The organism is Providencia sp. PROV252 (assembly GCF_033676005.1).
GTDB classification, from domain to species: Bacteria; Pseudomonadota; Gammaproteobacteria; order Enterobacterales; family Enterobacteriaceae; genus Providencia; species Providencia vermicola.
The window spans coordinates 1-57,671 of the sequence record NZ_CP096294.1; the positions used below are offsets into that span (position 1 = coordinate 1).

A 57,671-nucleotide genomic window follows, 5' to 3' on the forward strand; every position below is an offset into this window, starting at 1 on the left:
AGATCTCTGGTGAATTTTGCGGTATGATCGCAGGTCTATTCTGATCCACAGATCAGCAATATGCGGTGAGTTAAAGTTAATCTAAAACCACTCTGAGTCGTTTTAAAAATGGCTCTTAGAAAATTCTGTGTTTAAATCCGTACTTCTTTGTTCCATTGACCTTGTTTAGGGGAGCCCAACGTGTCACTTTCGCTTTGGCAGCAATGTCTTGCCCGATTGCAGGATGAACTACCTGCCACAGAATTCAGTATGTGGATACGCCCCCTTCAAGCTGAATTAAACGATAATACATTGGCACTTTATGCCCCAAATCGTTTCGTTCTCGACTGGGTTAGGGATAAATACATCAATAATATCAATGAATTATTGAATGATTTTTGTGGTTCTGACGCACCTGCACTACACTTTGAAGTAGGCAATAAACCGATTACCGTCGCGCCGGCAGCCCCCCAAGCACGCACCATTCATGAAGTGCCTGCTTTTGCCGTACCGTCAGCCCCCGTTAAACCGAGTTGGGACAACTCAGCCAAAGTACAACCTGATGTCGCTTATCGTTCTAATGTGAATCCTAAGCATACATTTGATAACTTTGTTGAAGGTAAATCGAACCAATTGGCTCGCGCAGCAGCGAGGCAAGTGGCTGAAAATCCAGGTGGCGCCTATAATCCATTATTCCTTTATGGTGGAACAGGTTTAGGTAAAACCCACTTATTACATGCTGTAGGTAACAGCATCATGCAACATAAGGCCAATGCACGTGTCGTTTACATGCACTCTGAACGTTTTGTTCAAGATATGGTCAAAGCTTTACAGAACAACGCGATTGAAGAATTCAAGCGCTATTACCGTTCTGTCGATGCATTATTAATTGATGATATTCAATTTTTTGCCAATAAAGAGCGCTCACAGGAAGAATTTTTCCATACGTTTAACGCATTACTTGAAGGCAATCAGCAAATTATTTTAACATCCGACCGCTATCCGAAAGAAATCAACGGGGTGGAAGATCGCTTAAAATCACGCTTTGGTTGGGGCTTAACCGTCGCTATTGAACCACCTGAACTGGAAACGCGTGTAGCGATCTTAATGAAAAAAGCAGATGAAAATGAAATCCAACTTCCAGGTGAAGTGGCCTTTTTCATTGCAAAACGTCTGCGTTCGAACGTCCGTGAATTGGAAGGCGCGTTAAATCGTGTGATTGCCAACGCAAACTTTACTGGCCGCGCGATTACTATCGATTTTGTCAGAGAAGCACTGCGTGACCTATTAGCACTACAAGAAAAGCTGGTAACTATTGATAATATTCAGAAAACAGTTGCTGAGTATTATAAAATTAAAGTAGCAGATTTACTTTCAAAACGCCGTTCTCGTTCTGTCGCACGTCCGCGTCAGATGGCAATGGCACTAGCGAAAGAGCTAACTAACCATAGTTTACCTGAAATCGGGGATGCCTTTGGCGGCCGTGACCATACCACGGTGTTACACGCTTGTCGTAAAATTGAACAGTTACGAGAAGAAAGCCATGACATCAAAGAAGATTTTTCTAATTTAATCAGAACATTATCATCTTAATTGCTATGAAATTTATAATAGAACGCGAGCAGTTATTAAAACCGTTACAACAGGTTAGTGGTCCTTTAGGTGGGCGTCCAACTCTGCCTATTTTAGGTAACCTTTTATTACAGGTAAAAGAAGGCACCCTCCAACTCACTGGAACCGACCTTGAAATGGAGATGATGGCCAATGTCACCCTAACTGGGGAACATGAAGTTGGCGCAACAACGGTGCCCGCACGCAAATTTTTCGATATTTGGCGTGGATTACCTGAGGGTTCTGAAATTCATGTAGAGCTCAATGATGACAGACTGCTCGTCCGTTCTGGTCGTAGCCGCTTCTCATTATCGACGCTGCCTGCGGCTGATTTTCCAAACTTGGATGATTGGCAAAGCGAGGTTGAGTTTTCTCTTCCGCAATCAATACTGAAACGTTTAATTGAAGCGACTCAGTTTTCAATGGCGCACCAAGATGTCCGTTATTACCTCAACGGCATGTTATTTGAAACTGAAGACCAAATGCTCAGAACCGTTTCAACCGATGGCCACCGTTTGGCTGTTTGCGCGATGGATATTGGTCAATCACTGCCATCCCACTCTGTCATTGTTCCACGTAAAGGCGTGATTGAGTTAATGCGTTTATTAGATGGTGGCGATGCACCTCTGCAATTGCAAATTGGCAGCAATAATATTCGAGCCCATGTTGGCGATTTTATTTTCACCTCTAAATTGGTGGATGGTCGTTTCCCTGATTACCGCCGCGTATTACCGAAAAACCCAGACAAAACATTAGAAGCGCGTTGTGATTTACTTAAACAAGCGTTTTCTCGCGCGGCAATTTTATCAAATGAAAAATTCCGCGGTGTCCGTCTGTATTTTAGCGAAAACCAATTGCGCATCACGGCGAATAACCCAGAGCAAGAGGAAGCCGAAGAAATCGTTGACGTGAGCTATCAAGGCACTGAAATGGAAATCGGCTTTAACGTCAGTTACATTTTAGATGTCCTTAACGCACTGAAAAGTGAAAATGTACAGCTGCTGCTAACTGATGCAACTTCTAGCGTACAAATTGAAGATGCCGACAGCAAAGCCGCTGTTTATGTCGTCATGCCAATGCGTTTGTAATCGGTATTTATGATCCTTTCGCGTTTATTGATCCGCGATTTTCGAAATATAGAAAATGCGGATCTCTCCTTAGCCAATGGGTTTAATTTTCTCATTGGCCCAAATGGGAGCGGTAAAACCAGTATATTGGAAGCAATATACACCTTAGGCCATGGCCGTGCATTTCGCAGCATTCAAGCGAACCGCGTTATACGCCATGAGCAAGAACAATTTATTCTTCATGGTAAACTTAGCCACTTAGATGAAACGCGTAACGACCTTTCATTAGGCTTAAGCAAAAACCGCGAAGGTGACAGTAAAGTCCGAATTGACGGAACAGATGGCCATAAAATAGCTGAATTAGCAAAATTATTGCCAATGCAGTTAATTACCCCTGAAGGTTTTACCTTACTCAATGGTGGCCCTAAATATCGACGCGCTTTCATTGATTGGGGCTGTTTTCACAATGACCCACTGTTTTTCTCTGTTTGGTCAGATTTAAAACGGTTATTAAAGCAGCGAAATGCCGCTTTACGGCAAGTCACTCGTTATGAGCAAATTCGCCATTGGGATGCTCAGTTAGCACCGCTTTCAGAGCAGATAAGCCAATGGCGCCAAGACTATATTTCTGGCATCGCTGAAAATATAGAGCAGACTTGCCAACAGTTTTTACCCGAATTTTCATTATCCGTTTCCTTCCAACGCGGCTGGGATAAAGAAATTGATTATTCAGAACAACTAGAACGCCAATTTGAGCGTGATAGAGCACTAACCTATACCGCTTCAGGGCCACATAAAGCGGACTTGCGTATCAGAGCCAATGGTACACCCGTTGAAGATATGCTATCACGGGGACAGCTCAAGCTGTTGATGTGTGCACTTAGGTTAGCGCAGGGTGAGTTTTTCACCCGTCAGAGCGGGCAGCAATGCCTGTATCTGCTGGATGATTTTGCCTCCGAACTCGATGCGGGCCGCCGTCAATTATTGGCAGCTCGCCTCAAAGCTACGCAAGCACAGGTGTTTGTCAGTGCCATTACACCCGAGCAAGTTAATGATATGATAGATGCAAATAGCAAGATGTTTAGCGTAGAACATGGCAAAATAGAAGTTCAACCTCAGAAATAGAAAGAGCAGGAAACGTTGATGTCGAATACATATGACTCCTCAAGTATCAAGGTATTAAAAGGACTGGATGCGGTGCGTAAGCGCCCGGGCATGTATATCGGTGATACAGACGATGGAACAGGTCTTCATCACATGGTTTTCGAGGTTGTCGACAATGCTATCGACGAAGCCCTCGCAGGCTTTTGTGACGATATCGTTATCACTATCCATGCCGATAACTCTATCTCCGTACAGGATGATGGACGTGGTATCCCAACGGGTATCCACGAAGAAGAAGGTGTCTCTGCCGCAGAAGTCATCATGACCGTTCTGCACGCAGGGGGTAAATTCGATGATAACTCCTATAAAGTTTCCGGCGGATTGCACGGTGTCGGGGTATCGGTTGTTAACGCCTTATCTGAAAAATTAGAATTAGTTATCAAACGTGATGGTAAAGTTCACGAACAAATCTACAAACACGGTGAGCCACAAGGCCCTCTGTCCGTTGTTGGTGAAACTGACCAAACAGGGACACGCGTCCGCTTTTGGCCAAGCATGGATACCTTTAAAGGCATCACTGAGTTCGAATATGATATATTAGCGAAGCGTTTACGTGAGTTATCCTTCTTAAACTCGGGCGTTTCTATCAGACTCATTGATAAACGTGATGGCAAAGAAGACCACTTCCATTATGAAGGCGGTATTAAAGCTTTTGTTGAATACTTAAGCCGTAATAAAACCCCTATCCACCCTTCTGTCTTTTATTTCTCAACCGAAAAAGACGGTATTGGTGTTGAAGTGTCAATGCAGTGGAATGATGGTTTCCAAGAAAACGTTTACTGCTTTACCAATAACATTCCACAACGCGATGGTGGTACTCACCTTGCAGGTTTCCGTGCCGCGATGACGCGTACACTGAACAACTACATGGAAAAAGAAGGTTATCAGAAGAAAAGCAAAGTCAACGCAACAGGTGACGATGCCCGTGAAGGTCTGATTGCGGTTATTTCTGTGAAGGTACCTGATCCTAAATTCTCATCACAAACCAAAGAAAAACTGGTGTCATCCGAAGTGAAAACTGCGGTTGAAACGATGATGAATGAGAAACTGGTTGAGTATTTACTGGAAAACCCAAATGACGCCAAAATTGTCGTTGGGAAAATTATTGATGCCGCACGTGCACGTGAAGCAGCACGTAAAGCTCGTGAAATGACTCGTCGTAAAGGCGCATTAGATTTAGCAGGCTTACCGGGTAAACTGGCTGACTGCCAAGAACGCGACCCTGCATTATCCGAACTGTACCTTGTGGAAGGGGACTCTGCGGGCGGCTCTGCAAAACAGGGGCGTAACCGTAAAAACCAGGCCATCCTACCTCTGAAAGGTAAAATTCTTAACGTTGAAAAAGCGCGTTTTGATAAAATGCTTTCTTCTCAGGAAGTTGCAACCCTGATTACCGCATTAGGTTGTGGTATCGGTCGCGATGAATATAACCCAGACAAACTGCGTTATCACAGCATCATCATCATGACGGATGCGGACGTCGATGGTTCTCACATCCGTACGTTACTGTTGACCTTCTTCTATCGTCAAATGCCTGAAATTGTTGAGCGCGGCCATATCTTTATTGCTCAACCACCACTGTATAAAGTGAAACGTGGTAAACAAGAACAGTACATTAAAGATGACGATGCAATGGACGATTACCTAATTTCTATCGCTCTTGATGGTGCTGAGCTGCATTTAAGTGCTGAAGCACCCGCCATGAAAGGTGAAGAGCTTGAGAAACTGGTTGTCGAATATAATGCAGCTCACCGCATTATCCGTCGTCTTGAGCGTCTTTACCCGCAAGCACTGCTTAACAGCTTGGTCTATCAGTCAACACTCACCGAAGATGACTTAAAAGACAGCGCAAAAGTCGAAGAATGGGCTGCTACGTTAGTTAAACGCTTAGAAGATAACGAACAATTTGGTAGCACCTACAGCTACACAATTACCGAAAATCGTGAGCGCCAGCTATTCGAACCCACTATTCGTATCCGTACCCATGGTGTTGATACCGACTACAATTTAGACTTCGATTTTGTTCACGGCAGCGAATACCGTCGTATCACGCACTTAGGTGACTTAATCAGTGGCTTAATTGAAGAAGGCGCTTATATCCAGCGTGGCGAACGCCGCCAAGATATCAGTAATTTCGAAGAAGCACTGGCTTGGTTGACTCGTGAATCCCGTCGTGGCCTATACGTACAGCGCTATAAAGGCCTTGGTGAAATGAACCCAGAACAACTTTGGGAAACCACCATGAACCCAGAAACCCGCCGTATGATGCGTGTGACAGTGAAAGACGCAATCGCAACTGACCTACTATTCACCACGTTAATGGGTGATGCCGTAGAGCCACGTCGTGCATTTATCGAAGAAAACGCCTTAAAAGCAGCCAATATCGATATCTAATTATTCTGTTGGTTGAATAAAATTCAATAACCCCATACGAAAGTCTGGGGTTATTTTTTATGAAAAATTTTTATAACGATTATCTTATTTCCACGATTTAATTAAATTTATAATAAAAGAATAAAAAAACAACTCCCATCAATAAGAAGCAATTTTACTCACAAGAAAATAATTAAAAATAAAACTTAACACTTTAATTAGTATGACTTTTTTATTCCAAATAACTGTCACAAAAAATAAATATATTATCAATAAACTCCGACAAATGAAAAATCACTAATAGCATTAGCGGGGTTACAATGAGAAAATTTTTTATTTCAGCGTCACTAACTTTATTACCATTCATATTCACGAATACTCTAACAGCAAAAACTCATGTTTTAGAATTAGAGGAAAATATTATTGATATCAGAAGTACATGGCTTGAGGATATTAAAAACAATGTTATTAATAGCACACCTAAAGAAGGCAGTGCAGTTGCTGAGCAAGATAGGCTTATTAGTCGTGAATACACCAGTATCACTGGGGAAAGAAAGAAATTAGCGCTCGCAGATAAATCCCAAGACTCGGGTTATTTATTTAACAGTTATCAAACCATACTGTTTGGTGAACATGATATTAATATAAGAGACCATAAACAATATCAAGAAATCAATTTATTACATAATACAAGTACCCGTGCTTATGACGAAAAAAAACAACGTACACGGTCGATTGATTTTATTCTTAAAGACCACTTTAAACGCGGTCGCCCTTACCAAGTCTTGGATGACGATGGTCATTATATTGCTGAATATTCGAAAATACAGGGCTCATCTTACCCAAGTGGCCATACGTGGAATGGTTTCAAACAAGCCGCAGTATTAGCGATGATTTTTCCCGAAAAAGGCAGCGAAATGTTCAACCGAGCAATTGAATATGGTGAAAGCCGCGTGATTGTTGGCGCACACTTTGCCACCGATACTATCGCTTCTCGTGTCGGTAATTATTATTTATTATCACAACTACTGTCTGATGAAAAAAACACCAAATTCATTGTTGAATCCGCAAAAAATATCCGTAAAGATATTTCATCATCATGTCCAAATAACCAAAAAAACTGCTTAACAGTATCTAGCCCTATCACCAATGAGCATATCGGCTATTATGGAAAAGAAAACACCCAAAATACGGCTAATATCGAGCCTAAAAATATCCCTAAAACTGCCAGTTATTTACTTCGATTACGTTTCCCTTACCTAAATAATAAACAATGGAATAATATTTTAGCCAGCACGGCATACCCAAGCCATTCAATTGCTGGGTGGAATATCAAAGAAAATGATCCCAATACTTATTGGGGGTTAATTAACTTACCTGCTGCTTATCAAGGCCCCGCTTGTTTATATGAAAACTTGGTTGTTAATCAAAAAACTAATGATTTGGATATCGCTAATTTTGGCGAGTTAGATGAGTGGAAAAATAATATTCAAGGCGTTGGAAAATTAATTAAAAATGGCCATGGAACCCTCGTATTATCCGGCAACAATACTTTTGCAGGTCTCACCGTCAATCAAGGCCACTTAGTGTTAGCAGGCGAAAATAAATATTTGCAAAAATCCCATATTAATGGCGGCAAAGTGACCCTTAAAAAAAACTTAGACTCCGCAATTGATATTAATAAAGGAACCTTGGATCTCGAAGGGGGGCAGGTCAGAGCCCCAGTTAATATTCATCATCAGGGTTTACTGACGGGCAACGGTAGCATTCAACAATTAACCGCCAACCAAGGCGCTGCAGTTGCTCCAGGTCATTCTATTGGTACAATTAACATTGTTGATTCAATAACTTTTGCGCCTGATAGCCACTATTTGGTGGAAATCACCCCTGAAGGTAATAACGATAAAATCATTAGCCAAGGCAGCGCTTCATTAAAAGGCGGTATCGTCACCGTCTCATTTGAAAACCAAAACGAGCCTCTCTCTAAGCTCGATATTAACCGCTTGTTTGGTACTCAATATACGATCCTTAGCGCTCAAAATGGGGTTAATGGCCAATTCGATACCGTTTTACCTAATTATCAGTTTATTGGAACCACGCTGAATTACGCCCCGAAAGAGGTCACACTTAAAATAGGGCGTAATAATACCCCATTTTCCAGTGCGGCTACCACGCCAAATCAAAAAGCTGCCGCTAACGCTATTGATAGGCTTCCGATAAGCCACCCTCTGTATGAACAAACGTTAAAAAGTCGCTCAAAGCAGGAGGCTCAAACCCTATTTAGTGATGTAACCGGGCAAATATATGCTGACGTATTATCAAACCAATTAAATGATAGCCGTCAAATTAAAGAGGCCGTACTGCAACAAGCTCGCTTATCTGAATCATTAAATAGCGAAGACAAAGGTAATGTGTGGGTTAACATGCTATACGACTGGGATAAAACCACGGGTGATAGCAATGCGACAGGGTATAAATCATCAAGCTATGGTCTATTACTCGGTGCAAACCGACGTTTTATTAATGATAAAATGACATTCGGCATCGCCGCAGGTTTTAGCCAAAGTTCATTATCTAATCACCTAGACCAAGGTCACAGTAATAACTACCATGCCGCTATTTATGGTAGTGCAGTATGGCAACCGATCGCCGTTCGTTCAGGGCTTAGCCATACTTCACACCTCGTTCACACTGAACGCGCAATCAGTGATGGCACAAGTCACTCCGCGAATTATTATACCAATACCCACCAAGCGTTTATTGAAATGGCCTATCCGATTAACACCCGTTGGATGAACCTTGAACCATTCACCAACTTCACTTATATCAACACAACGAATTATGCTATCAATGAGCACATCAACAACACCTCTTTGCAAGCAGGTAAACAGTATATTGGCTCTCGTTTATCGACAATAGGGCTGCGTCTTGATAACCAGTGGAAAGTCGGTAATGAGTCAAATATCAGTCTACATGGTGAACTTAACTGGCAATATCAATATGGCAACTTGAATAGAGGGGTCAAATTGAATTTTTCTGATACGACGAGCGCATTTACGATACATAGTGCCCCAGCAGCACGCCATGGCGTCGCGTTAAAAGTCGGTACAAATATCAATATAAAAGAAAATACTAAGCTATCAATTAACTACAATAAATTTTTATCTGGGCATTATCACGATAACAATATTGATGCCAAAGTTGCGATCGCTTTTTAACCCTGTTTATTCTCCCCCGCTTATGGCGGGGGTTGTTCCACACTGCCAAGGCAGACACTCACCATGACTAAACATCACAAGATTTTACAGTTTTTTACGCCATGATTTTGATTATCTTATCTTTTTTTATGTTATAAACGAATAACAGCCAAAGTTAACTAAATGTTAATTTATAAACTTATGATTTTTAATTTATCCACATAACTTAAGGCAAGGCCAAAAACAGATAAAAAGAGCACCCTAATGCGCCAACTTATTATTCCAATTTATGCGTTATTGATATCTGTCATTCCTATATTTTTCAGTGGGGATGTTAGCCTTATTGCAGACATTGCGATTGTGATTTCAGGTACCCTGATACTACTGCTTTGCGCTGGCGTCTATCGGTTTCTTCTTGGCAAGGTATTTACTGTTTTTGTTTCGCTCTTGTGGGCACTCAATTTATCCGTCTCATTCTTCTTTTATCAAAAACACGATATCCGCTTCTCTTCTTCTATCGCAGAAACCTTTATCAATACCAATAGCAGTGAGACGGTGGGAATGCTTTCCTACAATATTGGCTATGTAATTTTCTATCTATTTGTTTTTACTTTATATTTATCAAGTATTCATCTATGTGCAAAATATATGAATCGCCGTACCGCCGCGATAAGCTTGGCACTCCTTTGCGGTTATCTACTAGCCATCCCAGCCTATTACGCATCACTGTTTAGTAAGCCTGATAGCGCATTATTAATCACTGAAAAATACTTACTGAATACACCGTTCTACAATGCCGCAGCGCTAGTCAAAAATTTATATGAAAACCGCGGGATCAAGAAAATATCGTCCCAGAAAGTTTCGTTTAATTATCAGAAAAAAAACTCTGAAACCCAAATCTATGTGCTTGTCATTGGGGAATCGCTACGTCGTGACCATATGAGTTTCTACGGCTATCAGTATGATACAACACCTAATTTGAATAATCGAAAACCCCAAATTTTTGCGTTTCAACAAGCCTATTCCCCCGCGCCTGTCACCATCTTGTCGGTTCCTATTTCATTGTCTAACATCCGTTTTGAGCAGATGCAGGACAAATCACATTATGCAGACAATATTATTTCATTAGCGAATCACGCGGGTTTTAAAACGTATTGGATCAGCAATCAGGGCAAAACGAACAAACGTACCAGTATCATTTCTGCAATTGCTTCGATGTCACAACAGAAAGCTTGGAACGAATTTGTTGGCTATGATGAAGAACTGCAAGATGATTTCCGTGATGCTCTCAATGACCCAACCGATAAACAAAAGCTCATCGTTTTACATACCTATGGGAGCCATGAACCTGCTTGTAACCGGTTTCCTGAAGACGAGCTAAAAACATTTAGTGGCCAAGAAGATGACGATTGCTACGACAGTTCAATTGCTTATACCGATAAATTTATCGAAAACCTTATGCAGCAACTCGAAGGTAAACCTGCGACTTTGATGTACTATTCAGATCACGCATTGCAACGCTTAGACAGTGATAACACTATTCACTACCACCATGGTGTTAATAACCCAAGAAAAGAGGCCTATGAAATTCCCTTATTAATTTGGTACAGCCAAAGTGCTAGTAAGCCAACAGTAAATACAACACATTTACACGCCCCTTATTCCACAGCAAATAATTATTGGCTAATCAGTGATTGGCTTGGTATACAACAGCGCGCATCTCAAGCTTGCTTATCACCTCTGCGCGCATGTTACCAACCAAGCGATAATATTCAGGTAATTGACGGTAACCGAAATTTATTATCCATTAATCAATTACCAACAGAAACGGTCGACCCACAATAAAACTCGATATTTTGCCAATCTTTGCTCATAGTTAGCGCATTGAGTTTCATCTAAATATCGAGGCTTGTATGTTCGAATTAACTTTTTTACGTGAGTTATTAGGCTCTAGCGTTCATGTACTTCAATTACTGTTAGAAACCATTTCTGTCATCTGTGTGATTATTGGTTTAATCAAAACATTAATTGTATGGTTTCGCGTTAAAATAGCGCGTACCGCACGTTATTGCTTTGGTGATTGGTTAGCCACCGCATTAGAGTTTCAGTTAGCAGCGGATATTTTAGCTACCACCGTTGACCCTGATTTAGATAGCCTGATCAAATTAGGTATCATCGCCGTGATCAGGACGTTCCTAAACTATTTCTTAGCAAAAGAATTAGAACACCAGCCACAACAACATCCCCAAAAAATACAATAAATTACCAAGCCCTTTTAACGAAAAAGCCTACACAATGTTCATGTGTAGGCTTGATAAAACACGGTATTAGTTTGTCATTACAGTAAGATTCTCAACATACGGCGCAGCGGTTCAGCGGCGCCCCATAAAAGTTGGTCACCGACAGTAAAGGCAGATAAATACTCTGGGCCCATATTCAGTTTACGCAGGCGCCCTACTGGCGTGCTTAGTGTGCCTGTAACTGCTGCGGGTGTTAGCTCACGCATTGTAATTTCACGGTCATTCGGCACCACTTTCACCCAGTCATTATGGGAAGCCAACAGCTGTTCAACCTCGTTTAATGGAATATCTTTTTTCAGTTTTAAAGTGAAAGCTTGGCTATGACAACGCAGTGCACCAATACGAACACATAAACCATCCACTGGAATGATGTTATTACCCGTTGCTAAAATTTTGTTGGTTTCTGCTTGGCCTTTCCATTCTTCGCGACTTTGCCCATTTTCTAAGGCTTTATCAATCCACGGGATCAAGCTGCCTGCTAATGGCACACCGAAGGCATCTGTTGGCATTGTGCCACTACGGGTAAAGTCGGTGACTTTTTTCTCGATATCTAAAATTGCAGATGCAGGGTCTTGCAGCTCTTTTGCGACTTGCGTGTGTAATGACCCCATTTGAGCTAAAAGTTCACGCATATTACGAGCACCCGCACCCGATGCCGCTTGGTAAGTGGCAACAGATGCCCATTCAACCAAATTATTGGTGAATAAGCCGCCCAGAGACATCAACATCAAACTCACTGTACAGTTACCACCAACAAAGGTCTTAATGCCTTTATTTAAACCATCTTGGATGTGTTGGTTGTTCACTGGGTCAAGGATGATAATCGCATCGTCTTTCATACGTAATGAAGATGCTGCGTCAATCCAGTAGCCATTCCAGCCTGACTCACGAAGTTTAGGGTAAACTTCATTAGTATAATCACCGCCTTGGCAGCTAATGATGATATCCAATGCTTTTAAAGCATCAATATCAAAGGCATCCTGTAAAACACCACGATGACCACCGTAAACCGGTGCTTCAGCGCCATGTTGTGAGGTCGTAAAGAAAACAGGATGAATCGCATCAAAATCACGTTCTTCGACCATTCTCTGCATCAATACTGAGCCGACCATTCCTCGCCAGCCAACAAACCCTACATTTTTCATTTTTATTCACCCTGTTTGTTTAATTTTTACCAAGAAATTTCCAGTTCCAGCTCCATTGGCGTCAATGCGGCCATTTTTTAATCATTCATTCGGCATTCACGGAAGTTGAAGCTCGAAATTTTTCGGATGTATTAAACCTGACAAAATATGAACCGGTGTGCAAGTGAATTTCATCACTATTAGCAGGATGATTAGTAATAAAACTAATGGACGCAGAGAAAAATCAAAAAAAACCACGACAAGGAGTATGTGTTGTCGTGGTTAAGCTAAAAACAAAATGAGGCAATACAGGTAAATTTTTAAAGGAAAAGCAGGAACTAACGTTTTTTCTTGCAACCTTGCACCGCTTTAAAACGCGGATTGGCTTTACAAATCACATATACGCGCCCACGGCGGCGAACCACTTGGCAATCTGGGTGGCGCGTTTTTGCTGTTTTTAATGAACTCAACACTTTCACGTTTACTTATCCTCTGTTCGCAGAAAACGCCCAAAACGTTTCTGGAATTGCGCTGTTTTCCCTTCTTGGGAAATTAATTTTTGTTTTCCCGTGTAGAACGGATGTGATTGAGAAGAGACGTCCAACGTAACATACGGAAAAGTTTCGCCTTCAAATTCAATCGTTTTTTCTGTTTTAATCGTTGAACCCACTTTGAAATAGGCATCCGCACTGGTGTCATGGAAAACAACCGTGCGATATTGAGGATGGATCCCTTGTTTCATAATAACCACCTAAATGTAATGTTATAATATAACAATACACTTTATCAAAAAGGGACGCAATGATTTTATTTGTCAAAAACAAACTAAAGGGGAAGACAGGCGTTATTTTTACCATAACGCCTGTCAGTTGGGGTGAGAATAAAAACCTTAACGATAGCCTTGCGATAAAGGAACTTCAGGGTCTGGCTCACCTGTTATGCGGTTTCTTAAATCGCGACGGATAATCTCAATCGACCAAAACCAAATTAAATGCCCGAAGATTTCAGAAACATTTTCATACCAAGGTAAGTCTAAAAGTGGTGGTGTTAAGCCCATTAAAGGGAATGAAATCATATGAACAAATAACTGTGCTAATGCCCCCGCTAACAAACCTTGCCATAATTTAATTTTTGGGAAAATCTCTGCCACGATGCAGTAACCAATCGCAAAAACCAGTGAAAATAGGATATGCGTCACACCGACCCAATTAAAAATATGTCCTGCGAATGTATACACTGCCGCATTTGGGTCTACCATCCCTAACCAATCCCTTAAAAATACATAAGGTGGATTGAGAAAATTACGTGAGCAGTCCACTTGCTCAGCAACGCGGATCAGTGTTTCTGGTGAACAAGCGGCATTAAACATATCGGTTGGACTACGTGGTGGTAAAGGCACTTCAGCCCCCCACTTCACAAAGGCAGAAACAATCCCACTGATAATACCAACAAAGAACGCAACACCATAACGGCGGCGTTTTTTTTCTGTAATATAAAAGAATCCCCGAGCCATAAAACCTCTTTATTTGACTTAAGTTTTTTTGAGGTTTATTTATTCTCCTTTTATGAACATCCGTAAATGACATGAATCAATAAAATAATAATCACTGATAGAAATAATCACGCTCACCATTGCTACTCTGAGTTCACTGAACAGAAATAAAAACCAAAACGATAATTTCTCCAGCCACAATCTTTTGTATAATTAGGCCATCACACATGATCATTTAATTGTTTATCAAATGGATACATCATTATCGATGATAAACATACCATTTGGGGAAAAGGAAAATGTATTACGGCTTTGACATGGGCGGAACCAAAATTGAACTTGCAGTCTTTGATAATGAACTCAATCAAGTCTGGCAGAAACGTGTTCCGACACCTAAAAATGACTACCAAGCACTGCTGGATGCCTTTCTTGCACTCACCCAAGAAGCCGATGAAAAATTCAATTGCCAAGGGAAAATTGGCGTTGGCGTTCCTGGTATTGTTAATCATGCAGAAGGCACAGTATTTACCACTAACGTTCCCGCAGCGCAGTACAAGCCTCTGATTCATGACTTAACCAATGCGTTACAGCGCCCAGTAAAAGTGGAAAACGATGCCAATTGCTTTGCACTATCCGAAGCTTGGGATCCTGAATTTAAGCGTTATCCAACAGTGTTGGGCTTAATTTTGGGTACAGGTGTAGGGGGTGGCTTTGTCATTAATGGCAAAGTGTTGTCAGGAAAAAATGGGATTGCAGGCGAAATTGGCCACATGAACCTCAGTGTTCGCGCAGCAAAACTATTAGGGGATACCGTCCCTGAAGTAACCTGTGGCTGCGGACAAACAGCTTGTTTCGAGACTTACCTTTCAGGCCCTGGGTTTGAACGTATTTATACTGCATTTACAGGGGAAAAACGCTCTGCTATTGAAATTATTGAGCGATATCATCAGCAAAGCCCTGAAGCAATCGAACACGTTGAACGCTACATGTCTGTATTGGCGATGTTTATGGGGCAAGTCATTACCGTATTCGACCCCGATTTAGTCGTCTTTGGCGGCGGTTTATCGCAATTTGAAGAAATTTACCGGCGTTTGCCTGAAGTTCTACCTCAATATCTGTATGGAATTGCCACTTTACCTGCCATTGAAAAAGCCCGCTATGGTGATTCTGGCGGGGCACGCGGTGCTGCGTTCCTCAACTTAATCGACTAACTTTCCTTTCATACTCCTTGGTAATTATCTGCCAAGGAGTTCATTTACCTTTATTTTCAGATGATAATCATTATCATCCATTTACAAATGGTGCTAAAATAACCGAAGATCCATCGGTTTTATTATCATTGTCATTCTAAGAATAATTTCAGCAAATTATAAATAGAAAACAGCAAGATATTATTAAATTTGGGCGATAAAGACTTGTCTGATACAGCTTGTGGCTAAAAACGCTATTATTGCATTACATACAATAAGGTAATAAACAAAAACATCCGCCGTTACCCCTTAAACAACAATAAAGAGAAAGCCTTATGGGATTGTTTTTTCAGAATAGTTTGATGTTTCCCACCATTGTTTTTAGTGGATTACTCATTATTGTTTTATTTTACTGGTTATGTGCTGCATTTGGCTTACTCGATATTGATGTCTTTAATATCGATACTGAATTTGATGCAGGACTCGACGCTACGGGCTTTGCGGGCTGGCTCACTAAACTGGGCTTAGCAGGAATTCCAGTTACCATTATTCTAACCTTATTTACGCTATTTGGCTGGGTTATCAGTTACTTTTGCGTTTATGGCTTTATCCGTTTTATTGATTCAACCCTATTACGCTACCTTGTTGGCTTTGCCGTATTTGCCATCACACTGTTTATTTCCCTTCATCTCACTGCTTTATGTTTAAAACCTGTTCGTAAAAAACTCGTCAGCCTCAATAAATCCAAAACCGTACATCAGCTTATTGGCAAATTAGCAACTGTACGTTCAGGCTCTGTGAGTGAACAAAATGGGGAAGCGATGTTAGAAGATGGCGGTGCAGGGTTAATTTTACAGATACGCGCACCATCAATCGAGAATTTAAAGCGAGGCGATCGCGTCGTCATTATTAGCTATGATGCGCAGTCCCACAGTTACCAAGTCGTGACGGAAGATGAGTTCCGTCATTAGTTTTCACGATATAGACAATAAACCTTTGCTTGCCTATTTAAAATAACGACCTCGTCGGAACCTATGGAGAAGAAATATGGATTTGGCTGCATTAATGCCCTTTTTAACCATTATTGGCGGGATCATCGTCATTATTTTAGGCTTCTTTGGATTATTTAAAGCCTTCTATATCAAAGTCCCACAAGGTACAGCACTGATTGTGAATGACATGTCTTCACAGCCCAAAGTGCATTTCACAGGTGCGCTGGTCTATCCTGTTATCTACAAAAAAGAATTTATGCGCATTTCACTTCTAACATTAGAAGTGGATCGCCGTGGCAAAGACGGTTTAATTTGCCATGATAACTTGCGTGCGGATATCACTGTTGCTTTTTACTTACGCGTAAATGAAACCACTGAAGACGTATTGAAAGTAGCAAAAGCCATTGGGGTTGACCGCGCTTCTGACCATCAAGCCGTCAGCACCTTATTTAGTGCAAAATTCTCTGAAGCACTAAAAACAGTCGGTAAACAGTTTGATTTAGCGAAACTTTTTGAAGATCGCCAAAACTTCCGTGACCGCATCGTTGATGTGATTGGCAAAGACCTTAATGGTTATGCATTAGAAGACGTTGCCATCGACTACTTAGAGCAAACACCGAAATCTGCCCTTGACCCAAACAATATCTTTGACTCTGAAGGTATTCGTAAAATCACTGAAATTACCGCTATCCATAATATTGAAACGAACCAAAAAGAACGTGACCAAGAGTTAGCGATTCAAAAGAAAAATGTGGAAACACGCGAAGCCAGTTTAGCGCTAGAACGCCAACAAGCGGATGCGGAAGCACGTCAAAAACGTGAAATTGATAATATTCGTTCCCGCGAACAAGCTGAAACCTTGCGTGTTCAAGAAGAAGAACGCTTAAAATCGGAACAAGCACGTATACAAACTCAGCAAGAAATTGAGATTCGTGAAGAAAACCGAATGCGTGAAGTTGAAGTTGCTCAACAAAACCGCACCCGTGCCGTAGCCATTGAAGAAGAACGCGTTAGTCGCGCACGAGAGCTTGAAATCGTTGCCCGTGAGCGTGAAGTTGAGCTACAACGCATTGAAAAAGAAAAAGCATTAGAAGAAGAACGCAAAAATATCTCGAATGTGATCCGTGAACGTGTTGCCGTTGAAAAAACTGTCGCACAGGAAGAGGAACGTATAAAAGAAGTCCGTGAAGTATCCGAAGCTGATCGTATGCGCCAAGTGACTGTGATCAATGCACAAGCTGAAGCTGAAGAGTTATTGGTTCGCCAAGTGAAAAGAGCCGAAGCCGATGAAGCGAGCGCTAAACACAAAGCGGAAGAAATCAGCACCATGGCACAAGCCGAATTAGAAGCTTCAGCCAAACAAGCAGAAGCGAAAAAACGCTTAGCAGAAGGAATTGAAGCTGAACACGCTGCATTAGGTTTAGCAGAAGCACGCGTTCGCCAAGCGACTGCTGAAGCAGAAGAAAAAGAAGGTTTAGTGCTTGCCAATATCACCGCCGAAAAACTGTTAGCAGAAGCGCGCGGCTTAAAAGAAAAAGGTTTAACCGAAGCACAAGTCATGGAAGCCAAAGCGAAAGCAGAGCAACAACAAGGGCTTGCTGAAGCCAAAATCCTCGAAGAGAAATTAGCAGCGCAAGCGCGTGGTGAAGAACAACAAGCTAACGCAAAAGAAAAATTAGGTTTAGCGGATGCAAAAGTCCTTGAAGAGAAACTGGCAGCACAAGCTCGAGGTGAAGGCCAATTAGGTTCAGCACAGGCGGAAGTTATTCGCCAGCGCCTGAAAGCCGAAGCAGACGGCTTAACTGACAAATTCAAATCAATGGATCACCTCAGCGATACCGCACGTTCCCATGAAGAATTCCGTATGCGCCTTGAGAAAGAATTTGAACAAGCTATGGCTTCTATCGATGCCAACAAAGAAATCGCTCGTGAGCAAGCGGATGTCTTGGCTGCAGCGCTTAGCAAAACCAATATCGAAATTGTGGGCGGCGATGGCAACTTCTTCAACACCTTCTCTAAAGCACTTAGCTTAGGTAAGGCTGTCGATGGCTTTATGGATAAAAGTAGCTTTGCCAAAGAAAATGTGGAAAAGCTGATTAACCGCAGTAAAGAAGATAAAAAAATCGATATTGCCGCTTTACTGAGAAACCCTGAAGTTCAAGACCTAATCAATGGCTTTATGGCTGCAAAAGGGGCTGGACAATTAGCAAAAACCGTAACGGCAAAACCCGTTCCACCCGCTGATGACCAACTTTAGTTAATCAAAATCTGAGGGGGCTTTTTTGCCCCCTATTGCCTTTTTTTCATCCACTTTAAGGGAATTCGCTGCACCATGTCAGATTTTCAGGAAACGGATCGCGAGCAAGAAATACTCGATAGCGCTGTTGCAGAAGGGGGCGCATATGACATTTTACGTAAGCGGCTGACCGAACAAGGCCAGCAACTTCACCAAAAAGCCATACAGCTCAATGAAAAACGCCTAGAAGAATTTGGTCAAAGCCAAATGGATATTATTGGGCGTATTCGTATTCGTACTGAAAATAACTGCCAAGCCCGAGATATTGTTCGAGTGGGTGAATGGTTGCTATTTGGCTATAACGTTTTCCTTGGATTAAAAAAAGAAACGCACCTCAATGATGTGTTTTCATTGTATCGATTGATTGAAAACGAAGGCGAATTTGATGTTGAAGCCGTCGATAATGAAGATACCTTTTTAAATGATACTCGCTTTGTTCAGGATTTTACTGAGCTCTATACCTATTATAAAAATACCCAATTACTGCAACTTGTCGAACGAGATGGCAAACTACTGGCCAGCTTCCAAATTGGCGACCGCATTACCGATGTCCGCGTTTTTCGTTGGTCGATTTCAAGCGATAAACAACGTATTGAATACATTGATAATCGAGGGGAACGCGATATCGCCCTCCCCCCCGCTTATGACTTTGAGTGGCAAAAAACTACTCGCGAAGATACTGTAAATGGCCGTTACCCTCACATTAATATCCTCGACACCGTATTCGTTGAAACTATCGGTGGTGACTTAACAATCAAGTGTGAAAATAACACTGAAGATGGTTTGGGGATTTATCGTGAAGCAGTGCTGGATAAAAATCAGTCCCTCGATGATGCGCAAATTGAATATGCCCAAACAGGCAGTTTGATTATTTTAAAGATTTTGCCTTACCGAGAAGAAAGCTGGCGCTATCTGGTTTACAACACACTAACCCAGTCTGTGCAGCGCATTGACGCCATTGGGCAGGCTTGCGTTCAACTCCCTGAAGATCACGGTATTATTTTCCCAGGGGGGTATTACCTACAAAATGGTGAATACAAAACCTTTGAACAATCGATGGATGGCATGCGTTTTCGCCGCTTACGTCGTTCACCCAATGGCGAAGACGTTTTATATGTTTTTTATTCCCCGAACCAAGGCCGTATCGCACTTTTCAACTATAACCTGATTGAACGTACCCTGTCCGTTCCATTGATTGGGCATGGTTATGCCATGCTTGAAGATGGCAAAATGGTTCTGTTCGAAGGTGAAGGGGAAGAAGCCACGCGCGTCCATCCAATGCAAGTGTGGCAAACACCATTTTATTCTGATGAATTTGCGGATAAGCAACCTACTCGAGGGGGCTTTTTTGGCCGAATTGGTAACGCAGATTTAGTCCGTGGTATTTCTGAAATATTGCATGTTGCCAAAGAGATTGAAGGTAATCATGTTTCTATCGCCCGCTATGAGCAGCTCAGCCAGCAACCTAAAAATTTATTGGATTTATACTATTGGTTCAGCGATGAGCAATGCTTAGAAATTGGTAAGTTACTGAAAGAAATCACGCAAACCAGTGAATTAGTGCTTGATGAATATGAAAAGGTAGAAAGCATCCGCCAGCAGTCGGCTAAATCGATGAATGAAGCCATTAGCCGCCAGAAATCACTATTATCGCTGACATTACCCGACAGCTGGGATGATATTCAGCAATTTGTTGATGGTTTAAATGCCCTAAATGCACAACGCGGGCACTTGATTTCGCTGCGTGAATTTCGCTATATGGATTTAGAAAAACTGAGTGAAATGGAAGGCGAAATTGAAAAAAATCAACAATATGTCTCCCAAGAAACCGCCGTTTTTCTGGCTAGCGATAAAGCGCTACAACCTTTCAAAGCACAATTAACCGTTTTTGAAGAACAAACCGAAAAAGCGCAAAACAGCGCCCAATTAGATATCCCAATGAATGACATGGAAAAAATGTCAACAGATTTGGATATGCTATCTAATTTAATGGCTTCACTGTCATTCAATGATGTGACACAACAAACCCATATCATTGATTCTATCTCACAAATTTATGCACAGCTGAATCAGTCACGGGCTCGCTTACAACAGAAACGAAAGTCCCAAACCAGCGTTGAAACCGTGGCGCAGTTTGGCGCACAATTTCGTTTATTTAGCCAAGGTATCACCAACGCATTGTCCCTTGCGACAGACCCTGAGCGTTGTGATGATCAACTATCAAGATTACTGGTTCAATTAGAAGAACTGGAAAGCCAGTTTAGTGGCCACGATGAGTTTCTTGATGATATCTTAGCCAAGCGTGAAGAGTTACTTGAAACCTTTGAATCTCATAAACAAATTCTTATTGATGACCGCCAACGCCGTGCACAAAACCTGTTAACTGCTGCTGACCGCTTACTCGATAGCTTGCAACGCAGAACCACCCGTCTGCAGTCTCAAGATGAGCTAAATGCATTTTTTGCCTCAGACCCCCTTGCGTTAAAAACGCGAGAAATCATCGAAAAACTAAGAGAGATTAACGACAACGTTAAAGCCGATGATATCGATGCTCGCTTAAAAGCATCTCGTGATCAAGCTATCCGCATTCTGCGCGATAAAACCGATATTTTTGAAGATGGCGGTAATATCATCAAATTGGGTCGCCATCGGTTTAGCGTTAACACGCAAGAGCTAGACCTCACTATCTTGCCTAAAAATAACCAACTCTGGGTATATCTCACGGGTACGGATTTTCAGGAACCGATTGAAAATGAAGAGCTCACACAGTTACAGCCTTATTGGACGGCAACTTTAGAATCTGAGTCAGAGACAGTTTATCGCGCGGAGTACCTTGCTTATTCGATTATTTATTCTGCCGCTAAACGCCAAGACGAACTCAACATGGCGTTGTTAACCAGCGCGTTAACTTCCCCTGAAAAGCTGGAAAAAATCGTGCGCGATTTTGCAGGCCCACGCTACAAAGAAGGCTATGAAAAAGGGATTCACGACCACGATGCCATTGCAATCTTAAAAAAATTAATTCCTGTCGGGGAGAGTGCCGATCTTCTGCGTTATAACCCGACTGCGCGTGCAATTGCAGCGATTTACTGGGAAATAGCCCAAAACGAAGAGTTCCCCGCTCTTTGGCCTGAACGTGCTAGAACAGCGATGAACATTCATCAGCTGTTCCATAATGATAATGCCTTACTTGACCTACAAGCGGAAATTGAAGCCAATATCAGTTTGTTTTTACAAGATAATCCTATTCAATGCCAAAGTTATGAGCAAACACAAGCTGCGGAATATCTGAGCTTTGCATTAGCACGAACGCCTATCGAACTGGTCTACAGTAAATATGCAAAAGAACTCGTTCTAGCGTTACAAGAACGCTTAGAAGAAGCCCATATGTGGCTCGATTTCAATCGTTCCCAACAAAATTTAGGTACACGCTACGCCCAACGTTGGTCACTTATTCAAAATTGGCTGCAAGGGCTGTGCTCAACCCCTCAATTCGCACATCTAGTACCTTATATACCTGGTGCAATTGCCATTATTATTTTAGATAAAGTAGCTTCTGCCCGTTACAGCGAAGCTGATCTTTACTTTAAAGTCAGCGGTTTACTGGGGGAACACCCAACCATTGAAAACCAAACGCTATCACTCAGCTTAGATAATTACTTTAGCCGGATGCGCGGGCAGCGAAAACGCTTTATCCCTGAATTCCGCCAATACCAAGCTTTGCGACAACGCATCGTAACAGAGGAACGTAGCCGCTTAAAATTGCATGAGTTTAAAGCTAAGCCATTGAGCTCTTTCGTACGTAACAAACTGATTAATGATGTCTACTTACCCATTATTGGCGATAACATGGCGAAGCAAATCGGCGCACTCGGTGAAGGAAAACGTACCGACTTAATGGGGCTACTGTTAATGATCTCCCCGCCTGGTTACGGTAAAACTACTTTAATGGAATACGCCGCTGATCGCTTGGGGCTGATTTTCATGAAAGTCAATGGCCCTGCACTTGGTCATGATGTGCTTTCACTTGACCCTGCACAAGCACCGAATGCTACCGCGAGGCAAGAGCTAGAAAAACTCAATTTAGCCCTTGAAATGGGAAATAACGTCATGCTGTATGTGGATGACATCCAACATACACACCCTGAATTCTTACAGAAATTCATTTCCCTGTGTGATGGAACACGGCGTATTGAAGGGGTTTGGAAAAACAAAACCAAAACCTATGATATGCGCGGCAAAAAATTCTGTGTGGTGATGGCAGGGAACCCCTATACCGAATCTGGCGAAGTGTTCCGTATCCCAGATATGTTAGCTAACCGTGCCGATATCTATAACCTCGGGGAAGTATTAGGTGGGATGGATGAGGCTTTCGCATTAAGCTATATCGAAAATAGCTTAACCTCGAACCCCGTTTTAGCCCCTCTGGCACTCAGAGATCTCAATGACTTATATCTCCTTGTAGATAAAGCCATGGGGAAATCGGTTTCAACCAATACACTGAGTTACCCTTACTCTGACGCCGAAATAAACGAAATAGTTTTAGTCATCAAACAATTAGTTAAACTTCGCGACATTGTGTTGAAGGTCAATCAGCAATATATTGCCAGCGCAGCTCAATCGGACAAATACCGCACTGAACCTGCATTTCGTTTGCAAGGCAGTTACCGAAATATGAATAAACTCAGTGAAAAAGTCTCTTCTGTTATGAATGATGAAGAGCTGGAGCGGTTATTAGATGACCACTACCTCGGTGAAGCCCAATTGCTCACAACGGGTGCAGAGGAAAATTTATTAAAACTCGCAGAGTTACGAGGAACACTAACCGAAAAAGAAGCCGCACGCTGGCAACAAATCAAGAAAGACTTTATGCGTAATAAAGCCCTTGGTGGTGATAATACTGATATTGGTGACCGAGTGGTTGTCCAACTCGCCTCTTTAGTCGAAAGTGTTCAAGCATTAGGTAAAGCCGAATGAAATACCCCCGCGTGACACTATTAGTCGCTTTAGTTGCCATATTAGTTGGCATTCAGTTGATTAATAGCCTAACAGCGGGTGAGCTTATTCATTTTGGTATTGTCCCTCGTACTCTCAGTGGTTTGATAGGGATTTTGCTTGCCCCTTTTATTCACGGAAGTTGGGATCACTTATTCAGTAATCTTCCACCGCTGATTATACTCAGTGCCCTATTACTCCATCGCACCATCAAGTTTTATCTCGTTGCTTCACTATTTATTATTGTTGTTGGCGGGCTGATGGTATGGCTAGTAGGCCGTAATGCCGTACATGTTGGCGCGAGCGGTTGGATTTTTGGGTTGTGGGGGTTGTTGATTGCCCAAGGTTTTTTGCGCCGAAAATTCGCGGATATCGCCATCGCATTGTTAGTGTTATTTTATTTTGGTGCAATGGCGAGCGGCTTGTTACCCGTTCATCAATATATTTCGACAGAATCCCATATTGCTGGCACGTTATCGGGTATTTTATTTGCTTGGTTGATCAACAAAAGCGAGAAAAAACGTTAGCGCGCTGAAATACGGTAAACACAGCGCCCAGCGCCCTCTAACAAATACTGTTCACGTTCAATACTTGCCTCGTTGCCTATCACTTCTTGAAAAAGCGCTAACTCTGAGCGGCAAAAATTTTGGCAAGCCGTTGCGGCGGCGCAAATAGGGCAATGGTTCTCAATAAAGAGCCAATCTTCCCCCTCTTGCTCAACTTTTGCCATATAGCCTTCTTCGCTGCGTACTTCAGCTAATGCAGCAAGGCGCTCTGCTAACGGTAAGTTTTGGCAGCGGGCGATATATTTTTCACGGCTTTCAATCTCTCTTTGGTGAATAAGTTTTTCCAAGCCATCATCGCCAAAAATAGTCCGAACAGAATCAATCAGCTGTAACGCAAGCTGTGCATGAGTATCAGGAAAACGCTGATGCCCCAATTCGGTTAATACCCAATTTTGCCGTGGTCGACCAGCGCCTGTTTGTGATAAACACTGAGCCCCTTCAACTAACCCCATCGAAGTCAGTTTTTGAATATGTTGCCTTGCGGCTTCCCCTGTCATATTTAAATCGTTAGCAATCACTGACGTCGAAATCGGCCCTTTGGTTTTAATACAAAAAAGCACTTTATCGACGGCTTGTGTTAGATTTAAATTATCAAAGTAATTACTTGCATTAATCATTATGCGACTCTATTATCCAAGCTATTACTTGGATAATACCTCTTTTTTCCCTATTCCGTCTAGCGGGTCTCTCTATGAGCAATGAAACATCGACCTTACCACAGGCTAAGTGGGCTGATTTACTCAGCGGCACCAATGCATTACTGACTATTGCCCTTACTGGGGGCGTTGCACTACATGCTATCAATATTTATATCGTCACCACAATCTTACCCAGTGTCGTTAATGATATCGGCGGCCTCGAATATTATGCATGGAATACCACGTTATTTGTAGCTACCTCGATTGTCGGATCCGCACTTTCAAGCAAAGTGCTCGACTATTTTGGGCCAAAGATGGCGTATTTAATCGCCCTCACCCTCTTTTCATTGGGCTCCATTTGGTGTGCAGCCTCCCCCTCAATGTTGGTGTTATTGGGAGGACGTGCATTGCAAGGGCTCGGTGGGGGAATTTTATTTGCACTCAGTTATGCCTTAATCCGCATCGTCTTTACCGAAAACTTATGGTCTCGGGCCATGGGGGTGGTCTCTGGGATGTGGGGGATTGCGACATTATGCGGCCCTGCCATTGGCGGAATTTTCGCACAAGGTGGCCACTGGCGCTGGGCATTTTGGGCGTTACTTCCTGTTGCAGTATTCCTTACTATTATCGTTATTAATCAATTACCTAAAAAACAAACTCAAACACCACAAAATAATAAAATACCCTTCTTGGCAATTTCATTATTAGTCATTTCAGTACTCGCCATTTCCATAGGTAGCCTGTCTGACAAACTATTGATAAACCTTATCGGTTTAGCTGTCGGTATTGCCTTGCTAGTCACGATGGCACGTTTAGACGGTAAAAATGGAAAGCGGTTGTTACCAACAGGCGCTTATTCGCTGAAAAATCCACTTGGTGTCATTTTCTTAACCATGTGTTTACTCGTTGGCGGTATGACAACTGAAATTTACGTGCCTTATTTCCTACAAACTATCCATCAGTTCTCACCTTTGTCAGCTGGATATTTAACCGCAATCATGGCGGCAGGCTGGACTATTGGTGCGTTATTTAGCGCCAATAAAACAGGCCCAATTGTTGTGAAGATAATTAGAACGGGTCCAATCATCATATTTATCTCTCTGATTGTGTTAGCTGTTTTAACGCATAATCAGCAACTTATTGAGTCTCTACCTCTATTTATTGTGTATTTAGTCGCAATGGCGGGTGTGGGACTCGGGATTGGTGTGTGTTGGCCTCACCTAGTTCTGCGCGTTTTCAATGCCGCACCAGAAGGTGAGGAAAATTTAGCCTCTTCATCCATCATTACAATCCAGTTGTATGCAACTGCCCTTTCTGCTGCTTTGGTTGGTGTGGTTGTGAATAATAGTGGCTTAATGAACCCTGGAGGAATTGTGGGTGCACAACAAGCATCAATTTGGTTGTTTGCGTCATTCGCTCTTAGCCCTCTTTTAGCTATCTTTTTGATTCGTAAAGTGAAGTAAAAAAGAAGGGAGCCTATTGCTCCCTCTTTACTAATTAATAGGCTGATGACGTCTTTTTTGACCTCAAGAATGCAGGCAAAACGATAATACTGATTAACAAAACAAATATTGTTGCGACCATCACCGCTAAAAATGCATGGTCAAAAGCAATATTTGCCTGACTGACCAATAGACTAGCTTTATCTTGTGGTAATTTTTCTGCGACTAATAATGCCTCATCAATGCTGTCATACACTTTATCACTAACCGCTATACCTTCTGGTAGAGAGAGCTTTAACGTATAAATAGCGCTCATCAGCCCACCCATAAATGTCACGCCAAGTACACTACCTATTTCGTAAGCAACCTCTTCAATTGAAGCTGCCATACCTGCTTTTTCATCAGGCGCGTTTAACATCACCGTAGTCGAAGCCGTCGTAAAAATAGCACCTAAACCAAAACCTATCAAAAAGAGGAATGAAAGTAACAGAACACCTGCTGAGGTTTGGTACACCATCGTTAAACCAACAACACCGACTAATGTACAAATAAAACCAAAAAGGGTCAGTTTTACTTCACCAAATTTATGCAGATACATACCCGCCAATGGTGCCGCTATCACAGAAGCCAGTGGAATAGGAATGATATACAACGCGGCGACAAATGGGCTATAACCTAAAACAAGCTGTAAACGCTGGCTAAGTAATAATTCAACCCCAACAATAACCACGATGGATAAAATAGCCATCATGATGCCTGCGCTGAATTTCGGTTGTTTTAATAATGCAAAATCAATCATTGGTGATTCTGACGCCATCTGCCGGCGTTTGAATACCACCAAAAAGAAAGCCCCGATCCCCCCTGCAACCACTACATTCATCCAATCAATATAAGGTTTACCAAGCTCTTTTAATACATAAATTGAACTAATTAAGCCAACCAGCACTAAAACAGAGCCTAAAATATCGATTTTTTTATTACTTTGCCCCCCACATTGCGGGATCAAGAAATACGCAAAAGGGATAACTAATAACACAACGGGAACATTAATCAGGAAAACAGACCCCCACCAAAAGTGGTTAAGTAAAATTCCGCCAATTAAAGGGCCTATCGCTGCACCTCCTGATGCTACAGCGGACCATATGCCAATCGCCAACGCCCTTTCTTTTGGGTCTATAAAGACGTGCCTAACAATGGCAAGCGTTGCAGGCATACTGACAGCTGCGCCAACAGCAAGAAAACCACGCGATAAAATTAAGCTGGTTGCTGTGGGTGAAAATGCCGCACACAAAGAGGCAATACCAAATAGTGGCAGCCCTAATAAAAACATCCGCTTATGGCCGACTTTGTCACTCAACATCCCCGCAGCAGGCAATAACCCAGCCACTACCAGCGGGTAAGCATTCATAATCCACAGCTTTTCAGATGATGTCGCCCCTAAATCGTGCGTTAATTTAGGTAATGCGGTATAAAGCACCGTGACATCAATAACGATAAGAAACAACACACTTGAAACTAACAGAAGCACTATCCAGCGCTTGTAATCGGTTAACATAACATTCTCTCAATGAGTTTATTTGATCATCATTTATTGGTGATCGTGCTATAATATAAATCCATACGTACGTATTGAAAAGAGGTTTTCCTAAATGGGACGTCAACGAACTATCGACAGAGAAAAGCTACTTGATGCTGCTGAAGATATTGTTATTCATCAAGGTGCTGCGGCTCTGACGATCGATGCGGTTGCGAAAGCGATGGGTATCTCCAAAGGGGGCGTTCAATACTGTTTTGGCAACAAAGATGCTTTAATCGATGCCATGTTTGAGCGATGGGGGCAGTCTTATGATGAAATTTTTAATCAAGCGATAGAGCGAGATAACTCCCCAGAAGGGCAAGTTTTGGCACACATGCAAGCCACCCACCAGCACGATAAAATCGCCATGGCAAAAGGCGCTTCATTGATGGCATCACTACTGCAAACCCCTGAATACCTCGAAAGCACGCGTATTTGGTATCGGGAACGCATAGCAAACCTCGACACATCAACAGAAAAAGGTAAATTAGCTCGCATTGTGTTTCTGGCAACGGAAGGGGCTTTTATGTTGCGCTATATGGGGTTAATGGAAATCGATGATAATGAATGGCAATCTATATTTAGTGATATTGAAAAATCATTAATAGCATCATTTTTTTAAATAAATAATATCCTAATCCAATATTATTGGATTACATACTAAAAAGGATATGATTATGAGAAAAATAATTACCCCTGCGATTCCAAGCCATAACTACCATTATCAATCTCAGAGAACGAATAAAAACTTTATTTTAGATAATATAAATAGCATAAAATCAAATAATAATGATAGATTTAACAAACCTAACTATAAAAAAGAATATAAATTCAATGTTGATATCCCCTATCTTGCATCAAAAGAAAAAAAATCCACGCCTATAGCAGAAAAACAAAAACCAGTACTCCCAGTAAGTAGAACCAAACTTGAAGATATCAAAACCATTGACTCTTTTGTTAGGAGAATAAAAGATGAAAACATCTGTTACAGTGCAATAGATGATGAAAAAATTATTCATCGAGGCGTCTTGAATATTGCGAAAAAGGAAAAAATCACAGGTTTATACCTCAATAGTACCAATTCATTAGGCCATGGTGCTTATGGAACAGCCTACCGTATTGGAAATTTTGTTATTAAAGTCCCTTTTTATGATGTCTATCATAACAGTCCCCATAGTGATGTATACCGCTGTTCCTCTTTACTTAATAAACTCAATAAAAACACTAATTTTTCAAGAGCAATAACTTTAAATAATGGAAAAGATGTTTTAATTTCTAAATATATATCTGGAAAAAATATTAGAGATAATGCTGCTTATGACTTTGTTAAACAAAAAGGTCATATCATTTTTGATTATGGTTCCAATGGCAATATCAAAGTGGATAATAATGGTAAAAAATATGTGATTGATGCCGACCTTATAGCTCAACCTACTGAATTAAAACGTTATCCCTCATTAGGGACACTAGCTATACGTAAAGTCTATAAAAATATATTTATTAAAAATCCACTTGGCACTAACGAAAAAAAACCGCTCTATTATTCTGAAATAGAAGACCTGTTACCTAGTAAGTAAGATTGTTTCACAGGTATTCTCGATGAGAATACCTGTGAAATACCACGATAAAATTGAAAATAATGAACAGGTGAAATAATATCCTCAAGTAAAAGCTCTGACACAGTGAAATTAACAAGGTGATAAGGCATGGATAATAACCAGATAACGGCACTATTACCTGATACAGGGTCATTTTTCTTGCGGGGAAAAATGACCCCAGAGGCAGGGAAATGGGTCAGCGAACCTTTATGGAAAGGCGTAAAACTCGTCTTAATGATGAATGGTGAACTTGAATGCCAGCCTGATAATAAAAAAACGGTTTCGTTGTCGGGTGCATCACTGTGCGTTATCGCCAATCAACATGATAGAGAAAGCCAGCAACGCTTTTTACAAGCGGAGGACGTACGTTATGTCTCTGTGTGCTTATCTGAACACTTACTCGATTCTTTTCACATTAAACAACCCGAGTTGCTACTTGCTGCCAAAAATCAAGGGCCACAATTACTTTCTAAACACGCAGGTAATGTCCTCACTGCGTTAGGAAATCAAATACTGAACAGCCCTCTCAGTGGCGCACTTGGAGACATGTATTTAACAGGCAAAATACTCGAACTTTGTGCTCATTCATTTGAACATATCCAACAAAGCCACCAATCTATTCATCATCCAAAACTTAGCAGCCATGACATAAGCAAACTCAATGAAGCCAAGGCGTTGATTTTATCCGATTTAGCGCAACCGCCAAATTTATACCAACTTAGCCGACTCTCAGGGCTCAACATTCGTAAACTCAATTTTGGATTTAAACAACTGTTTGGCTCTTCCATTGCGCCATTTATTCAAGAACAACGCCTCCAGTTAGCTTACCGCCTATTATCAACTGGCGCAGAACAAGTTTCGACTATTGCATGGAAAGTCGGTTACTCCCCAGCACACCTTTCAACAGCCTTTCGTAAACGATTTGGTTTTTCACCTAAAACATTATGTTGATTATTAATCAATCCAATCAATAGGATATTTATATTCACAAATAAATAGTCTGAATATCCAAAGCGACGCGAATACCAGAAAAGTGTAAATGAGATACATTCTCGTTTTATCTTTCTTGCTAGGGTTTGCGTCTCAATGAAAAATTATCTGTATTCACCTATTTATCTTACTGTTATTTCATTAATTTTTTCGTCTGCTGCCTATTCAAAAGAAAACAATCAAGCCAAAAACGAGAAAATTGTTGTCACCGCATCCCCAGTACAATCCCCAACAGGGGAAGTAGGGGGCTATGTGGCAACACGCAGTACCAGTGCAACAAAAACCAATACTGCATTAATTGAAACACCCCAAGCTATCAGCGTCGTCACACGCGACGAAATGAGCGCTCACAACGCGCAATCAGTGGGTGAAGCGTTACGTTATACCTCAGGTGTACTACAAACCAACGGAGCGGCATCATCGCGCTTTGATAGCTTAAATATCCGTGGCTTTAATGCATCCAGCACAGGGATGTTAAGGGATGGTTTACGCAGTACCACTGCACAAGCATGGCCTAAAGTAGAACCTTATGGCTTAGAGCGAGTTGATGTGATTCGGGGCCCTTCGTCCGTTTTATATGGACAAAACTCGCCAGGTGGGATTGTTAACCAAATCACTAAGCGGCCTTTGTACCAGCCACTTCATGAAATTGAAGTACAAGGTGGCAACTTTGACCGCCGCCAGCTACAAGGGGACTTTAGTGGGCCAATTGATGGTAGCGACAAATATTTTTATCGCCTAACAGGTCTTGTACGTAAAAGTGATACGCAAATAAAACACATCAAAGACGATAAAGTCTATATCGCCCCAGCCTTTACTTGGTTACCGAATGACAATACGACATTCACGGTATTAGCCGATTACAGTCATGATAAGTTTGGTGCCCCGCGCCCTTTCTTACCGTTGAATGGCACGCTGCTTCCTAATCCTAATGGTAAGGTGAACCCCAATGTTTTCCTCGATGAGCCTGGGTTAAAAAATGATAGGACACAAGCATCTCTGGGCTATCAATTAGATACTGATTTTAACGAGACCTTTTCGGCTCACTCAGGCGCACGTTTTAGCCATACCGATTTAAATACCAATATCGCACAGGGGATGTATCTTTCCCCCGATATGAAAACGTTAAACCGTGTGGCTTACCATTTTCGCATTAAAGGCGATGTTCTGAGTTTAGACAACAACTTACAGGCTAACTGGTGGATAGATAACATCGAAATGACCTCACTTACTGGTGTGGATTATCGTCATACTCGTGAAGACTATATTTTGATGACCGGAAAGGCGAGCTCAATCGATATTTACAACCCAAGCTACGGCGGTGATTACGGCCCCGTCAATAATATGATGTCCAATACACTACAAACTAGCGACCAAGTGGGCATTTATGCACAACAGCAAGCGAAATTTGATAACGGCGTGATCTTGGTCTTAAGCGGGAGAGAAGATTGGTCGAATAGCAAAACACACAATCGAAAAAGTGAAGCATCTACCGAGCAGCGGGATAGCAAATTTACCTACCGTACAGCCGCTATGTATGTCACTAACTTTGGGTTAGCCCCTTATGTAAGCTATTCCACTTCATTTAACCCACAACTTGGGGTTAATTTTTATGGCAATAACTATAAGCCGATTACCGCTAAACAAATGGAGGCAGGGCTGAAATATCAGCCAGAAGGCAGCAACACTAACCTCACTTTAGCGGTGTTTGAACTGAAGCAACAAAACATGCTCACCGCCGATCCTGAAAATAATTTAAATAGCTTACAAACTGGAGAAGTTCGCTCCAGAGGCGTTGAATTACAGGGGGTTTACTCACCATTTGATGGGCTAAATTTAACCGCGGCTTACACTTATAACCAATTAGAAAATACCAAAACCAATAATGCCGCAGAAAAAGGTAAGCGCCCAACAGGCTTACCCGAACACACTGCCTCTGCATGGGCCGATTACACCCTACAGAGTGGGCAACTTCAAGGCCTGGGCTTCGGTGCAGGTGTTCGTTATACCGGCTCATCCCCTGTAAATAACGATGACACCATTTCCAATCCATCAAATACCCTCTTTGATGCCGCTGCACATTATGATTTAGGTGGGATCAATTCCAACCTGAATAACTGGCGAGTGGGGGTGAACGTCAACAATATTACCAATAAACAATATTATACCAGTTGTTCAATGGGTGGATGTTCTGTTGGCTTTGATAGAACCGTGATTGCCTCATTACGGTACCGTTGGTGATCGTGATGGCTAAGCATTCTTCACGTCAATATTGGCTAAAAATCCATTTATGGCTCGGCTTAATAGTCGGTTTTTTTATTGCTATTTTAGGCATTTCTGGGTCGCTACTATTACTGAAGAAACCTATTTTAGAATGGGAAATTGGCCAACATGTGTTGTATGCCACGCCGCATACACAAGGGGCATTGCTGTCGTCAGACATTTGGCGACAGCAAGCGACAAATAGCTATCCACAGCTCAATAAAGTAATGGGAGTTGCACCACCGAACAGTGGCTTTATTCCTGCAACGAATGCGATGGTGTTTGGCTCTGTTACCCCATCGAATAAACTGGGTATCGCCTTTATTGACCCAATCAATGCAGATGCAAAAGGGTTTGTTATTTTTGATGATTTACTCTTTGCCAAAGTAGTTTCATTACACCGTTTGCTGCTATTACCTCCTGACATAGGAAGCTGGTTGGTATTGACTTGTGGCGTAGTGTTGATCGTATCAATAGTGAGTGGTGCCCTATTATGGTGGCCAAGGAAAAACGTATTTTCCATGTTAGTGCATTGGAAAAAAGGCCTAAAAAATGGGGCAAAATGGCGTCAATGGCACTATTTCTTTGCTATCTATTTTACTCTCCCACTTTTTATTATTGCCTTCAGCGGTATGCTTCTAGCCCGCCCCGATTTATTCACTTCATTAATTTCAGCCCAAGAAATCAAAGGTTTGGTTTCAACTCTCCATAGCGAAATTGGACTGGGTTTCTTTGGGCTGCTTATTGTGTTTTTTTCCGGCTTTTTATTGCCCTTTCTGTATATCAGTGGCGTGGTGATTTGGTGGAAAAAACGGCGCTCTTCTGCGCTATCGGTTAATAGGATAACATAATGAAATTATTACTTTCTTTACTCTCATTCGGTCTCTTTTCATTTTCAATCTACAGCCAAGCAGTAACTGTGACTGATATTACTGGCCGGCAAGTGCAAGTTCCTGATCACGTTCAGCGCATTCTGCTGGGGGAAGGACGGATGATTTACCCCCTTTCCATTTTAGAAAAAGAAGCACCGTTCCAACGAATAATTGGGTGGCAAGGGGATTTTCGCGATTTAGATGTGCAAGGTTATGCCGCTTACAAGGTCGTGTTTAAACAAATTGATGATATTCCGACTGTCGGCGGTGGCTCAGAAGATACATTCAGTATCGAGAAAGCCTTAGCCCTGCAACCTGATTTAGTTATTTTACCGCTAACCGGTGGACATGGCCCCGGAGCTGGCAGTGAAGCCGCCCGTTTATTAGAATCCGCAGGGATTGCAGTGATCCACGTGGATTTTAGCCAGCACCCTATCAAACACACCCAGCTGAGTATGAAAATACTCGGTCAAGCCATTGGAAAAGAAGCTCAAGCGAATCAGTTTAATGCCTATTACCAACAAAAAATGGATGAAATTATTGCACGCATTCCAACCAATATAGAGACAAAAAATAAGCCAACGATTTTTGTGGATTATCTTCCCGGCTTACAAGAATGTTGCGGCTCACCAGGAAAAGGCAGCATGACGGATATGATAAACCTTGCTGGTGGTATCGCAATTGGTGAAAAAATTATTCCTGGGGCAATTGGTAAACTCAACCCAGAGTTTATTTTGGCAAGCCAACCCGATGTATATGTCGCAACTGGCGTTTTCCCTGAAGGTAAAGCAGGAGTCACCGTCGGCTATTCCGCCACAGAACAAGCTGCACAATCGAGTTTAAAAGCCATTTCGATGCGCAAGCCTATTGGGCAATTACGGGCTGTCGAACAAGGGCGAGTACATGGCTTATGGCATATTTTCTATGATTCACCTGAAAATATTATCGCCTTTCAATCATTAGCTAAATGGTTGCACCCAGAGTTGTTTAACGATATTGACCCTGAAGCTACCCGCAAAGAAATGTACCAACAATTTATGCCAATCCCCGCGACGGGAGTGTTTTCGTTGACGTTAGAAAATTTCTAATATTTTTAATGGTTGTTACAACAGACCCGAAGATACTAGCCTCGGGTCTTATATACGATTATAATCTATCAAATATAGAACCTTTATGCGGATAACAAAGTTTTTCATAAAATCTAGTGGCATACTCATCAGTCATTCCAGATATAAAATCACAAATAACACGCATTTTTTTAGCTTCGTTTTCTGCTTCATTATATCTATTTTTTGAATCATTAGGTAATAATCGTTTAGGATCTGAACTTAATATATCAAATAATTCAATAACTAATTTTTGTCCCTTAAATTCTAGTTGCTGTACATTTGGACTATCAATAACTTTACCCTTTACTAAATCAAATATATGTTTTCTTAATGATTCATATTCTTCTTTCATGTAAGCATTTAATTTTATCAATGGAGTTATTGCATCGGGTATTCCTGTTTCATTAATATAGGTATTAATAATAAACTTATGAACTAAACCACCTATAGTATTTTTACGTAAGTAACTACTAGAAGAAAAAAGCTTATTTCCAATATTATGAATATCCATTCCACATTTTTCGAATAAATCGCTCTTACCTATATTATGTGAATCCCAACTATCCTTCGTTATCATTCCTAATGAGATAGCATCCTCCAAATCATGAAGGCTATAAGAAATATCATCCGCAAGCTCCATTATTGATGTATCTAGCCCCTTATACATAGGTTTAAGATGGCCAGACTTATGAGGTTGTAATTTAATAAATGCAGAGCGCTCATTTTCTGTTAAAGGATCTAATATCCATTGAACAACATCACGCTCATCATCTAAATAACATTTAGGTGGCTTTTGTTCTTCAGATTTACACAACCAACGTTGTTGTGGGATAGCGCCATATGCACTTTTTTGAACAGTATCACTATATGAAGCAGGATATTTTAAAACACCTAAAAGTAAGCGACGGGTCGGATTCATACCGTTATTTGCTGTATATTTATCTAACTTAGATAAAATCCTTAAAGTTTGTCCATTACCTTCAAATCCTCCATAATCACGCATGCATAGATTTAATGCGACTTCACCACCATGACCAAAAGGAGGGTGTCCAATATCGTGGGCCATACAAATAGAGTTCATTAAAGCAGACTTAGGCAAAAAATCTAATATTTCAGTTTTACTCTTATATTTTTCACTCAACCAACGAACAATTCCAACACCTATCTGGGCAACCTCCATAGAATGAGTTAAACGAGTTCTATAAAAATCACTTTCACCTAAACCTAAGACTTGTGTTTTTGATTGCAATCGACGAAATGCTGAGGAGTGTATTAACCGTGCATAATCTTTTTCCCATTCATTACGCACATCAACATCACGACGCGGTAAGTTTTTAATTCTTTCTTTCCATACATTTTCCATATTTATATCACCATCATGTTTATATAATAATTTTACAATTAATATATCAATTAATGATGAAACATGAAAACTAATACAAATTACATTTAATAAATAAAAACAGCTTATTAATAATAAGCTGTTTTTATTAAACTTTATTACTCAACCGTCACCGACTTCGCCAAGTTACGTGGCTGGTCGACGTCAGTTCCTTTAATTAACGCAATATGGTAAGGCAACAATTACAAATAAAATCCCCTTTTTGGGTAAAACTAAGAAGGGATCACTCCCAGCAATCTAAACCAAAAATAATCCAGAGGAACTAACAAGAGGAAAGTCAGTATAAATAATATAATACATAATCTAACGCCATCCATTAATGGTACTTTGCCCATCCCCATAGCCACAACAATGGGTGATGCCTGATAAGGCAACAATGGCGTTGAATAACCAATAACTTGTACCATCAGTACGGCAATCATGGGTAACTCAGTTGCAGTGGAGAGAGATTCAGCCAGCGGTGTATATAATGCAGGAACACCATTAGCCGTTACGACAAAGTTTAACCCGCTGGTCAACCCAACTAAGCTACCAAAATCTACAAATGGGCTATTAGGGTCCAATGGCAATAATTTTTGAAGGTAAGTACCTACTACCATTCCGACATTTGAATAACTCACTAAGGTTGCTAGGCTTAAAATCCCCGCTACATAAATACAGGTGCGAATATTTACCGCTTGAACAAATTCATCATTGGTCACAAACCCCACTTTCGGTAGCAAACATAAACATGCCGCCACTAAACCGACCCATGCAGGAGAAACACCATGAGTGGTATCTGTTATCCAGAAAAGTAAGGTTATTGCCAAAAGAAGGCCTAATTTTTTCTCATTACGGCTCATCGGCGGTAATTTTTTTTGTTCAGTCATCGGCTGTAATTTGGCAGGAAATAGAAAATAGATACTCAGAACAACTAAAAGACCTTTGATTAGCCCCAAAATAGGCATATGGAGAAATAGGTAGTTTAGATAAGATAGCTTTATTCCATAGGTGGTTTCTATTGCACCAGCCATCACTAAATTCGGTACGTTAGCAGGTAGTATCGTGGCTGAAAGTTGGAATGTACCAAACCCGACAGCTAACGCTAACCCTATACGGCCTCGGCTACCACTTTCTAATCTGACTTTATCGGCTATCGCCATCACAATCGGCATCAATAGTGCAATCCGCCCCATGTTCGATGGCATGATAAAAGCCAACCCATAAGCAAGGAGCACCACACCTGTGATCAGCTTTAACCATGAACTCGTAAAACGCCCTGAGATATGTTGAGCAATACGCTCTGCCAGTCCAACTTTATTAATCGCAAAGCCAAGGATAAAACCACTTAACACAAGCCAAAAAGCTTCTGAAGTGAACCCTGAAAAAATCACATTGGTCGGGGCTAAATGTAAACATGCTGCTGCGGCTAAAAACAGTAATGCCACCAAGTATTCAGGGAGTTTCCCTGTTGCCCAAAACCCAATTGTAATTGCGATAACAACCGCACTCAGCCATTCTATCTCTGCCATCCACGTCGCCTTCTATTGGTTTTTATTATTGTCCAAAAAGATGATTTGATATGCACTCAATTTTATTTTTAATCCACCAAAAATAGAATATGCAGACCAATGAAATAACAACAGTAAGTGACGAATTTATGAAGTTTTTTTTATGCGTTAGAGTGGAGAAAAATTCGTCGTTTCTAAAAATATTTCCTGAAAATTACGACTTATATTAATAAAAAGCCGATATAACCTAATTAATTATAGTTATACCGGCTGCAATCTAAATGAGTTGATGCTGATTATTCAACCGTCACTGATTTCGCTAGGTTACGTGGTTGGTCAACGTCTGTTCCTTTGATTAATGCAACATGGTAAGACAACAGTTGCAGTGGAACAGTGTAGAAAATCGGTGCGATCAATTCTTCAACATGTGGCAGCGAAACAATTTTCATGTTTTCACTTGCGACAAAACCAGCGTCTTGGTCAGCGAACACATACAGCAGACCGCCACGAGCACGTACTTCTTCAATATTGGATTTCAGTTTTTCCAATAATTCATTGTTAGGTGCGATGATGATAACTGGCATATCTGCATCAATTAACGCTAATGGGCCGTGTTTTAATTCACCCGCGGCATAAGCTTCAGCGTGGATGTATGAAATCTCTTTTAATTTCAATGCCCCTTCAACTGCGATAGGGAATTGATCGCCACGACCTAAAAACAAGGCATGGTGTTTATCAGAGAAATCTTCGGCTAACGCTTCAATGACTTTATCTTGTGACAGCATGCTTTCAATACGCGCAGGGAGCGCATGTAATGCATGAGAAATACTTTCTTCTAACTCAGGGTTTGCGCCTTTTAAACGGCCCATGTACGCCACTAACATCAGTAGAACAGTTAATTGGGTAGTGAACGCTTTGGTTGATGCCACACCAATTTCTGCCCCTGCTTTTGTCATCAGTGCAAATTCAGACTCACGCACCAATGAAGAACCCGCGACGTTACAAACGGCTAACGAGGTCAAGTAGCCTAACTCTTTTGATAAACGCAGCGCAGCCAATGTATCTGCAGTTTCACCTGATTGGGACAACGTTATCATCAAGCTATTTTTGCGATGCGCTGGGTTACGGTAACGATACTCTGAAGCAATCTCCACATCACATGGGATACCCGCTAAGGATTCAAACCAGTAACGTGCAACCATCCCTGCGTTGTAAGAAGTTCCACAAGCAACAATTTGAATGTGCTCAACTTGGGAAAGAATTTCGTTCGCTTTCGGGCCTAACTCGCTTAAATCGATACCGTTGTCTTTATCAAAACGCCCTTCAAGGGTGTTTTTAATGGCCATCGGCTGTTCATAAATTTCTTTCTGCATGTAATGGCGATACACGCCTTTATCGCCTGCATCATATTGAACGTTCGATTCAATTTGTTCGCGCTCAACTGGCGCACCGCTATTATCAAAGATACGAACAGTACGACGAGTGACTTCAGCAACATCCCCTTCTTCAAGGTAGATGAAACGGCGAGTCACGGGTAACAGCGCCAGTTGGTCAGAAGCTAAGAAGTTTTCACCGACACCCAGACCGATAACCAATGGGCTACCAGAGCGTGCAGCGACTAATAATTCAGGAATACGGCTATCCATAATCACGGTACCGTAAGCGCCGCGTAACTGAGGGATAACACGTTGAACCACTTCCACCAACGTGCCACCTTTTTGTTGTTCATGATGAACAAGGTGTGCAATCACTTCAGTGTCAGTTTCTGAACTGAAAATATAACCCTGTTTTTTCAGTTCTTCTTTCAATTCTAAATAGTTTTCGATAATGCCATTATGAACAACAGCAATATAACCAGACGTATGCGGATGCGCATTACGTTCACTTGGAATACCATGTGTCGCCCAACGGGTATGTGCAATCCCCGTTCCGCCAGATACTGGGTTTTTCTCTGCTTCTTCCGCCAGCATTTGCACTTTGCCCACTTCACGTAAGCGTTGTAAATGACCTTCGTGGTCAACAACAGCCATACCCGCTGAGTCATAACCACGATATTCAAGACGACGAAGACCTTCTAACAGAATTTCTGCAATATCACGTTGTGCAACAGCACCTACAATTCCACACATATTTTATTTATTCCTAGACAAAAGGTTCCTTTCTTTAGAAACCTTCATTTGTCGTAACCTAATTGCTTTTCAGCTTTCGCTGTTCCCCAGCCTTGTAGAAAATGGGGAGATATTTTTATGCCACCTTAGGTAGCTATTTTATAATTTACTACTTTTTATATTCAAAGGGGCAATCGGCCCCTTATCAAAATTCACTTATTTTTTCTTTACTGGACGCTGCCAGTTTTTAATGTGCATTTGCTTAACGCGGCTGACCACTAATTCGTCTTCGTTAACATCTCGAGTGACTGTCGTGCCAGCACCAATGGTGGCGCCTTTTGCTACCGAAACAGGAGCAACTAATTGAGTATCAGAGCCGACAAACACATCATCACCAATAATGGTTTTATGTTTATTCGCGCCATCATAGTTGCATGTGATGGTTCCTGCGCCGATATTCACGTTATCACCAATTTGCGCATCGCCAAGGTAACTTAAATGCCCCGCTTTTGAGCCTAAACCTAAAGTGGCATTTTTCATTTCAACGAAATTACCCACATGCGCTTTAGCCGCTAATTTAGCACCAGGACGCAAACGAGCAAAAGGACCAACCGTACATTCTGATGATAATTCAGAGTTTTCTATGACTGAATACGGGCTTATCACTGAGTTATCACCAATAACGCAGTTCCTTAAAATACAACCAGATTGAATTTGTACGTTGTTACCAAGCGTCACATTCCCTTCGATAATGACATTGGTATCGATAATAATGTCACGCCCATGGGTCAATGTGCCGCGTATATCAAAACGCTCAGGGTCGATTAGCATCACCCCCGCAAGTAACAATTTTTCTGCTTGTTCTTTCTGGTAAACACGCTCAAGTGCAGCTAGTTGCAGACGGTTATTAACCCCTTCCATTTCACTTAAACGGCTTGGGTGAACGGTCGCTACTTTATTACCTTCTTTATGAGCAAGAGCAATAATATCCGTTATGTAGTATTCGCCTTGCGCATTATCGTTGTTCAATTGAGCCAACCAACGTTTGAAATCTTTACCGCTTGCAACCATGATCCCAGTGTTAATCTCTTGGATTTTACGTTGCTCTTCAGTCGCATCTTTTTGCTCAATGATTCCGACAACTTCATTATTTTCACGGATGATACGGCCATAACCTGTTGGGTTATCTAAAATCACGGTCAATAAGCCAATGCCGCCTTGGGGCTTAACTTCAATCAGGCGATCTAACGTGTCTTTCGCAATCAAAGGCACATCACCATATAACATGACGATATCTTCATCATCTTGGAAACTTGGTGCCGCCTGTTGCATTGCATGCCCAGTACCGAGCTGTTCTGCTTGCAGAACCCAATTTAAATTCTGCTCACCCAGTTTTTCTTTCAGTAAATCACCGCCATGCCCGTATACCAGATGGATATCTGACGCACCGATTGATTTTGCAGTATCAATTACGTGCTGAACCATTGGTTTGCCCGCAAGTAAATGCAAAACTTTAGGCAAATCTGAATACATCCGTGTGCCTTTACCGGCAGCTAAAATTACGACACTTTTTCTTTGCACAGTCATTTTTCCTGAAACTCCAACTTTGGGATGAAAGTAAACCTATTTCCTATCTAAAATACTACATATTTCGCTCAAATAAAAAAGCCAGTTAGGATTAACCAACTGGCTTTTTTTACTATACCGCTATCATTACATTAGCTTTTTAGTTAACTCGATAACTCGAAGTTTCGCTATTGCTTTTGCAAGTTCTGCCGATGCCTGAGCATAATCAACATCGCCGTGTGCTTTACGGACGTGTTCTTCCGCTTTGCGTTTAGACTCCACTGCACGAGCTTCGTCTAAATCTTTACCACGGATCGCTGTATCAGCGAGTACGATAACACCGTTTGGTTGAACTTCTAAAATACCGCCAGAGAGGTAAATTAGTTCTTCTTCACCAAACTGCTTGGTAATACGTACCATGCCCGGTTTTATGGCAGTCAGCAGCGGGGTATGCTGTGGATAAATCCCCAGCTCACCTTCACTACCTGTCACCTGAATTTTCTGTACTAGGCCTTCAAACATTTGTTTTTCAGCACTCACTACAGTCAGGTGGTATGTCATTGCAGCTACCATATCAACCTCCTGTCAGCTGGATTAAAGCTTTTTCGCTTTTTCCACAGCTTCTTCAATGGTACCAACCATATAGAACGCTTGTTCTGGCAGGTGGTCGTAATCACCGTTCAGGATACCGCCGAAGCCACGAATAGTGTCTTTCAGGGAAACGAACTTACCTGGTGAACCGGTAAATACTTCAGCAACGAAGAATGGTTGAGACAGGAAGCGCTGGATCTTACGAGCACGAGCAACAACCAGTTTGTCTTCTTCAGACAGTTCATCCATACCCAGAATTGCAATGATATCTTTCAGTTCTTGGTAACGTTGCAGAATAGACTGAACGCCACGTGCAACATCATAGTGCTCTTGACCAACGACGAGTGGGTCTAACTGACGGCTAGTAGAATCCAGAGGGTCAACCGCTGGGTAGATACCCAGAGATGCGATTTGACGGCTCAGAACTACCGTTGCGTCTAAGTGAGCAAAGGTTGTTGCTGGTGATGGGTCAGTCAAGTCATCCGCAGGAACGTAAACCGCTTGTACGGAAGTGATAGAACCCGTTTGAGTTGAGGTAATACGTTCTTGCAGAACACCCATCTCTTCCGCCAGCGTTGGCTGATAACCTACCGCTGATGGCATACGACCTAACAGTGCTGATACTTCAGTACCTGCTAAGGTGTAACGATAAATGTTGTCAACGAACAGCAGTACGTCACGACCTTCGTCACGGAATTTCTCAGCCATAGTCAGACCAGTCAACGCAACGCGCAGACGGTTTCCTGGTGGCTCATTCATCTGGCCATAAACCAGTGATACTTTATCCAGAACGTTTGAGTCGGTCATTTCATGATAGAAGTCGTTCCCTTCACGAGTACGCTCACCAACACCCGCGAACACTGAGTAACCTGAGTGCTCAATCGCGATGTTACGGATCAGTTCCATCATGTTTACTGTTTTACCAACACCCGCACCACCGAACAGACCAACTTTACCACCTTTTGCGAATGGACAGATTAAGTCCATTACTTTGATACCGGTTTCCAGCAGTTCTGTTGAGTTAGCTAACTCTTCGTAGCTTGGTGCTGCACGGTGAATTGACCAGCGCTCTTCTTCGCCGATATCACCTTTCATATCAATAGGCTGACCCAGAACGTTCATGATACGTCCTAAAGTTGCTTTACCTACTGGTACTTCGATTGGGTGCTCTAAGTTTACTACTTGTAAACCACGGCTCAGGCCATCAGATGTACCCATTGCGATACAACGGACAACACCACCGCCTAACTGTTGTTGAACTTCCAACACCAGTTTTTCTTTACCGTTAACAACCTCAAGAGCGTCGTACACTTTTGGTACGTCATCTTGAGGGAACTCGACGTCCACAACGGCGCCGATTACCTGGATAATCTTTCCAGTAGCCATCTTGAATCCTCTACGTAATTCGTAAACCTAGCTGTTAAACCGCGGAAGCACCCGAAACGATTTCGGTAAGCTCCTGAGTAATGCTGGCCTGACGAGCTTTGTTGTAAACCAACTGCAACTCTTTGATCAGGTTTCCACCATTATCAGTAGCGGCTTTCATCGCTACCATTCGTGCGGCCTGCTCACTAGCCAGGTTTTCAACGACGCCCTGATAAACCTGCGACTCGATATAACGACGTAGCAGGGTATCCAGCAACGCCTTAGGATCGGGTTCGTATATATAATCCCAAGACTTCTTCTTCAATGTTTCGTCATTGCTTGCAGGCAATGGCAGTAATTGAAGAATAGTTGGCTCCTGAGACATTGTATTGATGAACTTGTTAGTCACCACATACAGTTTATCCAAACGCCCTTCATCATAGGCTTGTAGCATAGTGTTAACTGGACCAATCAAATCCGAAAGCGTTGGGTTATCCCCCATTCCGGTGACTTGTGTTACGACGTTACCGCCCACAGAACCGAAGAATGAAACCGCTTTAGAACCGATTAAAGCCAAATCAACCTGAACGTTTTTCTCAGACCATGACTTCATGTCCGCTAGTAGTTTTTTGAACAAGTTAATGTTCAAGCCACCACACAGACCACGGTCTGTTGAAACAACCAGATACCCGACACGCTTAACTTCACGCTCTTCGAGATATGGGTGTTTATATTCCAGATTACCTAACGCTAGGTGACCAATCACACTGCGCATGGTTTCTGCATAAGGACGGCTGGCCGCCATGCGTTCCTGCGTTTTACGCATTTTGGACGCAGCGACCATTTCCATCGCTTTAGTGATCTTTTGTGTATTTTGTACACTTCCGATCTTGGAACGTATCTCTTTTGCGCCGGCCATTTCTGCTTCTCCTTATTAACCAGACGGCCCTAAAAATTCGGGCCGAATAGTATTACCAGGACTGAGTTGCTTTAAATGATTCGAGCAGTTTTTTCAACTTGCCTTCGATATCATCGTTATAGCTACCAGCCGGGCCAATTTCGTTCATAAGGTCAGCATGCTCGCGCTGTGCAAAAGAAACTAAAGCAGCTTCAAACGCACCAATTTTCGCTAACTCAACATCATCCAAGAATCCACGTTCTGCCGCGAACAGAGACAGTGCCTGCTCTGCTACTGACATCGGTGCATACTGTTTCTGTTTCAGCAGTTCAGTGACTTTTTGACCATGACTTAACTGTTTACGAGTCGCGTCATCGAGGTCGGAAGCAAACTGAGCAAACGCTGCAAGTTCACGATACTGAGCAAGTGCAGTACGGATACCACCAGACAGTTTCTTAATGATTTTAGTCTGAGCAGCACCACCAACACGAGATACTGAAATACCTGGGTTAACCGCTGGACGAATACCAGAGTTAAACAGGTTAGATTCCAGGAAGATCTGACCATCTGTAATCGAAATTACGTTTGTTGGTACGAATGCAGAAACGTCACCAGCTTGGGTTTCAATGATAGGCAGAGCCGTCAGTGAACCTGTTTGGCCTTTAACTTCACCTTTCGTAAAGTTTTCTACGTATTCAGCGTTAACGCGAGCAGCACGCTCAAGTAAACGTGAGTGCAGATAGAAAACGTCACCAGGGTAAGCTTCACGTCCTGGTGGACGACGTAACAACAGTGAAATTTGACGGTATGCAACAGCCTGTTTAGACAGGTCATCGTATACGATCAGTGCGTCTTCACCGCGGTCACGGAAATATTCACCCATCGCGCAACCAGCATATGGTGCTAAGTATTGCAGAGCAGCTGATTCAGATGCTGTAGCAACAACAACGATAGTGTTTTGCAGTGCGCCGTGCTCTTCCAGTTTACGAACTACGTTAGAAACAGTAGACGCTTTCTGGCCGATAGCCACGTACACACATTTGATACCTGAGTCGCGTTGGTTGATGATCGCATCGATTGCCAAAGCAGTTTTACCTGTTTGACGGTCACCGATGACAAGCTCACGCTGACCACGACCAATTGGAATCATCGCATCGACTGATTTATAACCAGTCTGTACAGGTTGATCAACGGATTGACGATCGATAACGCCTGGTGCAATAACTTCTACAGGTGAGAAGCCATCGTTATCAACAGGACCTTTACCATCAATTGGTTGACCCAGTGTATTCACAACACGTCCTAACAGGCCACGGCCTACTGGAACTTCAAGAATACGACCAGTACATTTAACTTTCATGCCTTCTGCCAAGTCGGCATAAGGACCCATGACAACCGCACCAACAGAGTCACGCTCTAAGTTCAATGCGATAGCGTAACGGTTGCCAGGCAGTGCGATCATCTCACCCTGCATGACTTCGGCTAAACCGTGAATACGAATGATACCGTCGTTAACGGATACAATCGTACCTTCATTGTGAGCTTCACTCACAACATCGAACTGAGCAATACGCTGTTTGATCAGTTCGCTGATTTCGGTGGAATTCAGTTGCATATGCTCCAGTCCCCTTAAGACTGCAAGACGTCAGTTAAACGCTCTAAGCGACCGCGGATACTCCCGTCAATAACGAGGTCTCCAGCACGAATGATCACTCCAGCAATAACAGACTTATCAATTTTGCAATTCAGCTTAACTTTGCGTGACAGACGTTTTTCCATCGCTGCAGAAATTTTAGCTGACTGCTGTTCGCTCAGTTCGTTAGCAGAGATGACATCAACCTCAATGGTTGATTCCAAAGCATCGCGCAATTGAATAAATTGAGCTAATACTTCTGGTAGCGTCGTTAAACGCCCGTTGTCTGCCATCACACGAATCAGATTCTGAACATGCTCGTCAATTTCATCTCCACAAACAGAGATAAACGTTTTAGCTAATGTTTCTGGTGCAATAGAACCAGAAAGCAGCTCACCAACCTGTTCATTGCGCGTCACCAGTGAGGTGAAGGCCAGCATATTCTGCCATTTTTCGACAGCTTGGTTTTCCACAGCAAAGTCAAAAGCTGCTTTGGCGTAGGGGCGAGCTACAGTAGCGATTTCAGACATGCCCCTCCCTCCTTACAGTTCAGCGACTAGTTTATCAACGATGTCGCTGTTAGCAGCTTCATCCACGGAACGTTCGATGATCTTCTCGGCACCTGCGATAGCAAGCATCGCAACCTGTTTACGTAACTCTTCACGTGCACGTTTACGCTCAGCATCAATTTCAGCTTGCGCTTGTGCGACGATTTTTGCACGTTCTGCTTCTGCTTCTGCTTTTGCTTCATCAATCATTTGAACACGCTGTTTATTCGCTTGTTCAATGATGACTTGAGCTTCAGCTTTCGCTTTTTTCAGTCGGTCGGTTGCGTCGGTTTGCGCCAGTTCCAGGTTCTTTTTAGCACGTTCTGCAGAAGATAAGCCGTCAGCAATTTCTTTTTGACGTTTTTCAATGGCCGCCATAATCGGTGGCCATACATACTTCATACAGAACCAAACAAACAGGACAAACGCGATAGCCTGGCCGAGGATTGTTGCATTTAGATTCACAGACAATACCTCTTATTCATTAGTGAATTAATGTTCTACGTTAATTAGGCAACAGCGAACATTACATACAAGCCCAGACCAACAGCAATCATCGGAATAGCATCGACCAGACCCATTACGATAAAGAACTGTGTACGCAGCAGAGGAATTAAATCTGGCTGACGAGCAGCACCTTCTAAAAATTTACCACCTAGGATGCCGATACCGATCGCAGCACCGATCGCCGCTAAGCCCATCATCACAGCGGCAGCCATGTACAGCAGATCCATACTCAGGTTTTCCATGACAGTCTCCAGTTTGTTTCAGTTAATACAATTATTGATTAATAAAATTAGTGCTCTTCAGATGCCATCGACAGATAGACAACAGTCAGAACCATAAAAATAAAGGCTTGTAGCGTAATAATCAGTATGTGGAAGATAGCCCAAGGTAGGCTTAACAACCACTGTGACCACCACGGAAGCAGAGCCGCGATAAGAATAAAGATCAATTCACCTGCATACATGTTACCAAACAGTCGCAGACCGAGTGATACAGGTTTTGACAGCAGGCTTACCCCTTCAAGAATCAAGTTGACTGGAATAAAGACAGGATGATTAAAAGGCTGCATTGTGAGCTCTTTAGTAAATCCGCCAATTCCTTTCATCTTGATGCTGTAAAAGAGGATTAGGATAAACACACCAATAGCCATCGATAGAGTGACACTAACATCTGCGGTTGGTACTGCACGTAGTGCAGGTAACCCGAGATAATGCTCAGCAATATACGGAAGGAAATCAATTGGGAGTAAATCCATCAGGTTCATTAAGAATACCCAGACGAACACCGTTAATGCTAAAGGAGCAATAACTTTGCTCTTACCGTGATACATATCACGGACTGAGTTATCAACGAAACCAATGATCAGTTCTATTGCAGTCTGTAACTTACCGGGTACGCCACTAGTCGCATTGGCTGCAACTCTTCTAAATAGCCACAGGAACAGAGCCCCGAGAACTACTGAGAAAAAAAGCGAGTCAATGTTCAACGTCCAAAATGTTGGACTAGCGTGGGGATCGACCAACTTAAAGGTACTCAGGTCCAACTGAAGGTTTCTCAGATGGTGGCCTATGTAATCCTCTGTAGTCATCACTTCTCCTGATGCAGACATGATGCCTCTTACCCTTTTGTAGTTTAAAAATACTTACCGTTTAAAAACGGCTGGTGCAACAATCTGAACAATTAGCACCGCTAAATAGGTCAAACCCAGTGGTGTTAATGACGCTTTGAACACACCGAAAGCAACAACTAAAACAACGATAGTTGTAACAACCTTTAGCCCTGCTCCTAATGCTAAGAACCAGGCAATGCGGACAGGTTCATCCTCTTCTTTTGCTTTCTGAAATTGTGCTAGCAGCATAAATACGATATTTGGTAACCAGCATGCTAACCCACCAGCAAGAGCAGAGGCCCCCCATTCTATACTATTTGCACAGAAAGCCCCACTGAGGATCACTAAAGTTATAAACTGAACAGACAACTGCTTTACAGCATGCTTGTTGTCATAAAGGGATACAGACATAACTTTTTGTATACTCCCAGCTCTTCTCAGCCTCAGAAACGCTAAGTGTTGTATAAAACTGCCTTTGCGTAAATGTGTCAAGAGACAAAAACGTGCAAATTATACGGGCAGGCGAAATGAATTCAATCAGTAAGTAGCGAAAAGGTGAATAAATATTTAATTTTTTCGAGTCAGCGCAGAATTGTCGCCATAATAATTAATAAATAGTTAATGAATTGCTACATTCATTCACTTAATTGTGACATTAATCACATTTAGCTTTATTCGCTTTATTTATTCCTTCAACTTTCTTCACAAAAAAAATTAGATTTAATCTGTAAATCAAATAATTAAGAAATACATTTTTTAAGCTAAATAACGAATCTATAAATCAAATATTTCACTGTTAACTATTTTATTAGCTAAATCGATTAAGTTAAAATAGGCATTTACATTCACTTTTTCCATTCAACGTATTATTTTTGAAACCTATTCGTTATTGCCGTGTAAATAATGCGTAAAATCTGAGTTTTTGTTATTTGCTCAAAACGAAAAATAGCCGTCCGTTTTTCAACATTCGGCTATCGCTCTAAAAGATAAAATAATTTGATAGAAAGCAACTTTATTTCATCGAAATTTTAACTAAATGGCGTTGTTCATCAAGTTCTGGCACTTGAAGTTCAGTGATAGACTCAATAGCAAACCCTTCTGGCAGAACCATTTCATCATCACGAATGATACCTTTAAGTGCGTAAAAACGTCCATCCGATGACGGTAAATGGTGGCACCAGCTTAGCATATCGTTCAGTGATGCAAATGCGCGGCTAATGACACCATCAAAACCATTTCCAACAGGGTACTCTTCAACTCGCGATTGAACAGGTTCAATGTTAGTTAGTCCTAACTCATGTTGAACCTGTTTTAAAAAGCGTACACGCTTCCCTAAACTGTCCAATAAAACAAAATGGGCGTCAGGTCGAACAATAGCCAAAGGAACGCCTGGTAAGCCAGGGCCCGTTCCAACATCAATAAAGCGTTGCCCGTTGAGTTGACCGTTCACCACTATGCTATCCATGATATGACGAATTAACATTTGTTGTGGGTCACGCACAGAGGTCAAGTTATAGGCTTTATTCCATTTAACTAATAACCCAACGTAATTAACTAACTGCTGTTTTTGCTTTTCCGTTAAATCAATATCTGTTTTTGCAAGCAATTGATTGAGTTTTGATAATAAATCCATGTTAAGCGCTCCGGCGTAGCATGCCTTGCTTTTTCAACCATACAAGCAAAATAGAGATTGCTGCAGGGGTGATCCCCGAAATACGCGAAGCTTGGCCGATCGATGTTGGTTTGTGATCGTTCAGCTTTGCCATAACTTCGTTAGATAAGCCTTTCACTTGTTTGTAATCAAGATCAACAGGTAACAAAGTGTTTTCATTGCGCAGCTGTCTTTCGATCTCTTCTTTCTGACGCGCAATATAACCTTCGTATTTAACTTGAATCTCAACTTGATCAGCGGCTTGTGGATCATCAATTGCAGGCGCAAATAAGTTTAGCGTAGTTAGCATTTGATAAGTCATTTCAGGACGACGTAATAAATCTTCACCGTTAGCTTCTTTGGATAAAGGAACGGTTAAGATACCATCAATCTCTGTATGGTTATCCGATTTAGGATGAACCCAAATGTCTTTCAAACGTTGACGTTCTTTTTCAATCAGTTCAACTTTGTTGTTGAAATGAGCCCAACGAATATCATCGACTAAGCCTAACTCGCGGCCTTTTTCTGTTAAACGTAAATCTGCGTTATCTTCACGTAACATCAAACGATATTCTGCACGTGAGGTAAACATACGATATGGTTCTTTAGTGCCGAGTGTGCAAAGATCGTCAACCAGAACCCCCATATATGCTTGGTCACGGCGTGGGAACCAGCCTTCTAAGCCAAAGGCATGTTGTGCAGCATTTAAGCCTGCAAGTAACCCTTGTGCACCCGCTTCTTCATAACCTGTAGTCCCATTAATTTGACCAGCGAAGAACAAGCCATTAATAAATTTGCTTTCCAGAGTTTGTTTGAGATCGCGTGGGTCAAAGAAATCATACTCTATTGCATAACCAGGACGAATGATCCTTGCATTTTCCATCCCTTTCATAGAGTGCACGATCTGCATTTGCACATCAAAAGGCAAGCTGGTGGAAATCCCGTTCGGATAGATTTCGTTACTGGTTAAACCTTCTGGCTCTAAGAAAATTTGGTGTGAGTCTTTGTCTGCAAAGCGCATGACTTTGTCTTCGATCGATGGGCAATAGCGAGGGCCGATCCCTTCGATGATCCCTGCATACATTGGGCTACGATCAAGGTTATTTCTGATCACATCATGCGTTTTTTCATTGGTATAGGTGATATGGCAAGGCATCTGTTGTGGATGTTGATCTTGCGAACCTAAGAATGAAAATACGGGCATTGGGTCGTCACCTAGCTGTTGAGCTAACTGACTGAAATCAATAGTTCTTGCATCAATACGCGGTGGTGTTCCCGTTTTTAAACGGTTAACACGTAATGGTAATTCCCTTAAACGCTGAGAAAGGGAAATTGATGGTGGATCACCTGCACGACCACCGCTGTAGTTTTCTAACCCAATATGAATTTTTCCATCCAGGAAAGTCCCAACAGTTAGGACGACTGCTTTGGCTTTAAATTTTAAGCCCATGCGAGTAACCGCTCCTGTGACTTGATTGTTTTCAACAATCAAATCTTCAACAGGTTGTTGGAAAATCATTAGATTAGGTTGGTTTTCTAAAGCTGTTCTAACCGCTTGGCGGTAGAGAACGCGGTCCGCTTGTGCTCGAGTAGCTCGAACAGCAGGGCCTTTGCTGGCATTTAATGTTCTAAATTGAATGCCAGCTTTGTCAGTTGCTGTGGCCATTAAACCACCAAGTGCATCAATTTCTCTGACCAGATGCCCCTTACCGATCCCACCGATGGCTGGGTTGCAAGACATCTGGCCCAATGTATCAATATTGTGAGTCAGTAATAGGGTTTGACGCCCCATACGTGCAGCTGCCATTGCTGCTTCAGTACCGGCATGACCACCACCAATTACGATGACGTCAAATTGCTCTGGATAAAACATGTGTGAACCTTAAACGTTAGAAAATGCTGACTGTGCATTTGAGGAGAGAATTCTACTCAAGTTTGAGGAAGAGACCAAGCTTAGGTTTCTCCCCTATATAATATTAAGATCTTTTTATTTAAAGATCTCTTTATTAGATCTTTTATTAGGATCATCGGTTTCTGTGGATAAGTGGATTTTCACTTTAAAGATCATAAAAATGTAAAGGATCATATACTGTGAATGATCCGTGATCCAATTGCGTATAAGCTGGGATCAAAATGGGTACTTATGCACAGGCCTTGGTGGCCCTAAAACTTATACTCTGGATAACTACGGGTTAATAAAGGGATCTACCCTGAGTTATCCACAGCTGACTGATGCTATTTTGACCGAATTATAGTTCGTTTGCCCAAATTTTAACCCATTCCCCTGCGGGATCTTCTGGGATTTCGTGTTTTTGGATGTCTATTTCAAAACATTCACCGATCCGTTTAGCCCCTTTTTCGCTTAATAGGGTATCTAGTTTGTGGATCGCACCACAAAAAGTGTCATATTCCGAGCTACCGATCCCAACAGCACCAAACATCACTTGGCTGAGATCTGGTGAGCTTTCTTCTATAGCATCAAAGAACGGTTGAATACTTTCAGGTAGATCACCTGCTCCGTGAGTCGAACTCACCACCAGCCAAATGCCTTCAAGTGTTAAATCATCAAGCTCTGGGCCATGTTGAATATCTGTTTCATAACCAAGTTCTTCTAAAATCTCAGCCATGTGCTCAGCAACGTACTCTGCACTGCCCATTGTACTGCCACTTATTAAGGTTACTTTTGTCATGGTGATTCTCTTTCACAATAATAGGGCGCTATTGTACGCTGTGAATGAGCTGGGATCTACCTGTGGATAATGTGGTTATATCATTTTTTTTTCTAAGGGTTGATTGTACGTAAGATCGGGTTCTGTAAGGAGATCAGGGTTTCCGTAGATTGAATCTCATCAATTGTTTGAATTTTGTTGATAAGTACGTCTTGCAGGGCATCAATTGATTTGCACATGACTTTAATAAAAATGCTGTATTGACCAGTTGTGTAATACACCTCGACCACTTCTTCTAAGGCATCCAATTTTTTTAATGCTGTTGGGTAATCCTTTGCACTTTTTAAAATAATGCCAATAAAGCAGCAGACATCAAAACCTAACTGTTTTGGGTTTATATCAATACGGGTGCCTTTAATGATCCCTGCTTGCTTCATTTTTTCGACACGGACATGAATTGTCCCTGGGCTTACTGCAAATTTTTTGGCTAATTCTGCATAAGGTGTACGTGCATTTCTCATTAATTCGTGAAGTATGTCACGATCGAGATTATCGATTTGATAATTTTCTGGCATTATTTTACCTCTATTTTAACGATTATTCATTTTTATACCTATTTTTTTAATTAAAATAAATAGGAAAGGCTTTTTTTAATGATGGATATTGAATTTATACCTCATTTTGTTGCTTAATCTATACATCAGCTAATACAGCAAACAAATTATGGGTAATAAATTATGGACAAGTCATTCATTGAACATCAGCAACAAATTAGTTTTGTAAAATCCTATTTCTCACGTTTACTTGAAAAAGAACTCGGTCTAATTGAAGTTCAAGGGCCTATCCTGAGTCGTCTTGGTGATGGTACACAAGATAACTTATCAGGCAGTGAAAAAGCGGTTCAAGTAAAAGTGAAATCAATCCCAGGTGCGACCTTTGAAGTGGTGCACTCATTGGCTAAATGGAAACGTAAAACGTTAGGTCGTTTTGGTTTCAGTGAAGGCCAAGGACTCTATACGCATATGAAAGCGTTACGTCCGGACGAAGATCGCTTAACCCCAATCCACTCCGTCTATGTCGATCAGTGGGATTGGGAAAAAGTGATGGCAGATGAGGAGCGTACACTTCCTTATCTGAAACAGACAGTGGGTAAAATCTATAAGGCAATAAAAGAAACAGAAGCTGCCGTAAGTAAAGAGTTTGGACTGGCACCGTTCCTGCCAGACCAAATTCACTTTATCCACAGTGAAGAGCTGTTACAGCGCTACCCTGACCTTGATGCTAAAGGCCGTGAGCGAGCAATCGCGAAGGAACTTGGTGCTGTTTTCCTTATTGGTATCGGTGGTAAGTTATCCAGTGGTGAATCTCACGATGTACGTGCTCCAGACTATGACGACTGGACAACAGAAAACGAAGACGGTTTTTGTGGTTTAAACGGGGACATCCTTGTGTGGAACCCTGTATTACAAGACGCATTTGAGCTGTCTTCCATGGGGATCCGTGTTAGCCCTGAATGCTTAACGCGTCAATTAAGCCTGACACAAGATGAAAAACGGATGGAACTAGAATGGCACCAAGCACTAGTAAAAGGTGAAATGCCACAAACTATTGGTGGTGGTATTGGCCAATCCCGTTTAGTGATGCTACTTCTGCAACGCCAGCACATTGGCCAAGTTCAATGCGGTGTTTGGGCGCCAGACATGCAAGAATCTGTTGAAGGTATGCTGTAATTAGCGACTAAAGCGGCGTAAAAGCCTGCTTTTTAACCCGGTGTCAAAGCGCCAAATATGGTCGAAGATTTTCATGATGCCGGGTTTCCCATAGTTTGACACAGATACCGCATGGAAGCGGTATTTCCCTATCTTCTGCATGGTTTTTATTTTTTGAATGAGTTCATCGGGCAAACGTTGAGCTACAAAATCAGAAATGACCACAGCATCAGCATCCATCCATTGCTTAGACTCTAGTTTAACGGTTGTCTCTTGCAAACATGCTGCAAGGTCTGTTCCGCCTTTAAATGTTTGATGTAAAAACCGAATGCATTGTTCCAGCCCATCTGCAGATAATAAATCGTAATGCACAATATCCGTAGAAAACAGCATCACATGGCACGCGCGGTTATCGGCTAACGCAATTTTCATTAGCGCAAGGCAAAATGCCTTTGCACAACGCTCATTTAACCCGCCCATTGAGCCTGATGTATCAATACACACCACAAATGGTCCTCTAGGTTGCTCTTCATCATGGTGATGTGTAATAGGGCGTAGTACTTTTCTCTCTTGCCAGCTATCCCCTTGCAATCGATAAGTTAATAGCTGCTTTTCCAGTAATTTTCGATAAAACTCAAATTCAATTTCTTCGATACCCAACATCGCAAGTTCAGCGGGTAATAAACGCAAAATATCATCGCTTTGGTTTAAGCCATTAACTTGTTCAGGCACTGTCTCTGGTACTTTCTCCATGATGGTCATCGGTTCTAAAACCACGCTATCATCAGGAATAGCTTGCGCTGTTTGGCTGCGCCCTAATAGTTGAGCTATTTTTTCGAGTTCAGGCTGCTGACGTAAAAATTCACTGTAGCGATTTAACAACTGGTCATTATAAGCGGAGTTCATATTCACCCCTTTGCTTAAATCCCACAAACGTCCTGCTGCCCGCTCATTTTCACCCAAAATATCTTCTAAATTTCCACTCAAGGCTAACCTGCGTTGCAATTCCGCCAGCAATTGCTCTTTTTCTTGCTCTAATAACTCTTTATGCAGGGTGGTGACTTGTAAAATTAAGCTGACTCGCCACTTTTGTACAAACAAAGCTTGCCTTGCACTGCGATTTTCAATTTTACCACTTTGTAATTGATTTGCTTCTCGGTAAAACGGCGAGTCGATTTGGTTAAGCCTTTCTATTACAGAAGGAAGCCGCGTAAAAAAAGCATCCGTTGAGATACCAAGGGATTGTCGATACAACTCAAACTCTTCAGAAAGTTGCGCGGGAACTAACGCATCTTGTAAGCGCTGTTTCAGGTCTGTTTTCCAACTGGATAAGTCTTTTAACAATGCTTTTTTTAAACGAGGGTGTTTTTCAAAAAATACCGCTAATTGCGGTGTAGCAAGGAGCGAGATAATAATCTCTTCAATTAGTTGGCTTTCATTAACCGAAAGCAGCATCTCCAGAGTGGCTAAACTCATCATAATTATTCAGCCACTTTCCCTGTGATCTGATTACGTAATTGCGTTAATTTTTCTGAAAGTTGTAGAAAACTTTGCTCAATATCTGCCAACCAATGGGGTTCAATAAAAAGATTGGGTTGCTGCTTTTCAAATTGATAGCGAGCGCCTTGAATATCAGATTGAATGTTATCCAGCTTATCTAACCATTCTTGGTTATTTGATGCGGAGGTTTGTGTCACTGTTTTATCTTGGATATATAATGTTGATGATTGATGGCTTATATCTAATAACTGTATCTGATTTAAATTATTCACTTCAGCGGCAATTTCTTGTGCAAAACCAATACCGTTTAAATGTGCGGATAACGTCGTACCTTTATTTAAAAATAAAGTGAGTGCTTTTTTGTCTGTGGTAACAAATGTCACTTTCATATTATGCAATTGCAATGGACGATGTAAAAACAGCGTGATCCGTCCTTCCTGAACATACTCAGGCAGCACATATGAGGCCTTGCGGGCAAACATCGCATTGTTTTTATTCACTTTAAAGGCATCTTGACTGTTTTGATCTTGCGTAGATGACATCCACTGTTGGTAAATTTGCTCAATTTCACGGGTGAATTTACGTTGCTGCCAACCCTCTTCTTGTAAAAGTGATTGAATTAACTGCGGTAATGCATTCATAGATTGCATATCGTGCCACAGGCAATCTTTTAAAAGCACAATATCAAGGGGAGAAACACTGCTACGGCCATTAAAAAATGCACTTGCTTGTAATAAATAAATGGCTTTTTTCCAACGTCTATCCGAGACATAAACTTGCTTGTCAGTGGCGTCCAATTGCTGGCGCAGCTGGTAGACCAGCTCAAAACAGTGATCGGGCAGCGTAATTTTAGGGATTTCTTGTTGCCACTGTTGGTATTCTTCATCACTGATTTTTAAATGTTCAGGGATTTGAGATTCTTCTAATGATGATTTTCCTGTTAATAATGCCCGAAAGTTTTGTTTTTCCTGTACTTTATCAAGCCAGATACGCACTAACATGCGGTCAAAAAGGGCTTCTAAACTATTATCTGCATCAGGCAATTCGTTCGAAGCCGTGACGAGCAAACGCATGGGGATAGCTTTTTCTTCATCACCATTACGGAATTTACGTTCATTGATAGCCGTTAATAGCGTATTAAGAATAGCTGGACCAGCTTTCCAGATTTCATCCAAGAAAACCACTTCAGCATCAGGTAAATAACCTTTGGTTAGGCGTTCATAGCGCCCTTCGTCTTTTAAAGCTTGAATAGATAACGGCCCAAAAATTTCTTCAGGCGTCGAAAAGCGCGTCATTAAATACTCAAATGCATGGGCATGACGGAAGGCATATTTCATTCTTCGTGCAATTAAGCTTTTAGCAATCCCGGGAGGGCCTAATAGAAATACGCTTTCACCACTGAGTGTGGCTAATAAGCACAAACGAATAGCTTGCTGGCGTTCATATAAACCACTTTCAAGGTAATTGCTTAATTGAGCTATTCGTTCAGATAATTGCATCGATATTCCTTTTCATTGAATAACAAAATTCAATAATGTTTAAGTTACGCTTAATTCTTAGGTTATCTGCCCTTTTATAAACAGCGCAATCAATTTTGTCATTTTTCTTTTGTGTTATTTGATTTAAATCGTGTGTAGCAGTATTAAGGCGAGAAAATCTGAGTAGGAATAAGGCTGATTTGAATAGGCTAGGGTTCATGTCTATAAAAAACATGAGCCCTAACTGAAGATTAAAAATGATTAATAAGGTGCATCTGGCGTGGTAACCCGAATTAATTTTTCATTCACAAACTCACGAATTCCCGCAAGTGATTGTTCTCGACCATAACCAGAAAGCTTAGTTCCACCGAAGGGGAGTTCCGGGGCAATTCCTGTCGGATGATTGATATAAACCATCCCTGAAACTATTTGGCGAGCCACTTTTATCGCTTCAGCTTCATTTTTACCAAAGACAGTTCCACCTAAACCAAATTCAGTCGCGTTAGCTAATTGAATGGCTTCATCTATATTTTTTACAGCATAAATACAAAGAACTGGGCCAAATATTTCTTCATAATACGCTTTCATATTCGGTTTTATATCTGTCAGTATTGT

General features: G+C 41.8%; 46 protein-coding genes and 1 pseudogene (1 of these 47 running past the window's edge). 20 read left to right on the plus strand and 27 right to left on the minus strand.

The annotated features are described in order from the left end of the window. The first annotated feature begins 180 nt into the window (after positions 1-180). The 7 genes from dnaA (at position 181) to M1F05_RS00035 (ending at position 11,652) form a co-directional block, all read left to right on the plus strand. Positions 181-1,572, plus strand: a complete 1,392-nt coding sequence (gene dnaA, locus M1F05_RS00005; RefSeq protein ID WP_206085627.1) for a chromosomal replication initiator protein DnaA — start codon at positions 181-183, stop codon at positions 1,570-1,572. A 5-nt stretch (positions 1,573-1,577) separates the two neighbouring features. Further along, positions 1,578-2,678 (plus strand): DNA polymerase III subunit beta, encoded by a 1,101-nt coding sequence (dnaN, locus tag M1F05_RS00010; protein WP_206085625.1) that lies wholly within the window; start codon positions 1,578-1,580, stop codon positions 2,676-2,678. 9 nt (positions 2,679-2,687) lie between these two features. Then, positions 2,688-3,782: a DNA replication/repair protein RecF gene (recF, locus tag M1F05_RS00015; protein WP_206085623.1), complete on the plus strand. Its 1,095-nt coding sequence runs from the start codon at positions 2,688-2,690 to the stop codon at positions 3,780-3,782. A gap of 18 nt (positions 3,783-3,800) precedes the next feature. Then, positions 3,801-6,215, plus strand: a complete 2,415-nt coding sequence (gyrB, locus tag M1F05_RS00020) for a DNA topoisomerase (ATP-hydrolyzing) subunit B (protein ID WP_206085621.1) — start codon at positions 3,801-3,803, stop codon at positions 6,213-6,215. Positions 6,216-6,514: 299 nt separating this feature from the next. Further along, positions 6,515-9,412: an autotransporter domain-containing protein gene (locus M1F05_RS00025; RefSeq protein ID WP_206085619.1), complete on the plus strand. Its 2,898-nt coding sequence runs from the start codon at positions 6,515-6,517 to the stop codon at positions 9,410-9,412. A gap of 243 nt (positions 9,413-9,655) precedes the next feature. Beyond that, the gene (locus M1F05_RS00030; RefSeq protein WP_206085610.1) at positions 9,656-11,236 is read left to right on the plus strand and encodes a phosphoethanolamine transferase; all 1,581 of its coding nucleotides are present in this window, start codon (positions 9,656-9,658) and stop codon (positions 11,234-11,236) included. A 68-nt stretch (positions 11,237-11,304) separates the two neighbouring features. Further along, positions 11,305-11,652 carry a DUF1622 domain-containing protein gene (locus M1F05_RS00035; protein WP_206085608.1) on the plus strand — a complete coding sequence of 116 codons (348 nt, stop codon included), beginning with the start codon at positions 11,305-11,307 and terminating at the stop codon, positions 11,650-11,652. Positions 11,653-11,729: 77 nt separating this feature from the next. Here the strand turns inward: M1F05_RS00035 and asd are convergent, their stop codons facing one another. The 4 genes from asd to M1F05_RS00055 form a co-directional block, all read right to left on the minus strand. Then, complete coding sequence (asd, locus tag M1F05_RS00040; RefSeq protein WP_206085606.1) at positions 11,730-12,836, minus strand: aspartate-semialdehyde dehydrogenase; 1,107 nt, start codon at positions 12,834-12,836, stop codon at positions 11,730-11,732. Positions 12,837-13,153: 317 nt separating this feature from the next. Further along, a complete protein-coding gene (gene ykgO, locus M1F05_RS00045) occupies positions 13,154-13,294 on the minus strand; it encodes a type B 50S ribosomal protein L36 (protein WP_206085604.1) in 141 nt (46 codons plus the stop codon). A 2-nt stretch (positions 13,295-13,296) separates the two neighbouring features. Further along, positions 13,297-13,557 (minus strand): type B 50S ribosomal protein L31, encoded by a 261-nt coding sequence (locus M1F05_RS00050; RefSeq protein ID WP_206085597.1) that lies wholly within the window; start codon positions 13,555-13,557, stop codon positions 13,297-13,299. Between the two features lie 147 nt (positions 13,558-13,704). After that, the gene (locus tag M1F05_RS00055; protein ID WP_206085583.1) at positions 13,705-14,328 is read right to left on the minus strand and encodes a YagU family protein; all 624 of its coding nucleotides are present in this window, start codon (positions 14,326-14,328) and stop codon (positions 13,705-13,707) included. A 278-nt stretch (positions 14,329-14,606) separates the two neighbouring features. Here M1F05_RS00055 and nagK point away from each other — a divergent pair, with 278 nt between their 5' ends. The 5 genes from nagK to M1F05_RS00080 all read left to right on the plus strand — a co-directional run bounded on the left by nagK (position 14,607) and on the right by M1F05_RS00080 (position 24,307). Next, positions 14,607-15,518, plus strand: coding sequence for an N-acetylglucosamine kinase (nagK, locus tag M1F05_RS00060; RefSeq protein ID WP_206085582.1), 912 nt, complete (start codon positions 14,607-14,609; stop codon positions 15,516-15,518). Between the two features lie 314 nt (positions 15,519-15,832). Beyond that, a complete protein-coding gene (locus tag M1F05_RS00065) occupies positions 15,833-16,468 on the plus strand; it encodes an OB-fold-containig protein (RefSeq protein WP_206085575.1) in 636 nt (211 codons plus the stop codon). 76 nt (positions 16,469-16,544) lie between these two features. Then, the gene (locus M1F05_RS00070; RefSeq protein WP_206085573.1) at positions 16,545-18,746 is read left to right on the plus strand and encodes a flotillin family protein; all 2,202 of its coding nucleotides are present in this window, start codon (positions 16,545-16,547) and stop codon (positions 18,744-18,746) included. Between the two features lie 75 nt (positions 18,747-18,821). Further along, the gene (locus M1F05_RS00075; protein WP_206085571.1) at positions 18,822-23,762 is read left to right on the plus strand and encodes a DNA repair ATPase; all 4,941 of its coding nucleotides are present in this window, start codon (positions 18,822-18,824) and stop codon (positions 23,760-23,762) included. Beyond that, positions 23,759-24,307 (plus strand): rhomboid family intramembrane serine protease, encoded by a 549-nt coding sequence (locus M1F05_RS00080; RefSeq protein ID WP_206085569.1) that lies wholly within the window; start codon positions 23,759-23,761, stop codon positions 24,305-24,307. Before M1F05_RS00075 ends, M1F05_RS00080 begins: the two co-directional genes overlap by 4 nt. Here M1F05_RS00080 and M1F05_RS00085 read toward each other — a convergent pair. After that, positions 24,304-24,963, minus strand: a complete 660-nt coding sequence (locus M1F05_RS00085; protein ID WP_206085565.1) for a helix-turn-helix transcriptional regulator — start codon at positions 24,961-24,963, stop codon at positions 24,304-24,306. The genes M1F05_RS00080 and M1F05_RS00085 overlap by 4 nt on opposite strands. Before the next feature lie 74 nt (positions 24,964-25,037). Here M1F05_RS00085 and M1F05_RS00090 point away from each other — a divergent pair, with 74 nt between their 5' ends. Beyond that, a complete protein-coding gene (locus tag M1F05_RS00090; RefSeq protein WP_206085563.1) occupies positions 25,038-26,447 on the plus strand; it encodes an MFS transporter in 1,410 nt (469 codons plus the stop codon). Positions 26,448-26,481: 34 nt separating this feature from the next. Here M1F05_RS00090 and M1F05_RS00095 read toward each other — a convergent pair whose 3' ends face one another. Continuing rightward, the gene (locus M1F05_RS00095; RefSeq protein WP_206085561.1) at positions 26,482-27,981 is read right to left on the minus strand and encodes an MFS transporter; all 1,500 of its coding nucleotides are present in this window, start codon (positions 27,979-27,981) and stop codon (positions 26,482-26,484) included. A 94-nt stretch (positions 27,982-28,075) separates the two neighbouring features. Between M1F05_RS00095 and M1F05_RS00100 the strand changes: the two genes are divergently transcribed. The 6 genes from M1F05_RS00100 to M1F05_RS00125 all read left to right on the plus strand — a co-directional run bounded on the left by M1F05_RS00100 (position 28,076) and on the right by M1F05_RS00125 (position 34,812). Further along, positions 28,076-28,624, plus strand: coding sequence for a TetR/AcrR family transcriptional regulator (locus M1F05_RS00100; RefSeq protein ID WP_206085559.1), 549 nt, complete (start codon positions 28,076-28,078; stop codon positions 28,622-28,624). A 55-nt stretch (positions 28,625-28,679) separates the two neighbouring features. Beyond that, the gene (locus tag M1F05_RS00105) at positions 28,680-29,579 is read left to right on the plus strand and encodes a hypothetical protein (protein WP_206085557.1); all 900 of its coding nucleotides are present in this window, start codon (positions 28,680-28,682) and stop codon (positions 29,577-29,579) included. A gap of 129 nt (positions 29,580-29,708) precedes the next feature. Beyond that, the gene (locus M1F05_RS00110) at positions 29,709-30,551 is read left to right on the plus strand and encodes a helix-turn-helix domain-containing protein (RefSeq protein ID WP_206085555.1); all 843 of its coding nucleotides are present in this window, start codon (positions 29,709-29,711) and stop codon (positions 30,549-30,551) included. A gap of 135 nt (positions 30,552-30,686) precedes the next feature. After that, positions 30,687-32,831, plus strand: coding sequence for a TonB-dependent siderophore receptor (locus M1F05_RS00115; protein WP_206085553.1), 2,145 nt, complete (start codon positions 30,687-30,689; stop codon positions 32,829-32,831). A gap of 5 nt (positions 32,832-32,836) precedes the next feature. Then, positions 32,837-33,703, plus strand: a complete 867-nt coding sequence (locus tag M1F05_RS00120) for a PepSY-associated TM helix domain-containing protein (protein ID WP_206085551.1) — start codon at positions 32,837-32,839, stop codon at positions 33,701-33,703. Continuing rightward, positions 33,703-34,812: an ABC transporter substrate-binding protein gene (locus tag M1F05_RS00125; RefSeq protein ID WP_206085549.1), complete on the plus strand. Its 1,110-nt coding sequence runs from the start codon at positions 33,703-33,705 to the stop codon at positions 34,810-34,812. Before M1F05_RS00120 ends, M1F05_RS00125 begins: the two co-directional genes overlap by 1 nt. 58 nt (positions 34,813-34,870) lie before the next feature. Here M1F05_RS00125 and M1F05_RS00130 read toward each other — a convergent pair whose 3' ends face one another. The 18 genes and pseudogenes from M1F05_RS00130 to asnC all read right to left on the minus strand — a co-directional run bounded on the left by M1F05_RS00130 (position 34,871) and on the right by asnC (position 52,944). Next, positions 34,871-36,196, minus strand: a complete 1,326-nt coding sequence (locus M1F05_RS00130; RefSeq protein WP_318825965.1) for an anti-phage deoxyguanosine triphosphatase — start codon at positions 36,194-36,196, stop codon at positions 34,871-34,873. Between the two features lie 137 nt (positions 36,197-36,333). Then, positions 36,334-36,417 (minus strand): annotated as a pseudogene (locus M1F05_RS22725) (hypothetical protein); the annotation flags it as partial. A 30-nt stretch (positions 36,418-36,447) separates the two neighbouring features. Beyond that, the gene (locus M1F05_RS00135; protein WP_206085545.1) at positions 36,448-37,746 is read right to left on the minus strand and encodes an SLC13 family permease; all 1,299 of its coding nucleotides are present in this window, start codon (positions 37,744-37,746) and stop codon (positions 36,448-36,450) included. A 275-nt stretch (positions 37,747-38,021) separates the two neighbouring features. Continuing rightward, on the minus strand, positions 38,022-39,854 hold the full coding sequence (gene glmS, locus M1F05_RS00140) for a glutamine--fructose-6-phosphate transaminase (isomerizing) (protein ID WP_206085543.1): 1,833 nt from the start codon (positions 39,852-39,854) through the stop codon (positions 38,022-38,024). A gap of 195 nt (positions 39,855-40,049) precedes the next feature. After that, positions 40,050-41,420, minus strand: coding sequence for a bifunctional UDP-N-acetylglucosamine diphosphorylase/glucosamine-1-phosphate N-acetyltransferase GlmU (glmU, locus tag M1F05_RS00145; protein WP_206085541.1), 1,371 nt, complete (start codon positions 41,418-41,420; stop codon positions 40,050-40,052). 126 nt (positions 41,421-41,546) lie between these two features. Next, positions 41,547-41,972, minus strand: a complete 426-nt coding sequence (locus M1F05_RS00150; protein ID WP_042846797.1) for a F0F1 ATP synthase subunit epsilon — start codon at positions 41,970-41,972, stop codon at positions 41,547-41,549. 21 nt (positions 41,973-41,993) lie between these two features. After that, complete coding sequence (atpD, locus tag M1F05_RS00155) at positions 41,994-43,376, minus strand: F0F1 ATP synthase subunit beta (protein ID WP_206085533.1); 1,383 nt, start codon at positions 43,374-43,376, stop codon at positions 41,994-41,996. Between the two features lie 34 nt (positions 43,377-43,410). Further along, positions 43,411-44,274, minus strand: coding sequence for a F0F1 ATP synthase subunit gamma (atpG, locus tag M1F05_RS00160; RefSeq protein ID WP_004906741.1), 864 nt, complete (start codon positions 44,272-44,274; stop codon positions 43,411-43,413). Between the two features lie 52 nt (positions 44,275-44,326). Continuing rightward, positions 44,327-45,868 carry a F0F1 ATP synthase subunit alpha gene (atpA, locus tag M1F05_RS00165; protein ID WP_206085531.1) on the minus strand — a complete coding sequence of 514 codons (1,542 nt, stop codon included), beginning with the start codon at positions 45,866-45,868 and terminating at the stop codon, positions 44,327-44,329. A 14-nt stretch (positions 45,869-45,882) separates the two neighbouring features. After that, a complete protein-coding gene (gene atpH, locus M1F05_RS00170; protein WP_206085529.1) occupies positions 45,883-46,416 on the minus strand; it encodes a F0F1 ATP synthase subunit delta in 534 nt (177 codons plus the stop codon). Positions 46,417-46,428: 12 nt separating this feature from the next. Continuing rightward, positions 46,429-46,899, minus strand: a complete 471-nt coding sequence (gene atpF, locus M1F05_RS00175; protein WP_004906301.1) for a F0F1 ATP synthase subunit B — start codon at positions 46,897-46,899, stop codon at positions 46,429-46,431. 44 nt (positions 46,900-46,943) lie between these two features. Continuing rightward, positions 46,944-47,183: a F0F1 ATP synthase subunit C gene (gene atpE / locus M1F05_RS00180; protein ID WP_004093904.1), complete on the minus strand. Its 240-nt coding sequence runs from the start codon at positions 47,181-47,183 to the stop codon at positions 46,944-46,946. A 47-nt stretch (positions 47,184-47,230) separates the two neighbouring features. Next, entirely contained in the window at positions 47,231-48,049 is an 819-nt protein-coding gene (atpB, locus tag M1F05_RS00185) for a F0F1 ATP synthase subunit A (RefSeq protein WP_042846803.1), read from the minus strand. 33 nt (positions 48,050-48,082) lie between these two features. Further along, positions 48,083-48,460, minus strand: coding sequence for a F0F1 ATP synthase subunit I (gene atpI, locus M1F05_RS00190; protein ID WP_206085521.1), 378 nt, complete (start codon positions 48,458-48,460; stop codon positions 48,083-48,085). 601 nt (positions 48,461-49,061) lie between these two features. Continuing rightward, positions 49,062-49,682, minus strand: coding sequence for a 16S rRNA (guanine(527)-N(7))-methyltransferase RsmG (gene rsmG, locus M1F05_RS00195; RefSeq protein ID WP_206085519.1), 621 nt, complete (start codon positions 49,680-49,682; stop codon positions 49,062-49,064). Between the two features lies 1 nt (position 49,683). Continuing rightward, entirely contained in the window at positions 49,684-51,573 is a 1,890-nt protein-coding gene (gene mnmG / locus M1F05_RS00200) for a tRNA uridine-5-carboxymethylaminomethyl(34) synthesis enzyme MnmG (RefSeq protein WP_206085517.1), read from the minus strand. A gap of 376 nt (positions 51,574-51,949) precedes the next feature. After that, positions 51,950-52,390 (minus strand): FMN-binding protein MioC, encoded by a 441-nt coding sequence (gene mioC, locus M1F05_RS00205; protein WP_206085515.1) that lies wholly within the window; start codon positions 52,388-52,390, stop codon positions 51,950-51,952. Between the two features lie 92 nt (positions 52,391-52,482). Then, positions 52,483-52,944: a transcriptional regulator AsnC gene (asnC, locus tag M1F05_RS00210; protein WP_206085513.1), complete on the minus strand. Its 462-nt coding sequence runs from the start codon at positions 52,942-52,944 to the stop codon at positions 52,483-52,485. Positions 52,945-53,106: 162 nt separating this feature from the next. On the opposite strand from asnC, the gene asnA reads away from it, so the two are divergent. Further along, the gene (gene asnA / locus M1F05_RS00215; RefSeq protein WP_206085511.1) at positions 53,107-54,099 is read left to right on the plus strand and encodes an aspartate--ammonia ligase; all 993 of its coding nucleotides are present in this window, start codon (positions 53,107-53,109) and stop codon (positions 54,097-54,099) included. Here the strand turns inward: asnA and viaA are convergent, their stop codons facing one another. The 3 genes from viaA to M1F05_RS00230 all read right to left on the minus strand — a co-directional run. Further along, positions 54,100-55,557: an ATPase RavA stimulator ViaA gene (viaA, locus tag M1F05_RS00220; RefSeq protein ID WP_206085509.1), complete on the minus strand. Its 1,458-nt coding sequence runs from the start codon at positions 55,555-55,557 to the stop codon at positions 54,100-54,102. It abuts the gene before it with no gap. Between the two features lie 2 nt (positions 55,558-55,559). After that, complete coding sequence (ravA, locus tag M1F05_RS00225) at positions 55,560-57,077, minus strand: ATPase RavA (RefSeq protein ID WP_206085507.1); 1,518 nt, start codon at positions 57,075-57,077, stop codon at positions 55,560-55,562. Between the two features lie 240 nt (positions 57,078-57,317). After that, positions 57,318-57,671, minus strand: partial view of an NAD-dependent succinate-semialdehyde dehydrogenase gene (locus tag M1F05_RS00230; protein WP_206085498.1) — the 3' portion only. Its footprint extends 1,041 nt past the window's final position; only the last 354 of its 1,395 coding nucleotides appear in the window; its start codon lies off the right edge, out of view; its stop codon occupies positions 57,318-57,320.

Excerpts from the sequence above, each read along its gene's own strand:
- glmS (WP_206085543.1), bottom strand. The coding sequence starts at position 39,854 with ATGTGTGGAATTGTAGGTGCTGTTGCACAACGTGATATTGCAGAAATT.
- M1F05_RS00130 (WP_318825965.1), bottom strand. The coding sequence starts at position 36,196 with ATGGAAAATGTATGGAAAGAAAGAATTAAAAACTTACCGCGTCGTGAT.
- M1F05_RS00080 (WP_206085569.1), top strand. The coding sequence starts at position 23,759 with ATGAAATACCCCCGCGTGACACTATTAGTCGCTTTAGTTGCCATATTA.
- M1F05_RS00150 (WP_042846797.1), bottom strand. The coding sequence starts at position 41,972 with ATGGTAGCTGCAATGACATACCACCTGACTGTAGTGAGTGCTGAAAAA.
- M1F05_RS00030 (WP_206085610.1), top strand. The coding sequence starts at position 9,656 with ATGCGCCAACTTATTATTCCAATTTATGCGTTATTGATATCTGTCATT.
- asnA (WP_206085511.1), top strand. The coding sequence starts at position 53,107 with ATGGACAAGTCATTCATTGAACATCAGCAACAAATTAGTTTTGTAAAA.
- nagK (WP_206085582.1), top strand. The coding sequence starts at position 14,607 with ATGTATTACGGCTTTGACATGGGCGGAACCAAAATTGAACTTGCAGTC.
- M1F05_RS00025 (WP_206085619.1), top strand. The coding sequence starts at position 6,515 with ATGAGAAAATTTTTTATTTCAGCGTCACTAACTTTATTACCATTCATA.
- gyrB (WP_206085621.1), top strand. The coding sequence starts at position 3,801 with ATGTCGAATACATATGACTCCTCAAGTATCAAGGTATTAAAAGGACTG.
- M1F05_RS00100 (WP_206085559.1), top strand. The coding sequence starts at position 28,076 with ATGGGACGTCAACGAACTATCGACAGAGAAAAGCTACTTGATGCTGCT.
- atpB (WP_042846803.1), bottom strand. The coding sequence starts at position 48,049 with ATGTCTGCATCAGGAGAAGTGATGACTACAGAGGATTACATAGGCCAC.
- M1F05_RS00125 (WP_206085549.1), top strand. The coding sequence starts at position 33,703 with ATGAAATTATTACTTTCTTTACTCTCATTCGGTCTCTTTTCATTTTCA.
- mnmG (WP_206085517.1), bottom strand. The coding sequence starts at position 51,573 with ATGTTTTATCCAGAGCAATTTGACGTCATCGTAATTGGTGGTGGTCAT.
- asd (WP_206085606.1), bottom strand. The coding sequence starts at position 12,836 with ATGAAAAATGTAGGGTTTGTTGGCTGGCGAGGAATGGTCGGCTCAGTA.
- atpG (WP_004906741.1), bottom strand. The coding sequence starts at position 44,274 with ATGGCCGGCGCAAAAGAGATACGTTCCAAGATCGGAAGTGTACAAAAT.
- M1F05_RS00055 (WP_206085583.1), bottom strand. The coding sequence starts at position 14,328 with ATGGCTCGGGGATTCTTTTATATTACAGAAAAAAAACGCCGCCGTTAT.
- atpI (WP_206085521.1), bottom strand. The coding sequence starts at position 48,460 with ATGTCTGTATCCCTTTATGACAACAAGCATGCTGTAAAGCAGTTGTCT.
- M1F05_RS00120 (WP_206085551.1), top strand. The coding sequence starts at position 32,837 with ATGGCTAAGCATTCTTCACGTCAATATTGGCTAAAAATCCATTTATGG.
- viaA (WP_206085509.1), bottom strand. The coding sequence starts at position 55,557 with ATGATGAGTTTAGCCACTCTGGAGATGCTGCTTTCGGTTAATGAAAGC.
- dnaN (WP_206085625.1), top strand. The coding sequence starts at position 1,578 with ATGAAATTTATAATAGAACGCGAGCAGTTATTAAAACCGTTACAACAG.
- M1F05_RS00035 (WP_206085608.1), top strand. The coding sequence starts at position 11,305 with ATGTTCGAATTAACTTTTTTACGTGAGTTATTAGGCTCTAGCGTTCAT.
- atpE (WP_004093904.1), bottom strand. The coding sequence starts at position 47,183 with ATGGAAAACCTGAGTATGGATCTGCTGTACATGGCTGCCGCTGTGATG.
- glmU (WP_206085541.1), bottom strand. The coding sequence starts at position 41,420 with ATGACTGTGCAAAGAAAAAGTGTCGTAATTTTAGCTGCCGGTAAAGGC.
- recF (WP_206085623.1), top strand. The coding sequence starts at position 2,688 with ATGATCCTTTCGCGTTTATTGATCCGCGATTTTCGAAATATAGAAAAT.
- M1F05_RS00095 (WP_206085561.1), bottom strand. The coding sequence starts at position 27,981 with ATGTTAACCGATTACAAGCGCTGGATAGTGCTTCTGTTAGTTTCAAGT.
- M1F05_RS00105 (WP_206085557.1), top strand. The coding sequence starts at position 28,680 with ATGAGAAAAATAATTACCCCTGCGATTCCAAGCCATAACTACCATTAT.
- rsmG (WP_206085519.1), bottom strand. The coding sequence starts at position 49,682 with ATGGATTTATTATCAAAACTCAATCAATTGCTTGCAAAAACAGATATT.
- M1F05_RS00135 (WP_206085545.1), bottom strand. The coding sequence starts at position 37,746 with ATGGCAGAGATAGAATGGCTGAGTGCGGTTGTTATCGCAATTACAATT.
- M1F05_RS00065 (WP_206085575.1), top strand. The coding sequence starts at position 15,833 with ATGGGATTGTTTTTTCAGAATAGTTTGATGTTTCCCACCATTGTTTTT.
- atpD (WP_206085533.1), bottom strand. The coding sequence starts at position 43,376 with ATGGCTACTGGAAAGATTATCCAGGTAATCGGCGCCGTTGTGGACGTC.
- M1F05_RS00090 (WP_206085563.1), top strand. The coding sequence starts at position 25,038 with ATGAGCAATGAAACATCGACCTTACCACAGGCTAAGTGGGCTGATTTA.
- atpH (WP_206085529.1), bottom strand. The coding sequence starts at position 46,416 with ATGTCTGAAATCGCTACTGTAGCTCGCCCCTACGCCAAAGCAGCTTTT.
- mioC (WP_206085515.1), bottom strand. The coding sequence starts at position 52,390 with ATGACAAAAGTAACCTTAATAAGTGGCAGTACAATGGGCAGTGCAGAG.
- M1F05_RS00115 (WP_206085553.1), top strand. The coding sequence starts at position 30,687 with ATGAAAAATTATCTGTATTCACCTATTTATCTTACTGTTATTTCATTA.
- atpA (WP_206085531.1), bottom strand. The coding sequence starts at position 45,868 with ATGCAACTGAATTCCACCGAAATCAGCGAACTGATCAAACAGCGTATT.
- M1F05_RS00075 (WP_206085571.1), top strand. The coding sequence starts at position 18,822 with ATGTCAGATTTTCAGGAAACGGATCGCGAGCAAGAAATACTCGATAGC.
- M1F05_RS00085 (WP_206085565.1), bottom strand. The coding sequence starts at position 24,963 with ATGATTAATGCAAGTAATTACTTTGATAATTTAAATCTAACACAAGCC.
- ravA (WP_206085507.1), bottom strand. The coding sequence starts at position 57,077 with ATGCAATTATCTGAACGAATAGCTCAATTAAGCAATTACCTTGAAAGT.
- asnC (WP_206085513.1), bottom strand. The coding sequence starts at position 52,944 with ATGCCAGAAAATTATCAAATCGATAATCTCGATCGTGACATACTTCAC.
- M1F05_RS00050 (WP_206085597.1), bottom strand. The coding sequence starts at position 13,557 with ATGAAACAAGGGATCCATCCTCAATATCGCACGGTTGTTTTCCATGAC.
- M1F05_RS00110 (WP_206085555.1), top strand. The coding sequence starts at position 29,709 with ATGGATAATAACCAGATAACGGCACTATTACCTGATACAGGGTCATTT.
- M1F05_RS00070 (WP_206085573.1), top strand. The coding sequence starts at position 16,545 with ATGGATTTGGCTGCATTAATGCCCTTTTTAACCATTATTGGCGGGATC.